This window comes from Bradyrhizobium sp. Leo78, assembly GCF_059512425.1.
The window spans coordinates 1-57,671 of sequence record NZ_JCAMOT010000015.1 but is presented as its reverse complement, the minus strand read 5'-3'; the positions used below and the strand labels follow the sequence as shown (position 1 = coordinate 57,671).

The following is a 57,671-nucleotide window of genomic DNA, read 5'->3' as shown; positions in this document are numbered from 1 at the left end:
CTGCACTTGCCGTCGTCCGGCCGCCGCCATTCTTCGGGCCATTCCCACCAGGGCTGGTTGAACTTTTTCCGCAACACCTCGAAACACGCGAAGCGCGACAAGAGCGGCCCGCGCTCGCTCCTGAAGCGTTCGAAGTCCTGACGGCGCTCGAGCGTCGGGCTCGCCTTGAAGCTCGCAAACGCGGAGCGCAGCGCCTGCCATTTTGACGCCGCAACCGCACGATAGTCGACGATGTCCCCGGCGCGCAGTTGCGCGAGCTTGTCCTTCGCGCTGGGATCGACGCGGAATTCCGGCAGCTTCTCGACGTCGATATAGAGCGCGTTGAGGAACAGTCGGCTGTTCGGCGAATAGGGGCTACAATCACCGGGGCGGTCATCGAACAGCGCATGCAGCGGGTTAAGTCCGACACCACCGGCACCCAATTGATGGGCGAGTTCGATCAAGCCCCGCAGATCGGTGAAATCGCCCATGCCCCAATTGCGCGCGGAACGCACGCTGTAGAGCTGAACCGCAAGCAGCCAGCAGCGGTCAAAATCGCCGCCAAAGGCACGTTCCGGTGCGACAATCAGCGGCAGCTCTTCGGTCGATCCGGCAGCATCGTTCAGGCGGAGCTGGTACACCCCGACCGGCAAATCCTGCGGCCAGGATATTGCCCGGTCGCCCGCTTCACCCTTCGCCATCATTTTGCCACCAGCCGAAATCGTCCATCCGACCGGCAACTTGGCGTCGATCGAAAGCTCCGAGGGCGCCGGGCGGCCGCGCCGCACGACAACCGGCTGATCGATCCACCGGCGTGGCTCGCGCGGCGGCAAGGCGTCGAGGATCGTTTTCAACGCAGCCGCGTCTGTCACACGGCGGTGGCCCTGACCGTCGATATATTCGGTCGTAATTCCAAGGTCTCTGGCTTTGGCGTAGGGGTCCATTCGGCACGCGCTTTGCACACGACCCGGGAGAGTGGGTCACGAAATTATGTAGATGCGGGAAGGGGATAGATGATGTTTAACTCGCTGTCCTTCCAGCCGTTCCATGGGAACCAATATCCCATGAGCGGCTTTCTATATCAGTCCGGAGCGTATCCTTCACGCAACGGGGGCGTCATTTCCTTGTCAATGGCGGCATCACCGTGAACAAAACCGCTCAAACTGTCGAGAGTGCCGCCGGCACTTTCCATATCGAAGACGTCTATCCGCTGATCGATGGCGGCCGCTACCCCGTGAAACGCATCGTGGGGGAGCCCGTTGAGGTCTGGGCCGACGTCTATCGCGACGGGCATGACATCGTCGCTGCAGAACTGATCTGGCGCGGCGAGCTCGACCACGAATGGCGGCGCGAGCCGATGACCATGCACGGCAACGATCGCTGGTTTGGCTCCTTCGTCCCCGACACGCCCGGCCGTTATTTCTATGCGATCGAGGCCTGGACCGACGAATTCGCCACCTGGCGGCACGGCTTTGAGCTGAAGCAGAAGGCCGGCACCGATGTGACGCTCGATGCCATCGAAGGCGCGGGCATGCTGACCAAGGCGCAGGCCGGCGGACGGGCGGCGGCGGCCATCATCCTCAAGCAGTGCGAGACCTATCTCCAGTCCGGCGATCCGGCTGCCCTGCTCACACCTGAATTGCAGGACGCGATGGCCGAAAGCCAGTCGCGACCCGACCTGACGCGCTCACAGCTCTTCCCGTTCGTCGCCGATCGGCCGCGGGCGCGCTTCGGCTCCTGGTATGAGATGATCCCGCGCAGCCAGGGCAAAGTCGAGGGACAGCACGGCACCTTCCGCGACTGCATCGACCGGTTGCCTGACGTCGCGGCGATGGGGTTCGACGTGGTCTACTTCACGCCGATCCACCCGATCGGCAAGATCAACCGCAAGGGACGCAACAATGCGGTCACCGCCAAGGAAGGCGATCCCGGCAGCCCCTACGCGATCGGCTCGGCCGAAGGCGGCCACGACGCCATCCATCCGGAATTGGGCACGTTGCAGGACTTCCGCGCGTTCGTCGCGGCATGCAGAGAGCACAACATGGAAGTCGCGCTCGACTTCGCGGTGCAATGTTCGCCGGACCATCCCTGGCTGAAGGAACATCCGCAATGGTTCAAGAAACGCCCCGACGGTTCGATGCGCTATGCGGAGAATCCGCCGAAGAAATATGAGGACATCGTCAACCCGGATTTCGGCTGCGAGGATTCAGGCTCGCTGTGGAATGCGCTGCGGGACGTGATCCTGTTCTGGGTCGACCAGGGCGTGAAGATCTTCCGCGTCGACAATCCCCACACCAAGCCGTTCCCGTTCTGGGAATGGCTGATCCACCAGGTGCAGTTGCACCATCCCGACGTGATCTTCCTCGCCGAAGCCTTCACCCGGCCGAAGCTGATGAAGGGATTGGCAAAACTCGGCTTCACCCAGTCCTATACCTATTTCACCTGGCGCACCCAGCGCTGGGAGCTGGAGCAATATCTGATCGAACTCACCCGCTATCCGGAGCGCGACTTCTACCGACCGAATTTCTTCGTCAACACGCCCGACATCCTGCCCTTCCATCTGCAGGGCGGCGAACCCTGGATGTTCAAGTCGCGCGTGGCGCTGGCGGCGACGCTGTCCGGCACCTACGGCATCTACAACGGTTTCGAGCTGCTGGAGCACGAGCCGATCCCCGGGCGGGAGGAATATCTCGATTCCGAGAAATACGAGATCAAGGTGCGTGACTGGGACAAGCCCGGCAACATCAAGCCCTATATCCGTGACCTCAACCTGGCGCGCCGCGCCAACGCAGCGTTGCAGCAGACCAGCAATCTGCGTTTCCTGCCCATCGAGGACGGCAACGTAATCGGGTTCGTCAAGGAATCCGTCGACGGGAGCAACACGGTTGCGGTCGCAATTGCATTGTCGCGCGACGCCCACGAAGTCTGGCTGCCGCTCGGCGATGTCCAGACGGGCACCGGCGATGAGCGCCGCCACGTCGCTGCGGTCGAGAACCTGATCACGGGCGAACGCCATGCACTCGACTGGGGCGGCATCCGGGTGCGGATCGATCCAATGCGCGATCCGGCGGTGCTGTTCCGCTGCCTGGCCTGAAGGGGGCGGTGCCATGAACGTGCTTTCAGCGGTCGAGACAAAGGAACTGGTGGCCACCGAGACGGCGGACGAGCTCTGGTACAAGGACGCCATCATCTACCAGCTCCACGTCAAGGCCTTCGCCGACAGCAACAATGACGGCATCGGCGATTTCGCGGGGCTGACCGAGAAGCTTGGCTATCTGCAGGATCTCGGCGTCACCACGCTGTGGTTGTTGCCATTCTATCCGTCCCCGGGGCGTGATGACGGCTACGACATCGCCGACTATGGCGACATCAATCCCGATTTCGGAACGATGAAGGACTTCAAGCGCTTCATCCATGAAGCCAAGAAGCGCGGCCTTCGTGTCATCACCGAGCTCGTCGTCAACCACACCTCCGACCAGCACGCCTGGTTCAAGCGCGCGCGCCGCAGCCATCCCGGCTCGAGCGCACGCAACTGGTATGTCTGGAGCGACACCGACCAGAAATACCAGGGCACGCGGATCATCTTCACCGATACCGAGAAGTCGAACTGGACCTGGGATCCCGAAGCGGGCCAGTTCTACTGGCACCGCTTCTTCTCGCACCAACCGGACCTGAACTTCGACAACCCGCGCGTGGTGCGCGCCATCGTGCAGGTGATGAAGCGCTGGCTCGACACCGGCGTCGACGGTTTCCGGCTGGACGCCATTCCCTATCTCTGCGAGCGCGAAGGCACCAACAACGAGAACCTGCCCGAGACGCACGCCATCATCAAACTGCTGCGGCGCGAGCTCGACACCTACGCCAGGGGCAAGATCCTGCTCGCCGAAGCCAATCAATGGCCGGAGGACGTGCAGGAATATTTCGGCCGGGAAGACGAATGCCACATGGCGTATCATTTCCCGCTCATGCCGCGCATCTATATGGCGATCGCGCAGGAGGACCGCTTTCCGATCACCGACATCCTGCGGCAGACGCCCGACATCCCGGCCAGTTGCCAATGGGCGCTGTTCCTCCGCAACCATGACGAGCTGACCCTGGAAATGGTCACCGATGTCGAGCGCGACTATCTGTGGTCGACCTATGCCAACGATCCCCGCGCCCGCATCAATGTCGGCATTCGCCGCCGCCTCGCGCCATTGATGGACAATGACCGGCGCAAGATCGAATTGATGAACTCGCTCCTGCTCTCGTTCCCGGGCACGCCGATCATCTATTACGGCGACGAGATCGGGATGGGCGACAACATCTATCTCGGCGACCGCAACGGCGTCCGCACGCCGATGCAATGGAGCCCGGACCGCAATGGCGGCTTCTCCCGCGCCGACCCGGCGCGGCTCTACGCACCCATGATCATGGACCCCGTCTACGGCTACGAGGCCGTGAACGTGGAAGCACAGTCGCGCAGCCTGTCATCGCTGCTCAGCGCCACCAAACGCCTGATCGCGGTGCGCAAGTCGACGCTGGCCTTCGGCCGCGGCTCCATGACCTTCATCCGCCCCGAGAACCGTTCGGTGCTCGCCTATGTCAGGCAGTATCAGGACGAGGTCATTCTCTGCGTCGCCAATTTGTCGCGCTCGGCGCAGGCGACCGAGCTCGACCTTTCCGCCTTCAAGGGACGCATTCCCCTGGAGATGCTCGGCCGCACGCGCTTCCCGACGATCGGCGAACTGCCCTACATGGTCACGCTCGCGCCGTATGGCTTTTACTGGTTCCAGCTCCAGGAGCCGGACAAGTCCATCGCCATCCCGCGGCGCGCGGTGCCGGAATTCGAGACGCTGGTCGTGCCGCTGAATTCAACCTGGGTGTCGCTGGCGCGCGCCCGCGGTGTGTTCGAGCGCGACGTGCTGCCGGGCCACCTGTCGCGGGCGCGCTGGTATCCCGAGAGTTTGTCGAAGGCGATCCAGCCGCAGCTCGTCTCCGCGATTCCCTTCTGCGATATCGGCGACAACCGCCCCTGGCTCGCTTTCTTCGAGACGACTCAGCGCGGCGCCACCTCACGCTACGTGCTGCCGATCCGGATCGAATGGGTGCGCTTCGACCGCGAGCGCTACAATCCGCGCGCCCTAGCCGCGGTACGGCAAGGCGCGCGCGAGGGCACGCTGCTCGATGTTGCGACCGACGAGATCTTCATCGCGCTGTTGCTCCGCAATCTGGCGCAGTCGCTGACGGTCGAGGACGAGGAGCTCGGCATCGCGCTCCGCCTCGAATTCCGCCCGACCAGCCGCTTCACGGACAAGCCGATCAAACAGCCCCAGCGCATCCGCGCGGTGGAGACCGAGCAGTCCAATAGCACGGCGCTGGTCGACGAGGATTACGTCGTCAAAATCTACCGCAAGCTCGAGCCCGGCATCAATCCGGAGATCGAGATGGGACGCTTCCTCACCGACGTCGCGGGCTTCGCCAACACGCCGGCGCTGCTCGGCACGGTCGAGCTCGTCGAGGGCGAGAAGCGCAGTGCGATCGGCATCGTTCACGCCTTTGTCACCAACCAGGGCGAGGCATGGACCGTCACATCAGCCTATCTCGACCGCTTCGTCGAGGAGCAGCGGCTGCTCGCGACCAATCATGAGACGAAGCAAAGCGAACAGCAGATCTCCTATCTGCGCTACATGGCGCAGACGGGAAAGCGGGTCGCCGAACTGCACATTGCGCTGGCGAGCAACCGCGACCTGCCCGAGTTCGTGCCGGAGCCGACCAGGCCGGAAGACGTGCAGCGCTGGATCGACGACATCCTGGCCCGTGCCGATCGCGTTTTCGAGACACTGACGCAGCGACGGGATACGCTGAAAGAGGCCGATCGCCCGCTGGTGGCTCAGTTTCTGGCGCAGCAGGATAGCTTGCCGGCCCGGCTGAAGGCGCTGCTGCCCGGAGACATCGACGGCCTCAACATCCGCCATCACGGCGACTTCCATCTCGGCCAGATGCTGATCGTCAAGGACGACATCTTCATCATCGATTTCGAGGGCGAGCCGCGGCGGAGCATCGCTGAGCGGCGGCGCAAGGCGCCGGCGGCGCGCGATGTCGCCGGGCTAGTCCGCTCGATCGACTACTCCGTCACCGCTGCGCTCGATCGGGCGCTCAAGGTCGCACCCGACGAACAAAGCAAGCTCGCGCTGGCGCTCGCCGACTGGCGGGATCGGGCTACCGCGACGTTCCTGGCCGTCTATCGCGAGACCATGGCGGGCCAGCCCTTGTGGCCGGCCGATCCGGATGCCGCGGAGCGGATGCTCAACTTCTTCCTGCTTGAGAAAGCATTCTACGAGATCGAATATGAGCTGGCGCACCGGCCCGACTGGCTGCGCGTCCCGCTGACCGGGATGCTCCGCATCCTGGCGCAACAACCGCATGAGCCGCAATGACCAGATTGCCTGCTGAAGCCTACGCGATCATCGAGGGCCGCCATTCCGACCCCTTCCGCTATCTCGGGCTCCACTCCGAGGGCGACCAGAGCGTGGTGCGCGCCTTCCTGCCGGAAGCCTCCAATGTCGAGGCGATCGGCGAGCATGGCGAAACCGCGCCGCTCGCGCGCATTCATGATGCTGGCCTGTTCGCCGGCGCGCTGCCGAACGGCTCGCGCCGTTACCAGCTCCGCGCCCGCTTCGGCGACCATGTCGTCGATCTCGACGACCCCTATCGCTTCCCGCCCGTGTTGAGCGACTTCGATCTCTATTTGCTCGGCGAAGGCACCCACCAGCGCATCTACGACAAGCTCGGTGCGCATCCGATGACGCTCGACGGCGTGGAGGGCGTCGCCTTCGTGGTGCTGGCGCCCAACGCGCGGCGGGTCAGCGTGGTCGGCGATTTCAACTTCTGGGATGCGCGGCGGCATCCGATGCGGGTCCGCGGCCCTGGCTATTGGGAATTGTTCATCCCGCATGCCCGCGCCGGCGACCACTACAAATTCGACATCATCGGCCCCAATGGCCAACATCTGCCGCTGAAGTCCGATCCGGTGGCATTCGGCGCCGAGCTGCGCCCGAAGACCGCCTCGATCGTGGTCGACCTCGACCACATTCCGCATCCGCAGGCAGCGCCACCAGGCATCAACGGCATTGGCGCGCCGATCTCGATCTACGAGGTCCATCTCGGCTCATGGCGCCGCAAAGGCAACAATGAGTGGCTGACCTATCGCGAGCTCGCCGAGCAGCTTCCGGCCTATGCGCGCGACATGGGCTTCACCCATCTCGAATTCCTTCCCGTCAGCGAGCATCCGTTCGACGGCTCCTGGGGCTATCAGCCGACCGGCCTGTTCGCGCCGACCAGCCGGTTCGGCTCGCCGGCCGACTTCGCTGCGCTCGTCGATGCCTGTCATCGCGAAGGGTTAGGGGTTCTGCTCGACTGGGTGCCCGGACACTTCCCGGACGATCCGCACGGCCTCGGCCATTTCGACGGCACCGCGCTCTATGAGCACGCCAACCCGCTGCAGGGTCGCCATCTCGACTGGGGCACGCTGATCTACAATTACGGGCGCACCGAGGTGACCAATTTCCTGGTCTCGAACGCGCTGTTCTGGCTCGACCGCTATGGCATCGACGGACTGCGCGTCGATGCGGTCGCCTCCATGCTCTATCTCGATTACAGCCGTCCGCCGGGCGGCTGGATCCCGAACAAATATGGTGGCCGCGAGAATTTGGAGGCGATCGACTTTCTGCGCCGCTTCAACACCGAACTGTTCGGGCGCTTTCCGCAGGCGACGACCGCGGCGGAAGAATCGACCGCCTGGCCGCAGGTGTCGCGCCCCGTCGAATTCGGCGGGCTCGGCTTCGGCTACAAGTGGAACATGGGCTGGATGCACGACACCTTGCGCTACATCGGCAAGGAGCCTATCCACCGCAAGTATCACCACGGCGACATCCTGTTCGGCCTGCACTACGCCTTCTCCGAGAACTTCATCCTGCCGCTCTCGCATGACGAGGTCGTGCACGGCAAACGCTCGATCCTGGGCCGCATGCCCGGCGACGACTGGCAGCGCTTCGCGAATTTGCGCGCCTATTACAGCTTCATGTTCGGCCATCCCGGCAAGAAGCTGTTGTTCATGGGCTGCGAGTTCGGCCAGGAGCGCGAGTGGGCTCACGAACATTCGCTCGACTGGCATCTGCTCGCGCAACCGAAATATGCCGGCGTGCAGGCGCTGATCCGCGATCTCAACCGACTCTATCGCGCGCTCCCCGCGCTGCATGAACTGGATTGCGATCCGGCCGGCTTCGAATGGGTCATCACCGATGACGCCGACCACAACGTGTTCGCCTGGATCCGCAAGGGCAACAGCGCGCGTTCGCGCTGCCTGGTGGTGGTCAACTTCTCGCCGAACGTCTATCACGACTATCGCATTCGTGTTCCCTTTGCCGGGAAATGGCGCGAGGTGCTGAATTCGGATTCCTCCCACTATGGCGGCAGCAATGTCGGCAATATCGGTGAGGTGGTCACGCATGAAGGCATTGTGCCCGAGCTCAGCCTGACCATTCCGCCGCTGGCTGCGATCTTCCTCGTACCTGAAAGCTGACGTATGCGACTGACTGGGGGAACGTCGTCCCGGCTGGGCGCCAGTTGGGACGGAAGGGGTACCAATTTTGCGTTGTTCTCTGCGAATGCGGAGAAGGTCGAGCTGTGCCTGTTCGACAGCCAGGGCCGGCGCGAGCTCGAACGCATCGAACTCCCGGAGCGCACCGAGGACGTCTGGCACGGCTATCTCAACGACGTCTCGCCGGGCCAGCTCTACGGCTATCGCGTCTACGGCCCCTACGCGCCGGAGCGCGGCCACCGGTTCAATGCCAACAAGCTCCTGCTCGATCCCTATGCCAAGCGGCTCGCGGGGCGGCTGGTGTGGAGCGATGCACATTTCGCCTACCGCACCGGCAGCGCGCGCGAGGACCTATCCTTTGACCGGCGCGACAATGCCCGCGGCATGCCGAAGGCGGTCGTGGTCGATGAGACCTTCAACTGGGGCCGCCGCGAAATCCGTCCCCACATCCCCTGGGAAGACACGATCATCTACGAGGCCCATGTCAAGGGACTGACGCAGAAGCGCGAGGACGTCGCGCCGAACCTGCGCGGCACCTATGGCGGACTGTCCTCGCCCGCGATGATCAATCATCTGAGGCGGCTCGGCGTCACCACGATCGAACTGTTGCCGATCCACGGCCTGATCGACGACCGCATCCTGGTCGAGAAGAAGCTCGCCAACTACTGGGGCTACAACACGCTCGCCTTCTTCGCGCCGGAGCCGCGCTACGCGCAGGACAATGCGCTCGATTCCTTCCGCACCACGGTGGCGCGACTGCACGATGCCGGCATCGAGGTGATGCTCGACGTCGTCTACAACCACACCGCCGAGGGCAACCATATGGGCCCGACGCTGTCGTTCCGCGGCATCGACAACGCCTCCTATTACTGGCTGAAGCCGGACAATCCGCGCTACTATGACGACTTCACCGGCTGCGGCAATTCGGTCAGGCTCACCCACCCGCGCGTGCTGCAGATGGTGATGGACTCGCTGCGCTACTGGGTCGAGGTCTGCCACGTCGACGGCTTCCGCTTCGATCTCGCGACCACGCTGGCGCGCGTACCGAACGGCTATGACCGCGCCGCGTCCTTCCTCACCGCGGTCAGGCAGGATCCGGTGCTCTCCACCGTCAAGCTCGTCGCCGAACCCTGGGACCTCGGCCTTGGCGGCTACCAGGTCGGCGCGTTCCCCTCGCAATGGTCGGAATGGAACGACCGCTATCGCAGCGCGATGCGGCGCTATTGGAGCGGCGAAGGCAGCCTGATCGGCGAAGTCTCGCGCCGCATGACGGCCTCATCGGACCTGTTCAATCACGACAATCGCGCGACGCGCGCCAGTGTCAATCACATCACCGTGCATGACGGCTTCACGCTGATGGACCTCTTCAGCTACAACCAGAAGCACAATGAAGCCAATGGCGAGGACAATCGCGACGGCTCCAACGACAATCACAGCAACAATTGCGGCGTCGAGGGTCCGACCGACGATCCCGACATCATCGCGCTGCGCCGCCAGTTGCGGAAGAACCAGCTCGCCTGCCTGCTATTGGCGCAGGGCACGCCGCTCTTGCTCGCCGGCGACGAGGTCGGCAATTCGCAGGATGGCAACAACAATGCGTACTGCCAGGACAACGAGGTCGGCTGGGTCAATTGGGACAATTTCGGCGACGAGGTCGAGGACTTCACCGATTTCGTCGGCCATTTGACCGAGCTGCGCCGCAAGTTCGCCCAGCTTCGCTCGCAGCGCTGGCTGGATGGCCGCCGCGCCGACGGCTCCTACGGCGTGCTGTGGCTGACGCCGGCGGCGGAAGAGATGAAGGAGTCCGACTGGAATTTCCCGGAAGGGCGTTTTCTCTCTTATGTGCTCGGACCGATGGAACCAGGGCAGGCGCCGATCTTTATTGTGCTGAATGCCGCACCGGAAGAGATCGCGTTCAAGATGCCTGTGATGCCCGAGTACAGGAACTGGCGGCAGGTGCTCAACACCACCGAGAACAAGCAGATGCCCGTCGATTTCGCGTCGGGCGCCGACACCAAGGCGCCTTCCCGCTCGGTGCTCGCCTTTGCAGGCTCGGCATGAATGAGCGGCATTTCGGTCCCCTGCTGACGAAGGACGGCGCGCTGTTCCGCCTGTGGGCGCCGGCGGCCAAGCGCGTCGACGTGCTGCTCGACAAGCCGCATGCGCTGAGCCGCGGCGACGATGGCTGGTTCAAGGTCGAAATCCCTGGCGTCGCCGCTGGCGCGCGCTACAAGTTTCGCATCGATGATGAGATCGACGTCCCCGACCCGGCTTCCGCGTTCCAGCCCGACGACGTCTTCGGCCCGAGCGAGGTGATCGATCACGACGCTTTCCAATGGCGCACCACCGACTGGCGCGGGCGGCCGTGGCATGAGGCGGTTGTCCTCGAAGCGCATGTCGGCACCTTCACACCCGAAGGCACCTATCGCGCGATCATCGACAGGCTCGACCATCTCGTGGAGAGCGGCATCACCGCGCTCGAATTGATGCCGCTCGCCGATTTCGCAGGAACACGCAACTGGGGCTATGACGGCGTCCTGTGGTACGCGCCCGACAGCGCCTATGGCCGGCCGGAGGATTTGAAGGCGCTGATCGACGCCGCCCATCAGCGCGGGCTGATGGTGATGCTTGATGTCGTCTACAACCATTTCGGCCCCGAAGGAAATTATCTCGGCCGCTACGCGCCCAGCTTCTTCACCGACGCGCACACGCCCTGGGGCAGCGCCATCGACTATCGCGTCAAGCAAGTGCGCGACTTCGCGATCGGGAACGCGGTGCATTGGCTGCGTGACTACCGCTTCGACGGCCTGCGGCTCGACGCCGTCAACACCATCGTGGAAACAGGCGAAATCCCGATCCTGCATGATCTCAGCATCGCTGTCGGCAGGCTTGCGGCGGAGGCCGGCCGGCACATCAACATGGTGCTCGAGAACAGCGACAATCGTGCGAGCCTGCTCGATGCTACCGAAGACCCGCCGCGCGGCAAATATCGCGGGCAGTGGAACGACGACTATCATCACGTCTGGCACGTGATGCTGACCGGCGAGGCGCAAGGCTATTACGGCGACTACCAGCGCTCGCCGCGTGGCGATCTCGCCCGCGCGCTCTCGTCCGGCTACGTCTACCAGGGAGAGGTCTCGACGTTCTGGGGCGGCATCCGCCGCGGCGAGCCGAGCGGCGCGCTGTCGCCGACCTCTTTCGTCAACTTCCTGCAGAACCACGACCAGATCGGCAATCGCCCCTTCGGCGACCGTCTCGAGAGCTTCGCCGATCCAAAAGCCATCGAGGCCGCGCTGGCGATCACGCTGCTCGCGCCGATGACGCCGATGCTGTTCATGGGCGAGGAATGGGGCTCGAAGGCGCCGTTTCCGTTCTTCTGCGATTTCCACGGCGATCTCGCCAACGCCGTCCGCAAGGGCCGGCGTGAGGAATATGCCTGGGCCTATGCCAAATATGGCGATGAGGTTCCCGATCCGCTGCAGCAATCGACCTTTCAGTCGGCCGTGCTGGATTGGACGGAGCGCGACCGCGAGCCGGGACGGACACGGCTGGCGCTGGTCAGGAGCCTGCTTGCGATGCGCCGCCGCGAAATCATGCCACGGCTCGCCGGCGCCAGCTTCGGCGACGCGCAGGCGGAGGCCGACCTGCTGACGGCGCATTGGCGCATGGGCGACGGCAGGCAACTGTCGCTGACCGCCAATCTCGGCAACCGAGAGATTGCAGCGCCGAAAGACCGGCCCGCGGGAACTTTGATCTGGGGCAGCGCGTTGGGCGATAACATCCCCGCTTGGTCGGTGTGCTGGCACATCGGATAGAAGAATGCCCCCCGCGATTCCGATCGCGACCTATCGGTTGCAGCTCACCGCCGATTTCGACTTCGATGCCGCCGCCGAAGTCGTGCCTTATCTGAAGGCGCTCGGCATCACACATCTTTATGCCTCGCCCTTCATGAAGGCGCGCAAGGGTTCGACCCACGGCTATGACATCGTCGATCACACCAAGTTCAATCCGGAACTCGGCGGCGAAGCCGGTTTCGAGCGCTTAAATGCGGCGCTCAAACAGCACGATATCGGGCTGATCCTGGACTTCGTGCCCAATCATGTGGGCGTGCATTTCGACGACAATCCCTGGTGGCTCGACGTGCTCGAGTGGGGCCCCACCTCGCCGCACGCCGCCTCCTTCGACATCGACTGGGAGCAATTGCCCTACCGCGCCCGCGGCGGCGTGCTGCTGCCGATCCTAGGTTCGTCCTATGGGCAAGCGCTGGAGCGCGGCGAGATCGAGCTGCGCTACGATGCCGGCGAGGGCAGCTTCTCCGCCTGGTATTTCGAGCACCGCCTGCCGATCGCACCCGAGCGCTATGGCGAGGTGCTGCGAACGATCGTGCGCGAGGCTGACGCCGCCGAGAGCGATGCCGGCAAGGGCATCCTCGCGCTGGCGTCGCGCTACACGGGACTGCGGCATCCCAATCGGAAGGAAGCCCCGGGGTTCAAGGCGGAACTGAAGGCAATCGCAGATGCCGCCGAGATCATCGCGCGCGGGCTATCGGCCTACCGCGCCGGCGAGGGCCGCCCGGCGCAAACGCTCGCGCTGCATCATCTACTCGAACGCCAGCACTACAAGCTCGGCCATTGGCGGCTCGCCTCCAGCGACATCAACTATCGCCGTTTCTTCGACATCAACAATCTCGCCGGCATCCGCGTCGAGGATGCCGCCACATTCGAGGCGATCCACCTGCTCGTGCAGCGATTGATCGCCGAAGGCAAGCTGCAGGGATTGCGGCTCGATCATATCGACGGCTTGTGCGATCCCGCGCAATATTGCCAGCGGCTGCGCCGCCTGATCCGCCATGCGCAAGGCGGCGGCAGGCCGTTCTATCTGGTGATCGAAAAGATCCTCGGCGAGCATGAGAAGCTGCCCGCGCTTGCCGGCGTTCACGGCACCACCGGCTATGAATGGATGAACGCGATCGCCCAAGTCCTGGTCGACGGCAGGGGCCTGGCGCCGCTCGACGAGATCTGGCGGCAGATCAGCAACCGCTCGCCGAGGCTCGCGCCGGTGCTGAAAGAAGCTAAGCGCCGCGTGCTCGAGACGCTGCTCACCAGCGAGTTCACGGTGCTGTGGCGGCTGCTCGCGCGGATCGCGAACGGCCACTACTCGACGCGCGATTTTTCCGCCGACAGCCTGCGGCAGGCGCTCGAGCTCTATGTGCTGCACTTCCCGGTCTATCGCACTTATCTCACTGCCTCCGGCCCGACGCCGCATGATCGAGCCTTGATCGCCCACACGATCGAGCGGGCGCGCGGCGACTGGTTCGCCGCCGACGAAGGCATTTTCGATTTCCTCCAGGACGCGCTGACCATGGACCTGATCGAGCCCGGCCGCGCCACTCACAGCGCGCCGCGCGTCCGGCGCTTTGCGCAGAAGGTGCAGCAATTCACCGGTCCGATGATGGCAAAGTCATTGGAGGACACCACCTTCTACCGCTATCATCGCCTGCTCGCGCTGAACGAAGTCGGCGGCGATCCGGCCGCCAAAGCGCTGTCGGTCGACGCATTTCACCAGATGATGCAGAGGCGCGCCAACGAATCGCCACACGGCATAACCGCGACCGCGACCCACGACACCAAGCGCGGCGAGGATGCTCGTGCCCGCATCCTGGCGCTGGCTGAAATTCCGGGTGAGTGGACCAGCGCGGTATCGCGCTGGAAAGTCCTCAACGCGCCGCACCTTGTGGTCGAAGGCGAATTTCGCGCACCATCGGCGACATCGGAATACATGCTCTACCAGGCGATGCTCGGCGCCTGGCAACCTGATGATCCCCGCTTCCTCGAGCGCATGCAGGCCTATGCGCTGAAAGCGTCGCGCGAAGGCAAGCAGGAGACGAGCTGGCTCAATCCGCATGAGGTCTATGAGGCTGGCGTCAAGACGTTCCTCGAGCGCATCCTGGACCGTTCCCGCTCGGCCGACTTCCTGAACGCGCTGGAAGCCCTGGCACGGCGGCTGTCGCTATTGGGCGCGCTGAATTCGCTGAGCCAGCTCACGCTGAAGGCGACGCTTCCCGGCGTGCCGGACTTCTACCAGGGCACCGAGTTCTGGGATTTTTCCCTCGTCGATCCTGACAATCGCCGTCCGGTCGACTTCGCCGCGCGCACATCCGCGCTTGCCGTGTTGGACGAGCCGGACTGGGCGCAGCTCGTCCAGCAATGGCCCGACGGTCGGTTGAAGCTCGCCTGGACCCGGCACCTGCTGCGGCTTCGCAGCGAATTCCCCGACGTGTTCACGCAAGGCAACTATCTGCCGCTGGAGACGAGTGGAGCACACCGCGATCACATCATCGCCTTTGCGCGACAATGGGAACGGGATGCAGTCATCGTCGCCGTTGCAAAGTCCTTCGCGCCTTTCACCGAAGTCGGCCGTGTCTGGCCGAAAGCAGAGGCTTTCGACGGCGCGGTCACGATTAAAGGTTATGTCACCGACGCCGGCGAGAACGAGCTGCAGCTCTCCACGCTCTTCAGGCATATGCCTGTTGCCGTCCTCAAGGCGAAAGTCGCCGCCGTCTTAAAGCCAACCCGAAAGCGCGTCCGCGCCTGAACGAGGGACGCCACCTCTCCCGCTTGCGGGAGAGGTCGGCGCGCAGCGCCGGCTGAGGGCTCTCTCCGCGCAAAGATAATCTCTGCTCTTTTCGCGGAGACACCCTCACCCCAACCCTCTCCCGCAAGCGGGAGCGGAGCGCAGCGTTCACTGCGGATGCGCCGCGCTTCAATTGCGTTTCGTCAGCAGCAGACGGCCCCGATTGCGGATCGCGGTTTGCGCGACTTCGGCAAAGCGTTGCAGCAGCCAGGGTAATGTCACTTCCACATTGACATTATCTTCGTTGACATCGACGTGACCGGTTGCGGCCTGTCCGAGCGCGCGCACGCGAAAGATCATGCGATTGTCCTCCCAGCGCTCCTCATCGACCTTGAGCACTGGCACGCTGTTCGCAGCGCGCGAGAGTCCCGTCTTCAGGCGACGCATGGCTTCCTCGCGGCCAAGGCTATGCGGAATCGAAACGACCAATGGAGCAGACATTGCAAAATTCCTCCTCTGATCACCTGCATGTAGTGCCACGTCAGCTAAACAGAAGGCCGATACGTGCGGCGCGAGAGCCGGAACCTTCATGAATTAGGTTCGTTTTCCTCACGAAGGGCAGAAGCGGCAACCAGGCCCTCCGGGCTGAGGAGAGACTTATATGTCAATTGGAACGATCATACTCATCATTCTGATCATCCTGCTGCTGGGCGGCTTCAGCGGCGTAGGCGGCGGGCCATTCTATGGCACCGGCTACTACGGCGGCGGCGGGCTCGGACTCGTGATCGTCATCCTGCTGATCCTGCTATTGCTCGGGAGGATCTGACGCTGTTTCTCCGCTGTCATCACCCGCGAAAGCGGGTGATCCAGTATTCCGGAGACGTCGATGCATAAGCCGAGAGGCCGCCGCATACTGGATGCCCCGCCTTCGCGGGGCATGACGACGGTGGCTGTAGGGTAGGCAAAGCGTAGCGTGCCCACCATCCACACTCCGCAAGCAATGGTGGGCACGCTTCGCTTTGCCCACCCTACTTCTTCGCTGCCAGCTTCTTCATCGCCGCCTTGATCGACGTGGCGGCATCGTCATAGCCATCCCAGGCCTTGCTCCGCGCGAGCAGCGACGGCACGGTGCGCACCGTGTACTTCTTCGGATCGAGATCGCCGCGCACCTGCGCCCAAGTCAGCGGCATCGAGACGGTGGCACCTTCGCGTGCGCGGGGCGACAGCGGGGCGACCGCAGTCGACATCCGGTCGTTGCGCAGATAGTCGAGGAAGATCTTTCCCTTGCGCAGCTTCTTCGACATGTTGAGCAGATATTGCTCGGGGTCGTCATCGGCCATCCACTGGCAGATCGCCTGCGCGAACGCTTTGGCCTCCTTCCAGGTCACGCGGTCCTTTGCGCCATACAGCAATGGCGCCACGACATGCAGGCCCTTGCCGCCGGTGGTTTTGCAGAAGCTCTCGAGGCCGACGGCTGAGAGCCGCTGGCGCATGTCCTTGGCGGCCTCGATGACGTCTGAGAATTCGACGTTCGGCGCGGGATCGAGATCGAACACCAGTCGCCCCGGCGTATCGTAGATATCGGGCGCGCAATTCCAGGGATGCAGTTCGAGCCCGCCGATCTGCGCAACCGCCGCCAATCCCTCGACGCGATCGATCTGCACATAGGGCTTGCGGTCGCCGGAGACCTTTGCGAGCTCCAAGAGGTTCGACATGCCCTGCATCGCATGGCGCTGGAAGAACTTTTCACCATTGATGCCATCAGGCGCGCGCACGATCGAGCACGGCCTGCCCTTGAGATGGACGATCATCCATTCGCCGACCGCCTCGAAATAGCGCGCGAGATCGAGCTTGGTCACGCCCTCGCCGTCGAAGGCGTCGGGCCACAGCTCCTTGTCGGGCTTGGAGATCACGACGCCCATGACGACAGAGGATTTATCCGCAGCCGATTTCGCAGCCTTCGCCGCGGCCCTGCCCGGCTTCGGCTCGGCGATCTCGGTCTTGGCCGGCTCTTCGGCCTCCACCTCCTTGGCCGGCTTGTCCTGCCGCAGTCCCTTGAACGCGGCCTGCCGGATATTGCCGCCCTCGGTCCAGCCGGCGAATTCGATCTCGGCGACGAGGTCGGGCTTCAGCCAATGGATATCGCGCGCCTTGCGCGGCGCATTCTCGCCGCCGAACGGGCTCTCGTCGGATTCATGCGCCTTCAGCACCGGCAACAGCCGGCGGACCTTGTCCTGGCCGAAGCCGGTACCGACAACTCCCACAAAGGCGAGATGATCGCCGCGATAGACGCCGGCCATCAGCGAGCGGAATTTTCCGCTGGTGGTCTTCCAGCCGCCCAGCACGACCTCGTGACCGGCACGGCATTTCGCCTTGGTCCACAGCTCGGAGCGGCCGGAGCGATAGGGCGCATCCAGCTTCTTGGAGACGATGCCCTCAAGCTCCAATTTGCAGGCCGACTCCAGCACCGCGTCGCCACCGCTCTCGAAATGCTCGACATAGTGGATCAACTTGCCCTTGCCTTTCCGTGCTTCCAGGAGCCGCTTCAGCCGCGCCTTGCGCTCGGCCAGCGGCAGCGCGCGCAGATCCTCATTCTCGGCGAACAGCAGGTCGAAGGCATAGAAGATCAGATCATCGGTCTTGCCGTCCGAGATCGCCGCCTGCAATGTCGAGAAATTCGGTATGGCGTGCTTGTCCAGCGCGACGATCTCGCCGTCAACAATCACATCAGGCAGCTTGCCGCCTTCTTTCGCGATCGCACCGAACTTGTCGGTCCAGTCCAGACCCTTGCGGGTCTTGAGCGTGGCCTCGCCGTCCTCGACCCGCAATTGCACGCGGTAGCCATCGAGCTTGATCTCGTGGCACCAGCCGGCACCGCCGGGTGGACGGTCGACGGATGTGCAGAGCTGCGGCGCGACGAAGTCCGGCATCGCCTCGACCTTCTTTGGCTCGATCTTCTTTGCTTTGGCTTTGGCGGAAGCGCGCGACTTCGACGCCAGCGTTTTGGGCGCCGGCGCCTTCGTCCTCGGACGCGCCGCGCCGGTCTCCTCCCGATTGGACTGCCAGACCGCATCGGCCTTCGCCTTCGCGCGGCCGTTCTTCGCCAGCATGAACGGCTTCGGCGCCCTGCCCTTGCCGGCCGCGATCTGCTCCATGGTGCGGCCGGAGGCGACGGATCGGTCCTCATCGAGGATGCTTTCCCCGTCCTCGCTGGCATATTCGTCACGATGCTTGATCAGCAGCCAATTGGTGCGCTTGCCGCCGAAACGATCGCCGCGCATCCGCACCAGCACCCAGCTTCCATGCAGCTTGTCGCCATCCAGGGTGAACTTCAGATCGCCTTTCTTGAACCCGGCTGCGGGATCGTCCGATTCCCAATAGCCGCGATCCCACAGCATCACCGTGCCGCCGCCATACTGGCCTTCCGGAATGGTGCCTTCGAAATCGCCATAGTCGAGCGGATGGTCCTCGACCTCCACCGCAAGCCGCTTGTCGTGCGGATCAAGCGAGGGCCCCTTGGTCACCGCCCACGACTTGAACACCCCGTCCATTTCGAGTCGGAGGTCGTAATGCAGCCGCGTGGCGTCATGCTTCTGGATCACAAAGCGGCGCTGTTTGGATGGCGCAACCTTGACCTCGCCGGAGGGCTCGTCGGTCTTGGAGAAGTCGCGTTTCTTGCGATAGGTGGACAGGTTTCTCTGCAGCACGGGTGCACCTCACGCAAATGGCCGCCGCCTTGCGGCGGTATATACCAGGAACCAAAACCCCTCGCATCGGTTGAAGTTCCCATACTCCAAGATATCCGGAGAATGAAATGGCCCCTCGCGCCTATTGGAAAGGCACCTTGAAGCTGTCGCTGGTGGCGTGCCCGGTGCTGCTGTATCCGGCCTCGACGTCGGTCGCGAAAACCCGCTTCCACATGATCAACAAGGAGACCGGCAACCGCTTGAAGCAGCAGATGGTGGACGCCGAAACCGGCGACATCGTCGAAGCCGACCAGAAGGCGCGCGGCTATGAGCTACGGAAAGGGAAATATGTCGAGATCGAACCGGAGGAACTCGAATCCGTCCAGATCGAGAGCAACCACACAATCGACATCGAAAGCTTCGTGCCCAGGGACGAGATCGACAAGCGCTATCTCAACCACCCCTATTACATCGCGCCCGACGGCAAGGCCGGCGCTGACGCTTTCGCTGTGATCCGTGACGCGATGAAGGACCAGGACCGCGTCGCGCTGGCGCGGATCGTGCTGACCAACCGCGAGCACGTCATGGCGATCGAGCCGCTCGGCAAGGGCCTGCTCGGCACCACCTTGCGTTATCCCTACGAGCTGCGCGACGAGGCCGATTATTTCGACGACATCAAGACGCCGAAGATCACCAAGGATATGGTCGAGCTCGCCGGCCACATCCTCGACAGCAAGGCGGCGCATTTCGACCCCTCGAAATTCAAGGACGACTATGAGGATGCACTGAAGGCACTCGTGCGACGCAAGGCGGCCGGCAAGCCGATCGAGGCCCCGGAGCCCGAGGAGCGGCCGAGCAACGTCGTCAGCCTGATGGATGCGCTGAAGCAGAGCCTGAAGGGCCGCTCGGCAGCCAAGAAACGCAGCCATTCCACCGCCCGCCGCCAGCCCTCCCGCCGCCGCGCAGCGCGAAAAGCGCATCGCTCGACCGCGCGTGCACGCAAGGCGGGGTAGACTACAGCGTCATGGCCGGGCTTGTCCCGGCCATCCAGGCCTTCCTTCTTGCCCAGAGAACGTGGATGCCCGGGACAAGCCCGGCCATGACGAAGAGAAGCGCGAAGCTGGACTACCGCTTGGTCTTCCGCTTCTTGCTGCTCTTCCGCTTCTTCGTCGTTTTCTTCTTGGACGTTTTCTTCTTCGACGACTTCTTCGGCACCTTCCTGCCTTTGGCGCGCGCTTCCGAAAGTCCGATCGCGATCGCCTGTTTGCGGCTCTTGACCTTGCGGCCTGAGCGGCCGCTCTTCAACGTGCCGGCCTTGCGCTTCTTCATCGCGCGCCTGACGTCGCCGGATGCTTTCCTGGAATATTTTCGTGCCATTGGCATTCCTCCCGGTTGAGGGAGATTAATTTCCTCACTCCGAAAAAGTTCCGCCTCTGCAACTCGCCTCAGTCCGCCGCGCGCAAGCGATAGCCTATCCCAGTCTCTGTCAGCACGAATTGCGGACGCTCGGGATCAGCCTCGATCTTCTGCCGAAGCTGACGCACATAGACGCGAAGATATTGCGCATCGGTGAGTTCGTCCCACAATTCCTTCAGCAGGAAACGATGCGTGAGCACCTTGCCCGCGTGCTGCACCAGCACACGAAGCAGCTCATATTCCTTTGGCGACAATTTCACCTCGCGATCGCCGACCTTGACGATGCGGCGCACGAGGTCGACCGAGAGATCGCCGGCGCGAAACACCGGCCGTTCACCCTGCACCTGCAATTGATGGCGCAGCGCCGCGCGCAGGCGCGCCAAGAGCTCATCCATGCCGAACGGCTTGGTCAGATAATCGTCGGCGCCGAGGTCGAGCGCCTGCACCTTGCCCGCCTCGTCGCCGCGGCTCGATAGCACCACGATCGGCACGCTTTCGTTGCGCGCGCGGATCATGCGTAGGAGGTCGTGGCCCTGTATATCCGGCAGGCCGAGATCGAGGATGATCAGCGCAGGCCCCTGCGCGAGCATCTCCAGTCCGGCCTTGCCGTTGGGGGCCTCGAGAATTTCGTACCCCTGCGTGTTCAGCCCCATCCGCAACAATTTGCGGATCGGCGGCTCGTCATCGATGACCAGGACCTTGATCGGTGTCGCGTTCATGCAGCGGTATCCAGCGCAGCGGTAGCCGCCGGGATCGGCAGCCGGATGGTGAGCACGGCGCCGCTCCGGTCGGTGCGGTTGGCGGCCGAGATCGTGCCATGCATGGCTTCGACGAATCCGCGGGAGATCGCAAGACCAAGGCCAGTGCCGGGGCGGACATGATCGCCCTTCTGCACACGGTAGAACTTGTCGAAGATGCTTTCGAGTTCGGTCGGCGGAATGCCGCTGCCCTCGTCCATGACCTGCAGCACGATCGAATGACGATCCCGCCGGCCGCGGATCGAGATCGTGGTGTCGGCAGGAGCGTATTTGGCCGCGTTGTCGAGCAGGTTGAACAGCACCTGTTCGAACAGCACCGCGTCGAGCTCCAGCATCGGCAGATCGGCGGCGAGATCGAGCGAAACCTTGTGCCGCACCAGGATCTTGCCGGCGCGGCGCAGGGCGCTGCCGACAATTTCACCGACGTCATGCCGCGCCGTGTTCGGCACGATGGCGCCGGATTCGAGCTTGGTCATGTCGAGCAGATTGGCGATGAAGCGGTTCAGCCGTTCGGACTCGTCGATCACGGTCGCGAGCAGATCGTGCTTCTGCGCATCCGTGAGGTTGCCGCCGAGATCGCGCATGGTCGAGGCGGCGCCGAGTACCGAGGCCAATGGGGTCTTCAGGTCGTGCGAGATCGAGGTCAGGAGCGCTGAGCGCAGGCGCTCGGATTCGACGGTGCGCTTGACCTTGTCCATGTCCTCGACCAGCAGCACGCGCTCGATCGCGAGCGCGCCCTGGTCGACCAGCGCATCCAGCAGCCGCCGCTGGTCCGGCGTCAGCAGCGGGCCGGTCTTGTCATTGTCGATGCCGATGGCGCCGATCAGGCCGCGGCCGGTCCGCATCGGCAAAAACAGGCGCTTGGCGCCGGGCAGCGTGTCCGAGCCGCGGCCGGCCGGCCGATCGTTCGACCAGGCCCAGTTCGCGGCCGCAAGATCGGCGTCGTCGAGCTGGTCTTCCGGCGGATAGCCGGCCTTGACGACGAGCAAGCCCTCTTCCGACAGCAGCAGCACCACGCGCACCTTCAGCATCAGCGCGATCTGGTAGGCGGTCGCCCATAATACGTCGTCCAGCGTCGCGGTGCCCGCGAGTTTGCGGCTGAAGGCGTAAAGCCACTCGGTCATGCGCACGCGGCTGATCGCGGTATCGGCCTGCACCCGCACCCGCGCCGCGACGTTGGAAACGAGCAGCGCGATCAGCATGAAGAAGAAGAACGCCGCGATATTGGTCGGGTCGGTGATCGTGAAGGTGTAGACCGGCGGCAGGAAGAAGAAATTGTAGCACAGCGAGGCCACGACGCTCGCGAGCAGCGACGGCCACAGGCCATAGCGCACAGCCACCACGACGACGGCGGTGAGGAAGACCAGGTCGACGTTCTCGACGCCGAAGCGAGGATGGACCAGCGCGGCGGCGCCGAGCCCGAGGCCGACGATCAGGAGCGAGTGCAGGTAAGGCCTGAGGTTGAATGGCTCGGTCCGCGCCGCCGTCTGTACGGCGGGCCCTTTGTCGAGGCCGGTAGGTAGATCCTCGCCGGCGATGACATGCACGCTGATGTTGCCGGAGCGCCGCACCAGTTCGTGTACCACCGAGCCGCGCAGGATCTCGAACCAGCGCGAACGCGACGATTTTCCGATCACGACATGCGTGACGTTGGTGGACTGCGCAAAATTGATCAGATCATCGGCGATATGCCGATGCACGGCGGGAATCGTCAGCGCCTCGCCGCCAAGCGATTCGGCAAGCCGCATCGTATCGGCGAGCCGGTCACGCTGCTCGTCCGAGAGCTGCAGGCTGCGCCGGGTTTCGATGCTGATCGCGGTCCAGGGCGCGTGCAGGCGATCGGCAAGCCGCTTGGCGTAGCGCACGAGGCCGGCGGCGCGCGGATCCTCGCTGACGCAGACCAATATACGCTCGCCCGCGGCCCAGGGACCGGCGATGGCGTTGGCCTGCATATGATTGAGCAGCTGTTCGTCGACCCGCTCGGCCGTCCGCCGCAGCGCCAGCTCGCGCAGCGCGGTCAGGTTGCCGGGCGAGAAATAATGCTGAAGCGCCCGCTCCGCCTGCTTGGGCACATAGACCTTGCCCTCCTTCAATCGCTGGATCAAATCGTCGGGCGGCAGGTCGATCAATTCGATCGCATCCGCGCGGTCGAAGATCGAATCCGGCACCGTCTCGCGCACCCGCACATGCGTGATCTGGGCCACGACGTCGTTGAGGCTTTCGATGTGCTGGACGTTGACGGCGGTGTAGACGTCGATGCCGTGGGAGAGCAGTTCCTCGACGTCGAGATAGCGCTTCGGATGCCGGCTGCCGGGCGCGTTGGTGTGGGCGAGCTCGTCGACGATGGCAAGCTGCGGCCGGCGCATGATCAGCGCATCCAGGTCCATCTCCTCGAGCACCTGGTCCTTGTAATTGATCTGCTTGCGCGGGATCACTTCGAGCCCGTGCAGCAGCGCCTCGGTCTCGGCCCGGCCGTGGGTCTCGACAACACCCACCACCACATCGGTGCCGCCCTTGAGCTTGGCATGCGCGCTTTGCAGCATCTCGTAGGTCTTGCCGACGCCGGGAGCGGCGCCGACGAAGATCTTCAGCCGCCCGGACGCATCGTTCTCTCGCCGGGCGGCTTCCAGGAGCGCGTCCGGCGAGGGTCGCTTCTCAGGGTCGCGATGCTCATTTGCCATAGAGCAAATATAGTCGCGTCACGTCATTCGGCCTAGCCGCCTTTATTTCGAAGCGCCGTCCAAAGCGAGGTTAAGCGCCAGGACATTCACCCGCGGCTCGCCGAGCACGCCGATGAAACGGCCCTTGGTGTTGGCTTCGACGAGCTGGCGGACCTGCGCTTCCTGCAGGTTGCGTGCTTTTGCCACCCGCGGCACCTGGAAGAGCGCCGCCTCCGGCGAAATGTCGGGATCGAGGCCGCTTCCCGAGGTGGTGACGAGGTCGATCGGCACCGGCTGGGACGGGTTTTCCGCCTTCAGCTTCTCGACATCCTCCTTGACGCGGTCGTTCAGCGCCTTGCTGGTCGGACCGAGATTGGAGCCGCCGGAGTTCGCCGCGTTGTAGGGCGCGGGCACCGTCTTGGAGGAATCGTTTGGATCCGGCGCCAGCGTCGCCGACGGCCGGCCGTGGAAATATTTGTCCTCCTTGAACTCTTGCCCGATCAGGGCGGAGCCGATGATCTTGCCGTCCTTCTCGATCAGGCTGCCCTGCGCCTCTGACGGAAAGATCACGCCGGCTATGGCGGTGATCGCGAGCGGATAGGCGAGGCCCGTGACTGCCGTCAACAACAGCAGAAGGACGATGGCGGGGCGAATTTCTCTAAGCATGTTGTCTCTCCTAATTCTCGTCATTGCGAGCGAAGCGAAGCCATCCATCGGGCCGCGGGGCAAGATCGTGGATTGCTGCGTCGCTTCGCTCCTCGCAATGACGGTGCCATTAAGCCAAGTGCAAGGCTGCGACCGCGAGGTCGATCGCCTTGATGCCGATGAAGGGGATGATGATGCCCCCTAAGCCGTAGATCATCAGGTTGCGGCGGAGCAGCGCGCCGGCGCCTATCGCGCGATAGGCCACGCCCTTCAGCGCCAGCGGGATCAACGCGATGATGATCAGCGCGTTGAAGATGATCGCCGACAGGATCGCGCTCTGCGGGCTCGAAAGGCCCATGATGTTGAGCACGCCGAGCTGCGGATAGAACGCCAGGAACATCGCCGGGATGATTGCGAAATATTTCGCGACATCGTTGGCGATCGAGAACGTCGTCAGCGCACCGCGGGTCATCAGGAGCTGCTTGCCGATCTCGACCACCTCGATCAGCTTGGTCGGGTTGGAGTCGAGGTCGACCATGTTGCCGGCTTCGCGCGCGGCCTGGGTGCCGGTGTTCATGGCGACGCCGACGTCGGCTTGCGCCAGCGCGGGCGCGTCGTTGGTGCCGTCGCCGCACATTGCCACCAGCTTGCCCTTGGCCTGCTCGTCGCGGATCAGCTTGAGCTTGTCCTCGGGCGTGGCCTGCGCCAGGAAGTCGTCGACGCCGGCTTCGGCCGCGATCGCCGCCGCGGTCATCGGATTGTCGCCGGTGATCATCACGGTCCGGATGCCCATGCGGCGCAGCTCGGCGAAACGCTCGCGGATGCCGCCCTTGACGATATCCTTGAGGTGGATGACGCCGAGCAGCCGGCCGTCCTTGGCCACGGCGAGCGGCGTGCCGCCTTCCTTGGCGATCTCGTCGGCAATGCTCTGCAGTTCGCGCGCGGCGTCGGTGTTGACATTGGCCTGGAGGGCGCGGACGGCATTGCCGCTCGCCAGCGACTGCGCGGTGCCGCCGCCGATATAGTTGAGGATCGCATCCACCGCGCCCTTGCGGACCGCGGACGAGCCGGCATCGATGCCGCTCATGCGGGTCTGCGCGGTGAACGGCACGAAGATCGCGGCGAGCTCATGCATGTCGCGGCTGCGGATGCCGTATTTCTCCTTGGCCAGCACGACGATGGAACGGCCTTCCGGCGTCTCGTCGGCGAGCGAGGCGAGCTGCGCGGCATCGGCAAGCTCCTGCTCGGTGACGCCACGCACGGGGCGGAACGCGGTCGCCTGGCGGTTGCCGAGCGTGATGGTGCCGGTTTTGTCGAGCAACAGCGTGTCGACGTCGCCGGCGGCTTCCACCGCGCGGCCGGACATTGCCAGCACGTTGAAGCGCACCAGGCGGTCCATGCCGGCGATGCCGATCGCCGAGAGCAGCGCGCCGATCGTGGTCGGGATCAGCGTCACGAACAGCGCCACCAGCACCACGACCGAGATCGAGCCGCCGGCATAGGCCGCGTAGCTCGGGATCGTCACGGTCGCGAACACGAAGATGATGGTGAGGCCGGCCAGCAGGATGTTCAGCGCAATCTCGTTCGGCGTCTTCTGCCGCTCGGCGCCCTCGACCAGCCGGATCATGCGGTCGATGAAGGTCGAGCCCTGCGCCGCGGTGATGCGGACGCGGATCCAGTCCGACAGCACCTGCGTGCCGCCGGTCACCGCCGAACGGTCGCCGCCGGATTCACGGATCACGGGCGCGGACTCGCCGGTGATCGCGGCTTCGTTGACCGAGGCCACGCCTTCGATCACCTCGCCGTCGGACGGGATGATGTCGCCGGCCTCGACCAGAACGATGTCGCCGACCTTGAGCGCGGTGCCGGGGACGAGGCGGTAGTTCCGCCCCGAACCTTCCAGCAGCTTGGCCTGGCTCTCGGTGCGGGTCTTCTTCAGCGAATCCGCCTGCGCCTTGCCGCGTCCCTCGGCGACGGCTTCGGCGAAATTGGCGAACAGCACCGTGAACCAGAGCCACAGGATGATCTGGAAAGTGAAGCCGATGTTCTCCGCGCCGGTGACGAGGTCACGCAGGAAGATCACCGTGGTGAGCGCGGCGACGATCTCGACCACGAACATCACGGGGTTCTTCGCCATCAGCCGCGGATCGAGCTTAATGAAGGACGATTTGATCGCAGGTACCAGGATTTTGGGGTCGAGCATGGTCGACGCCCTCACCTGCTTTTGCAGTTTCATGGTTTCCATGGATGTGACTCCAATTAATTCGATCAGAACAGGGTGTTGGCGTTCATGGCGAGATGCTCGACGATCGGTCCGAGCGCCAGCGCCGGGAAGAAGGTGAGGCCGCCGATGATCAGGATCACGCCGACGACGAGACCGACGAACAGGCCGCCGGTGGTCGGGAACGTGCCGGCGGACGGCGGGACCGACTTCTTCTGCGCCAGCGAACCCGCAATCGCCATTGCCGGCACGATCATGAAGAAGCGGCCGACGAACATCGCGCTGGCAAGCGTGAGGTTGTAGAAGAAGGTGTTGCCGGTGAGACCTGCAAAGGCCGAGCCGTTATTGCCGGTCGCCGAGGTGAAGGCATAGAGCACCTCGGTGAAGCCGTGCGGGCCGGCATTGGCCATCGAAGCAACCGCGGACGGCAGCACCACGGCGACCGCGGTCCAGCCGAGATACATCAGCGGCAGCACCAGGATCGCGAGCATCGCCATCTTGACCTCGCGCGCCTCGATCTTCTTGCCGACATATTCCGGCGTACGGCCGACCATCAGGCCGGCGACGAAGATCGCCAGCACGACAAACAGCAGCATGCCATAAAGACCGGCGCCGACGCCGCCGACGATGATTTCGCCGAGCTGCATGTTGATAAGCGGGATCATGCCGCCGAGCGCGGTGAAGCTGTCATGCATGGCATTGACGGCGCCGCAGGAAGCCGCGGTGGTGACGACTGCGAACAGCGAGGACGCGACGATGCCGAAGCGGACTTCCTTGCCTTCCATATTGCCGCCGGACAGACCCAGCGCCTGCAGCGCGGTAGTGCCGTTGGCCTCGGACCAGTAGCAGACAAAAACGCCGGCGATGAACAGCACGCCCATCACGGCGAGGATCGCCCAGCCCTGGCGCTGGTTGCCGACCATACGGCCGAACACGTTGGTGAACGCGGCGCCGATCACGAAGATCGAGAGCATCTGCACGAAGTTCGACAGCGCGGTCGGATTCTCGAAGGGGTGTGCGGCGTTGGCGTTGAAGAAGCCGCCGCCATTGGTGCCGAGCATCTTGATCGCGACCTGCGAGGCCACCGGGCCGACGGCGATGGTCTGCTTGGCGCCTTCGAGCGTGGTCGCATCGACATAGGGCCCGAGCGTCTGCGGCATGCCCTGCGACACCAGGAACAGCGAATAGACGGTGCAGATCGGCAGCAGGATGTAGAGCGTGCAGCGGGTGATATCGACCCAGAAATTGCCGATCGTGCGTACAGAGGCGCGGGCGAAGCCGCGGATCAACGCCACCGCGAGCACCATGCCGGTCGCAGCCGAGAGGAAGTTCTGGTGCGTCAGGCCGAGCATCTGGACCAGGTACGACACCGTGCTTTCACCGCCGTAGTTCTGCCAGTTGGTGTTAGTGAGAAAGGAGACCGCGGTGTTGAACGACAGATCCGGGGCAACGGCGGCCTGGTCCGCCGGATTGAACGGCAACACGGCCTGCAGCCGCATCACGCCGTAGATGATCAGGAAGCCGCCGATATGAAACAGAAGCATCGCGACCGTATAGGTCAGCCAGTGCTGTTCGCGCCTTTCGTCGACGCCGCTGATCCAGTAGAACCCGCGCTCCACCGGGCGCAGCACCGGCGACAGGAAAGTCGCCTCGCCGTTGAAGACGCGCGTCATGTACCAGCCGAGCGGCTTGACCAGCGCGACGACGGCGGCGCAAAAGAGGATTATTTGGAACCAGCCGATGGCGGTCATGGCATTAAACCTTTCGAATGGGCTTTGATCGCAGCAGCACGGCAAGCACGCCGACGAGCAGGATGGTCAGCGCCGCATCTGCCAGGAGAAGCTGCCCGATCATGAACATGGCGCTGATCAAAACCGCTCAGGGCGCAGCAGCGCATAGGTGAGGTAGAAGAGAAGGCCGAGCGAGACGAGGCCGGCGAGCGAATAGTCGAAAATCATGGCGCACTCCCTCACAGCCGTTCGCAGGCGTAGGCGTAGCCTATGCCGGCTGCGAAAAATGCCGCGATGAGCGCCAGCATGACGAGATCAAGCATTGGAGGCTCCTATGCATAACGGGCCGACAAAGGCCCGTTCTGGTTCCGAGGTGAGGTGCCACCCGCCGCATAGGTTTTCGAGATGTAGGCTGCGGCGTCGTTATAGGAATCTTATAAAGATGCCCGTCGTCCCGGGCTTGACCCGGGACCCATAACCACAGGGAGGTGCTGTGCGCGAGCAAGCGGTTGTGGCGGAGCACATCACAACAGCCAGTGGCTATGGGTCCCCGCCTTCGCGGGGACGACGGAGAGGACGCCCCGTCCATCTTTATGAAATCCCTATATTTCCGGCCGCCGCCCCATCTCGTTTTCAAATGGCGTTTTGACCACGTTTGACCTGCGGCATTTCGTCAAGCCGCATGATTGATAGGTCTCGCCATGTCACTGCTTTCAGAACCCTTGACCGCCGACTTCGGCCTTCGGCCGCGGGACGCCGGTAGAGTGACAGTCGAACTGATGTCCGACCTCATCCGCGACTATTGCCGACGCTTTCCCTCGCAAGGACGGCGCGACAAGACGGCGCGCGTCGAGGCACTGATCAAACTGGGCGCGTGGACCGATGCAGCGCTGGCGCTGCTCGACCTCGAACTGCCGCAATGGCAGGTTCGTCGCCTCGCCTATGACGACGGCGAATGGTACTGCGCGCTATCGCGCGAGCGCGAACTGCCCGACTGGCTCGATCAATCGATCGAGACCCATCATGCCGATCTGGCGCTCGCCATCTTGAGCGCGTTCGTCGAGGCACAGCAGATCGCCGCACCATCGAGCCGCCCCAGCGTGCCGAGCGTCGAACGTCATGCCGACGGCTTCTACCAGCCGATGCTGAGCGACAATTTCGCCTGAGCGAGCAGCACCGTGCAGCCACTGCCAAACCTGCCGCAAAAGCTGAAATCGGCCCAGGTCCTGGTTCGATTTGTGTTTCGGTTGCTGATCCTGAGCGGTTTCGCGCTGTTCGGGAGCATCGGCTTTGGCCGCAGCTTCATCGCGCTGCTCTGGATGTCCACACTGCTCTGTGCCGTCATCGCCCTGATACGGCGGGAGCAATTCATGGATGCCGATCTCAACCATTGGGACGAGATGGCAGCCTATGCCGCGCTTTGCGCGCTCGCCTCGGCCACCGGGCGATAACCACGCGACGGGCCTGGCGACCTTATACGTCCCTTATGAGATCGCTCACCCGCCCTCCTCGATTTCATATCCGCCCGCAAAGATATTGAACGCGTTACCAAGTCTCGTGAGGGAATCACAAAAATGAAACTCGTGAACATCAAACTCGACGAACCTCCATCGTGTAGCTCTGCTTCGCCTATCGTCTTTATCGGACGGAACCGGCGCGGCCAGTGGGTCGCCCAGGAACAGAACGGTCTCTACGGCGGGCTGTTCGTCAATCGCTCCCAGGCAGTCAAATACGCGCTGTTCGAGAACGGGCATCATCCAGAAACCATCGTCGAACTGTCGCGCGAATTCGAACTTGACATGAACCGCAGTTCCTCCGCCGCGCCGTCACAAGCAACAGCCGCGCGACGCGTCGCCTGATCCGATTCGCGGCCTACATTCAGGAGGAGTCAGATGATGCAGCCTTGTTTAGTTGCCGACCGCGACCAGGTCGTCGATACGATGATCACACTGACACACCTGTCCAACCTGCACCGCACGATCATCGCGGGAAGTGGAGCCATGGAGCTCTATCTTTCGCTGCGCAGGCGCGGCTTCGTTCAGGTCGCGACAACCGCAACCTGCCGGGTGCCCAGGAGACAGCACAGCATCGGCCTGCTCACGGGAGACAAATCCCTGGCGGCAATCGAGGCGGCGCTCCTGGAAGTCTCGCAGTTCCTCAGCGCCAACGCCACCATTGCGATCCTGATCGACTCCCGTGAAGGCGAATTCTGCCTCAACATCCGAAGGAAACTGGAGCAGATGGGCTTTCGGATCGAGGCAGGCGTGAGGTGCCAACGCGGCCTCGTGCTTGCCGCTCACCGGCAGGGTTTCGCACAAATGGAAAGAGCGGCGTGAACTGCGAAGCATTTGCGCGGCCGGGAAGGCGTTACCAATGGAATCGCAGGATCCGGTTGAATGGCACAGCAGACTGCTGCGCGCCTGGCAACTGGCGCTTCTGCGCTTTGCTGTAACACTCGATAATGCCGATCGGTTGAACGTGATGGCGATAGCCGCCGAGATCGACCGCGGCGGCCACAGCTCCGAGGAGCAGCCGAATTTCCGCTTCTTCCGCAAGTTCAGTGCCGACCTCTGCAGCGCCATTCTGCGGCAGAACGACGCCGCCGATGCCACCATGCGTCAGTATCTTGAGCGGATCGAGGATCCCCGCCTGAGGCGGGCATTCGCAAGCGCGGTCGAAATCGAAATCGATGCGGCGCCGCCACGCATCAGAAAGCCCAAGGTCAACGACTGGCTGTGGCGCGGACTGGCGCCGCGTAGCAATGCTCCACTCCCCGGCACGCGCTCACGCGTCGCCAGATATTGAACGCGGTGCCTATTCCGAAGGACGACACATGAAACAGGATTGGCTCGCGGGCTACATCCCCGACCTTCCAACGCCGTTCAGCAAGGATGGCGAAGTCGATTTCGATGCCTTTGCGCGGCTCTGCGAGCGTCAGATCGCAGCCGGCGCCAGTGCGATCGTGGTCGGCGAGACCACGGGCGAGGCGCCGACCCTGACGACGGGAGAGAAGGCCGGCCTCGTTCGCCGCGCCGTCGAGGTCGCGCATGGCCGTATCAGCGTCATCGCCGGCGCCGGATCCAACGCAACAGACCGCGCGGTCGAACTGACGCGGCAGGCGGAGGCCGCCGGCGCAGATGCCGTGCTCTCGGTGGTCCCCTATTACAACAAGCCGATGCAGTCAGGTATCCACGCGCATTTCCGCGCTGTTGCCGAGGCGACGGGACTTCCGGTCATCCTGCACAACGTTCCCTCGCGCACCGTTCGCGAACTCGCCGACGCAACGCTCAAGCGCCTTGCTGAATCCGAGCAGTTCATCGGATTGCGCGACAGCAGCGGCGATGTCGGACGCCTCCTCCGCATACGCACGTCGTTGCCGCCGCATTTCCGCTTGCTGTCGGGCGATGACTTGACCGCGCTGCCGTTCATGGCCGCCGGCGGTCACGGCTGCATCTCCGCGGTGGCGAACCTCGTGCCGGAACTGTGCCAGGCGGTTCTTGCAAGCCTTAGGAAAGGACGACCGCAATCGGCCAGGTATCTATTCAGCCGCCTGGTCCCGATTGCCGGGCTGCTTGCCGCCGAGCATCCAGCGGCGCTGAAGTACGCGCTGTCGCTGCTTGGGCTGATCCAGCCCGACACGCGCCTACCGATCGTTCAGTTGAACGATGCGGCCAAGGCCGAGGTCACGAAGGCGATCGCCGAACTCGGCGACGAAGAATGGTCTGGCGTGCAGGATACTTTGCCCGCCGCACCGGTGCGCCACCAGCGAGCGAAGCGGTCGTAGCAAGTTGTGTAGGGAAAGTTTGAAGCACAGGCATCCAGCCAAACGCTAGTTCTTGGCTGAGTCCCGGCACTGGTTGCTTTGGGGACAAACGGACATTACATCGCAGGTAAAGCCGATAGAGTCGGTCGAAAATGACCCGGAGCGGAAGTCGCGCCGGCTCATCCCTGACCGTCAACCTCATCCTGGGGTAGCGATCTGGCTTCTCTTGGCGTAAAGCATCTGAATCAGATCGCCGCGCGTGCGGCTGTGCCGTCTGCCGGGCACGCAGCTTCAAGTCACTCGGCTCGACGTTCTGCGCCTGAGCCAACAAAGGTTTCCATCTCGTGTCATTCCCGACCACAAGTCCGCCGCTCGCCCGAGCTTTAGCCGAGCGCAGCTACGATCGGCCGACCCCTGTTCAGATCGCCGTGCTTGCGGCAGAAGCTGTCGACCGCGACCTTCTCGTTTCGGCCCAAACCGGCTCGGGCAAGACCGTCGCTTACGGGCTGGCAATTGCAAAGGATCTTTTGGGCAGCGTCGAGCGGTTTCAGCGGGCGGCCGCGCCGCTTGCCTTGATCGTCGCGCCAACGCGCGAACTCGCCTTGCAGGTCCATCGCGAACTCGCATGGCTTTATCAATACGCGGATGCGCGCGTCGTCTCCTGCGTCGGCGGCATGGATCCGCGCCGCGAACAGCGCGAGCTTGCCGCGGGCGCTCACATCGTGGTCGGGACGCCCGGCCGATTGTGCGATCACTTGCGGCGCGGCCATCTCGACATCTCGGAATTGAGGGCTGTCGTCCTCGACGAGGCCGATGAAATGCTCAATCTCGGTTTTCGCGAGGATATGGAATTCATCCTCAAGACCACGCCGGACACGCGCCGCACGTTGTTGTTCTCGGCGACTTTTCCGCGCGGCATCGTTGCGCTGGCAAAACAGTACCAGCAACAGGCCTCTCGGATCGAGGTCGCGGGCGACGAAGGCGGTCATGCCGATATCGAGTACCGCGCCATCCGGATTGCTCCTGATGATGTCGAGCACGCGGTCGTCAACGTATTGCGCTTTTTCGAATCGCCGAGCGCACTTGTGTTTTGCAACACGAGAGATGCGGTCAAGCATTTGCAGGCGGCGCTGCTCGAGCGTGGGTTTTCCGTGGTCGCTCTCTCCGGTGAAATGACGCAGAACGAGCGAACCCTGGCGCTGCAGGCGTTGCGCGACGGACGTTCGCGCGTCTGCGTGGCGACCGACGTGGCGGCGCGCGGTATCGACCTGCCGAGCCTCGACCTCGTCATTCATGCGGATCTGCCAAAGGACGCGGAGGTCATGCAGCACCGCTCGGGCCGCACCGGTCGTGCGGGCCGCAAGGGCGTGAGCATCCTGCTGGTGCCGCCCGCCCGAAAACGACGAGCGGAACTGCTGCTGAATCTGGCCGGCATTGACGTCGTCTGGGGCACGGCTCCCCAGGCCGATGAAATCCGCAGGCTTGATCATGAACGTATGCTCACGGATGCCGTTTTCACCGAGGAGACGACCGCCGACGATCTGGTGCTGGCGCGGGCATTGCTTGCCGAGCGGTCGGCTGAGGATATCGCCGCGGCGCTCGCGCGGCTTTATCGCGCGCGGCTTCCTTCGCCCGAAGACATTCTCGATCCCGGCCAGGATCGCAGCCGACCTCGTGACGACCGCGGTCGAGAACACATCCGGACATCGCGCGGCGATGAACGCCCCACCGGGCCCCGATCGAAAACGGGAAGATCATCGTCGCGTCACGGCATGGCGGAGGCCAGCGTATGGTTCCGGGCCGCCATCGGACGAAAAAAGAATGCAGAAGCGCGCTGGCTCTTGCCGATGATTTGCCGTCGTGGCGGCATCGACAAGCGTGACATTGGCGCCATCCGGATTCTGGACACCACCACCGAGTTCGAAATTTCCGAGCGGGTCGCAGGATCCTTCGCCGCCAAGATCCGACGTCCGGATAAGGAAGACAACATCCGCATCGAGCCGCTGGCAGACACTCCCCCAGATCAGGCACCTTTGGAAAAGCAGTCACACTCGCCTTGGCGCGAAGCCGGCGACTTCGATCACAATGCTCTTCGAAGCGACAATTCTCGTGACGCGACAGGACCGAAGCAACGCGGCAAGCCTCACCGCGAAAGCGGGTCGAAATTTGCCAGCGAGCCGGGTTTCGGGAAGAAAAAGAAACACCGGAACAAGTCCGGCCATGCTGGACAACGGCAGCCGGCAAACGCGTCGCCTGCGAAAGCCGGATTCGGAAAGAAGGCAAGGAAGAATCGTCGCGGCTGATCTGCCGCCATCGGGTGCTGCGGGACGCTCAGTCCTTCAAGTCTGAACCTGTTCCTAATCGCCGCAGCGAGTCTTCTGTGATCAACGCTGGACGGTCGCCCGCAATTCACGAATCGTCCGATGCGCCATCGCCCTTTGTTGATATCGAACTTCACCAGGCCTTCGTCTCGCATTTTCAACAGGAGGGATTGGCAAGCTTCTTCATTCACGACATTGGCGCGTTTCATGACCTCGTACACTTTGAGCGGCTTCTCGCGGAGCGCACGCAGGATATTTTCTCGATCATTCAGCACGACTAGGCTCCTACCGTCATCAAGCGCGCTAAATCACTGAGAATACGAAAGCTGATCTTCCGTAACGACTCGCTCGATATTCTCCGACTTGCTCTTGATGCGGTATCTAAGACGTCCATCTGCCTCGATGGGCATAAGTTGAACGATGGTATAAATCATTGGCGCCTCAGTTGAGGCACGTCCTCGCGGACCTTGGGGCTGGTGGTGAACGTCTTCATTCAGCTTATAGGCATATGACATGTGTTTACCTCTAGAAGTTACGGCTGCTCTAGCGTGGAGCTTGCCGTAATGCAATGCATCCTGTTGCTCCCGGCCCAGGCTGGTGAAAGCAAAAACGAGCGCTGTGGCAGAGCGACTCGCGGTCTAAGAGCGCGTCAGTAACGTTGACCTAATACGTCCCGAACATGCCTTTAGTATCCGTGGTCGCATTGAACGGAGGCGGGACGAGTCAAGCAAGCACTCCGCGAGCCAATCGCCCACGGCCACCAAAAGCTATGCAGCGCAAAGTGTATTTCCCAGCACGCGTTGTTGCGATTTGGTCTCGGCGGGTGGATGCTGTTGGCGCGGACACAATGGAGGGCAGCATGAGCAAGGCAACTCTCGACAATCGCCACCGCAACAAGGACGGAGAAATCAGCGCCAAACACGGAAACACCCTCATTCGCACGTTGCGCAAGGTGTACGGTCAGAGTTTCGCGGCTGGCTATCCTGACACAGAGAAGCTCCGTGAGGTTCTACTTAAGCTGAACGAGACATCATTGAGCCAGCTCCGTCGTGATCATGAGACCGGCCACTTGGAGCACAAGATCACCAAAGCCTCGAAGTAAGGCCGCGGGGTCCCGCGGCGGTGCGTTCGTGGCCAGAGGCGGCCGCCAAGGCGCCTGCTGCTAGGGGGAGACCGGACGCGGTTGCGGCATCGCCCAATCGACGCGAATGACCCGGAACGGATATTCAGGCAGGCCTCTTCAGCGTTCGGGAAGCGTCCTGAGCAGCCGATCCGTTCCTATAGGAGGAAGGGGTGCTGCCTGTATTTGAACCCAAGTGTTCCAACAAGTGTCTCAAGGCGAATTTGCGGGTGCCGTAAATTGTTCGACCCTACTGGCCTGGTGCGCCCCGGCGACTTGTCGCTACTGACAAACCAGTACGGGGGTTTTCGCGTGCGCCAGCACCTTGTTGGTCACACTTCCGATGAGAAGCATGGAAAGCCCGCTGCGTCCATGCGATGACATGACGATGAGATCGCAGCCTTTGTCCTCGGCTGCTGCGATGATTGCTTGATGGGGTTGCCCGTTCTCCGCTTGAATCGTCTCGCAGGAGACACCGGCCTCCTTGGCCGCATTTGCCGCGCGATCCAACGCGCTCGTGGCCTGCTCCTTGCGCAGCTCGGCATATGTTGCGACTGCTTCAAGGAACCGCCCTGACATCTCTGAAAACGGTTCCACAACGAAGATGACAGATACCTTGGCTCCAAGGGATTTCGCCAGCGCCAACCCATGCGCCACCCCATGCTCCGCCAGCTCCGACCCATCTGTCGGAATGAGAATATGCCGGTACATGCTTCACCTCCCGATTGTCGCTGCCTTGCGAAGGTAAGCTGGGCCCGCGTTTCGGAAAGAGCCTTGAGATAGATCAATCCATCGGCCAATCGTGCTGCGGCCAGATGTCCGCACTTGGCCCATCGTATCATTTCGCTGCCGCGCAGCCGCCATCCCGCACAGAAGCGGCACAAAGGCAGCAGCGCCTACTCCGCCGCCGAGCGGAGTTCGGCCTTTTCCGCGCGCACGGCGCAGAACTTGAATTCCGGAATCTTGCCGAACGGATCGAGCGCCGGATTGGTCAAGAGGTTGGCCGCAGCTTCCGCGTAGCAGAACGGCATGAACACCATGTTGACAGGCACGTCGCGGTCGGAGCGCACCTTCACCTCGACGGCGCCGCGGCGGGTCTGGAGCCGGATGAAATCGCCGGGCCAGAGCTGCATGCGCCGCATGTCCTTCGGCGACATGAAGGCGACCGCCTCCGGCTCGATCTGGTCGAGCACGGATGCGCGGCGGGTCATCGATCCCGTGTGCCAGTGCTCCAGCACGCGGCCGGTCGAGAGCACCATCGGATATTCGGCGTCGGGCAGTTCATCCGGCGGGATGACATGCGCCGGCACGATCTTGCCGCGGCCGCTTTCGGTCGGGAAACCGGTGGTGAAGATGATCTCGTTGCCGGGCTTATCTGGGTCGTCGACCGGATAGGTCACCGCGCCCTCGCGCACCAGGCGTTCCCAGGTGATGTTCTTCAGCGAAGGCATCAGCTCGGCCATCTCGGCGAAGACGTCGGCCGGACCGCTGTAATTCCACGGCAGGCCCATGCGCTTGCCGATCTCCTGGATGATCCAGAGATCCTGCCGCGCGTCGCCCGGCGGCTTGATCACCTCGCGCGCGAGCTGCACGCGGCGGTCGGTGTTGGTGAAGGTGCCGGACTTCTCCGCAAACGCCGAAGCCGGCAGGATGACGTCGGCATGGAACGCGGTCTCCGTAACGAAGAGATCCTGCACCACGAGGTGATCGAGCATGGCAAGCGCCTCGCGCGCGTGCTGCAGATCGGGATCGGACATCGCGGGATTTTCGCCCTCGATATACATGCCATTGATTTCGCCGGCATGGATCGCGTTCATGATCTCGACCACGGTGAGCCCGCGCACCGGATCGAGGCTCTTCTGCCAGAGCTCCTCGAATTTGCCACGCAGGTCGACGCGGCCGACGGGCTGGTAGTCCGGCAGGAACATCGGGATCAGGCCGGCGTCGGACGCGCCCTGCACATTGTTCTGGCCGCGGAGCGGATGCAGGCCGGTGCCGGGACGGCCGACCTGGCCGGTGATCAGCGCCAGCGCAATCAGGCAGCGCGCATTGTCGGTGCCATGGACATGCTGGCTGATGCCCATGCCCCAGAAGATGATCGAGGATTTCGCACGGGCGTAGAGCCGCGCCACTTCGCGCAAGGTCTCGGCCGGGATGCCGCAGATCGGCGCCATCTTCTCCGGAGTGAAGTCCACGATCTTGGCCTTCAGCTCATCGAAGCCTTCGGTGTAGCCGGCGATATACTGCTCGTCGGTGAGGCCTTCGGTGATGATCGTGTTGATCATCGCGTTCAGCATCGCGACGTCGCTTCCCGGCTTGAAGGCGAGATGCTTATCGGCGTGGCGCGACAGCGTCTGCAGCCGCGGGTCCATCACGATCAATTTCGCGCCGCGCTTGGCCGCATTCTTGATGTAGGTCGCGGCCACCGGATGGTTCACGGTCGGATTGGCGCCGATCACGATGATCACCTCGGCATCCATTGCCGCCGAGAACGGCGCCGACACCGCGCCGGAATTCAGGCCCTCCGTCAGCGCCGCCACTGATGACGCGTGGCACAGCCGCGTGCAGTGGTCGACATTGTTGGAGCCGAAGCCGGTGCGCACCAGCTTCTGGAACAGATAGGCCTCCTCATTGGATCCTTTCGCCGAGCCGAAGCCGGCGAGCGCCTTCACGCCCTTCTCGTCGCGAATCTTGACGAGGCCGCGCGCGGCGATATCGAGCGCCTCCTCCCAGCTCGCCTCGCGGAAATGCGTGAACGGATTGGCCGGATCGACCTGGTCGTTGGGGTCCTTCCTGGCGTTCGGCAACCGCACCAGCGGTTTTGTCAGGCGATGCGGATGATGGATATAGTCGAAGCCGAAGCGGCCCTTGACGCAGAGCCGGTTGTGATTGGCCGGGCCGTCGCGGCCTTCGGCATAGATCACCTTCTCGTCCTTGACTTGATAGGTCACCTGGCAGCCGACGCCGCAGAACGGACAGAGCGAATCCACCTTGCGGTCGGGATAAGTAACGCGGGTCTGCTTCTCGTCGAGCATCACGGCGGGCATCAGCGCACCGGTCGGGCAGGCCTGCACGCATTCGCCGCAGGCGACGCAGGTGGACTCGCCCATCGGATCGTCGAAGTCGAACACGATCTTGGCATCGGCATTGCGATAGGCCATGCCGATGACGTCGTTGACCTGCACCTCGCGGCAGGCGCGTACGCACAGACCGCACTGGATGCAGGCATCGAGATTGACGCGCATCGCCGGATGGCTGGCGTCGCTCTCCCAGCGTTCCGCCGCCGGAAAACGGCTCTCGGTGACGCCGGTCTTCTCCGCCCAGTGCCAGAATTTCGAATCGGGATCGTGCGAGGTCTCGCGCGCCGGCTGGTCGGCGACCAGAAGCTCCATCACCATCTTCTGCGCGGCAACGGCGCGGCTAGAGGCCGTCTTCACCTTCATGCCGACAGACGGCGTGCGCTTGCAGGAGGCGGCGAGCACGCGCTCGCCTTCGATCTCGACCATGCAGGCGCGGCAATTGCCGTCGGGGCGATAGTCCGGCGCCGGCGAATAGCAGAGATGCGGGATCTCCTGGCCCTGGCGTTTTGCCACCTGCCAGATGGTCTCGCCTGCTTTCGCTTCGACCTGCTTGCCGTCGAGTTCGAACTGGATCGTCGTCATTCCGCAGCTTCCTTGAACTCGTCGGGGAAGTATTTAATCACAGAGGTCAGGGGATTCGAGGCGGCCTGGCCGAGACCGCAGATCGACGCATCGCGCATCGCCTGGCCCAGTTCCTCGAGCAGCGCCCGGTCCCACACCGGCCGTTCCATTAACATCGCCGCCTTCTGCGTGCCGACGCGGCAAGGCGTGCATTGCCCGCAGCTCTCATCTTCGAAGAAGCGCATCAGATTGAGCGCCGCCGCCTTCACGCTGTCCGCTTGCGACAGGATCACGATCGCGGCCGAGCCGATGAAGCAGCCGTATTTTTCCAATGTGCCGAAGTCGAGCGGGATATCGTCCATCGTCGCCGGCAGGATGCCGCCGGAGGCGCCGCCCGGCAGATAGGCATGGAAGGTGTGGCCATCGGCCATGCCGCCGCAATATTCGTCGATCAGCTCGCGCACGGTGATGCCGGCCGGCGCCAGCTTCACGCCGGGATTTTTCACGCGGCCCGAGACCGAGAAGCTGCGCAGACCCTGACGGTCGTTGCGACCGTGGCTCTTCCACCAGTCGGCGCCCTTATCGACGATGTCGCGCACCCACCACAATGTCTCGACATTGTTGATCAGCGTCGGCAGGCCGAACAGCCCGACCTGGAACGGATAAGGCGGCTTGTGCCGCGGCAATCCGCGCTTGCCCTCGATGCTCTCGAGCAGCGAGGATTCCTCGCCGCAGATGTAAGCGCCGGCGCCGCGACGCAGATGCAGGCGCGGACCGCCGGCCGGAAGCTTTGCGATCTCGCGCGCGAGGATTTCGCGCACCGCCGGATATTCGTCGCGGATGTAGACGTAGACGTCGGCGGCTTCGACCACGTGGGCGCCGATCAGCATGCCCTCGAGGAAGCGATGCGGATCGGTCTCGAGATAATAGCGATCCTTGATCGTGCCGGGCTCGCCCTCGTCGCCATTGACCGCCATCAGCCGCGGCCCGGGTTCGCCGAGCACCGCGCGCCATTTGCGCCCGGTGGGGAATCCCGCGCCGCCGAGTCCGCGGAGCGAGGCGTTGTCGAGCGTCTTCAGGATCTCGTCGTTCGACACTTCGCCCGCGCGCAGCCGGTTCAGCAATCGGTAGCCACCGCCGGCAACGTAGGCGTTGTAGCCGACATAATCAGGCAGATGCGCGTGCGTCTCGCCAGCCTTCGCCGTCGCCAGCACGCTCTCGACCGTCGCGTGATCGACGAAGTTGTGGCCGACTTCCGCGACCGGCGCGGTGTCGCAGCGGCCGACGCAGGGCGCGCGCACCACGCGGATGCCGGGACCCGCCGAGTCCTGCAATTGCTCCAGCAGCTTTTCGCCGCCGAGCATCGCGCAGGTGAGCGAGTCGCAGACGCGGATGGTAAGCGGCGCGACATCCGGCTGACCTTCCTTCACCACGTCGAAATGCGCGTAGAAGGTCGCGGTCTCGAACACTTCCGCGAACGACAATTTCATCTCGTCCGCGAGCGCAGCGAGATGCGCGGCGGAGATCTGGTGATACTTGTCCTGGATCAGGTGCAGGAATTCGATCAACAGATCGCGCCGGCGCGGCCGGTCGCCGAGCAACTGCTCGACGTCATGCGCGGCCGTTGGATCGATCTGGCGTCCCTTCGGCGTTGCCTTGGCCTTGCGCCGCCCGGCGCCAGGGTGCTCGAACGCGCGAACCTCATGCACGTCATGGACAGTCATTGAAGCATCTCGTTTTTACCGCTCTTTAGATCAACTCTAATCTCTGGCATGCCAGATGCCAAGAGAAAATTATCGCGCCCGAAGAGGCATTTAGGGGGCATCCCGCCGCAGCATGCCCCCTGCCCTTTCCCGCGGACAAGCCTGTCCTCACGTCTTACCCATGCAGTCCTCGATGTAGAACCAGCGGTCGTCCCCCGCCAATCCCTTGGCTTTGACCTCCTGGCGACAGGTCTTCAACTTGCCCCTGTTGGCGCTCCATTTGGCCTTCATGTCCTTCAGCTTTTGCGCCGTCAGCTTCGCCCTGGAAGGCTTCGCCTCGCTCGCGGCGGCAGGCGCGGAAGGCGCGGGCGTTTGGGCCGAAGCCGCAGTCAGCAGGCTCGTAATCAACAGCGCGGCGGCGGCACCAGTTCCGATACGAAACATCGCGAAAATTCCCTTGTTCTATTCGTTCAATTGAATGGATGAAAAAAAGCGCCGCGGGCGAACGCATCGCCCGCGGCGCCAAGCTCGATCAGAAGATCTTGACCGCGCTCTCCAGCGTCTTCCAGACGCCCCAGGCCAGGGGAATGCCGACAAAGGCCCAGAACAGCGCGGCCTTGGCATCCAGTCCGCCGAACCCGATGCCGTAGGAACCATGCGGACCGGCCGCATCCGCACTCGCGCTCGCCGCCTGCAGTTTTGCCACTTCCGCCTCGCTCATGTGCCACTTCGCATCGACGGGCTTGACCAGGTAGTTGCAGATCAGGCCCGCGATCAGCATGGCGCAGAGGATGTACATCGTGGTGTTGTAGAGCTGGTCGCGCGGAACGCCGGCAGCGAGTTGGAACTCGCGGATATAGTTCACGACGACCGGGCCGATGATGCCGGCGGTCGACCACGCCGTCAGCAGCCGGCCGTGAATGGCGCCCACGAACTGCGTTCCGAACATGTCGGCGAGATACGCCGGCACGGTCGCAAAGCCGCCGCCATACATCGACAGGATGATGCCGAAGCCCAGCACGAACAGAAGTTTCGAGCCCATCGCCGCGAAGGTCGGCGCCAGCGCATAGAGCGCGATGCCGAGCAGGAAGAACGTGTAGTAGGTGTTCTTGCGCCCGATCTTGTCCGACAGCGACGCCCAGAAGAAGCGGCCGCCGATGTTGAACAGCGACAAGAGCCCGGCGAAGCCCGCCGCGATGCCGGCAATCTGCGCCTTCTGCGACGCATCAAGCTGATTGAAGCCGACATCGGGCAATCCGATCAATTTGCCGGCGAAGATCTCCTGCAGCATCGGCGAGGCCATGCCGATCACGCCGATGCCTGCGGAGACGTTGAGGCAGAGCACCCACCAGATCAGCCAGAACTGCGGTGTCTTGTGTGCATTGTCGAGATGGACGTTGTTGGTCGAGATCATCGCATTCGCCTTGGCCTTTGGCTTCCAGCCCTCGGGCTGCCAGCCTGTCGGCGGAATGCGATAGCGGAAGGCGCCGATCATCATGAACACGAAATAGATCACGCCCATCGCCAGGAACGTTTCCCAGACGCCGACCGAGGTCGGGGTCTTGAAATAGTTCATCAAGAGGTTCGCAAGCGGCGCGCCGATCATGGCGCCGCCGCCGAACCCCATGATGGCCATGCCGGTCGCCATGCCGCGGCGATCCGGAAACCATTTCACCAATGTCGACACCGGCGAGATGTAGCCAAGCCCGAGGCCGACGCCGCCGATGACGCCGGCGCCGAGCCACATCAGCCAGAGCTGATGGACGTAGACACCGAGCGCGCCGATCACGAGACCGCCGGCCCAGCACAGCGCCGCGACGAACCCGGCCTTGCGCGGACCGACACGTTCGAGCCAGCCGCCCCAGATCGCGGCGGAGACGCCGAGCAGCACGAAGAACAGCGTGTACATCCACCCGAGGCTCGCCACCTTCCAGTCGCAGGTGGTGGTGAACAATTCCTGCCACAGCGAGATATCGGGGCAGGCCTTCGGCGCGTTCAATCCGATCGCGCGCGACAGCGGCAGCCAGAACACCGAGAAGCCGTAGGCCATGCCGATGCACAAATGGATGCAGAGTGCGGCCGGCGGCACCAGCCAACGGTTGAAGCCGGCGGTCGCAATCGTGTGCTCCTTGTCGAGGAAACCAAGCCCCGCGCCGGCCACAGCGCCGGTGCTGCTAATCGTCGTCATCCGATCCTCCCTGCGGCCGCTCTTCAATCGAGCGTGCTCGCTTTCGTTGATCCAACCAAAGTGTCGTCGCGGAACCGGCGCTGCCGCTCCACGACTTCTTTCTGTGCGCCAGAGATCATCAAGCGCTTTTCGGAATTCCCAACCCCCGACGCGACACAATATGCTCAGTGACGGCGCCAACCTGATAAATGAAGACGTGCCCGCCCGGAGTCGCTCGTGTGTAGCCCGAGCGTCATTGATCTCCGCGACACCGCGGAGAGGTTCAATTGGGACAGAAGGGCTAAAATGTGTCGATAGGAAAAAGGTAGGTATCAACCAGAGCGATTATTGCAGCGCACGGCTATTGTTGCGATGCGGACGAGGCATCATTGATTTTCTCTATCGTCCCATTTGTCTTCTCGATCAATAACACGATGCGGCTCTCGCTCCGCTCGGTGATCTCGACCTTGTCGCCGGTCTCGCGGATCAGGTTCGGGATATCGATCACCGACAATGGATCGGTGCAGAGCACTTCGAGAAAATCACCCGGCTTGACCGCCTTCAGTGCCTTGCGCGTCTTGAGCGCGGGCAGCGGACATCTGAGACCGGTGAGATCGAGTTTTGTCGTCGTCATGTTTCCGACCATGGCGAAGCATTCGCACAGCGTCAATCGCTACGCGACGGCTTCAGATCAGGCTTGCATAGGACAGGAATCCGACGGTCTGGCCGGGCTCGACGTGTGTGATGTGTTCGCCAAGCTCGACCAGGCCATCGGTGTCGACCAGCGACGACAACAGCCCCGCGCCCTCGCGCGGAAACTTGATCGCTTCGAGCATACCATCCGGCGCTTTACGCAGATTGACGCGGACATATTCGCGGCGCCCGACCTTCTTCTTGTAGGTGAAGCCGGCCCGCACCGGCATCGGCACCAGCGGCTCCGGCGCGCCGCCGGACAGCGCCAGGATGGTCGGCCGCACCACGTGAACGAAGGTGACGAAGCTCGCGACGGGATTGCCCGGCAGGCCGATGAACGGCGTGCCGCCGATGATGCCCATCGCGACCGGACGCCCCGGCTTGATCGCCATCCGCCACAGCACCAGGCGGCCGACGCTCTCGACGCCGGCCTTGACGTGATCCTCCTCGCCAGTCGAGACGCCGCCGGTGGTGAGGATCAGATCGTGGTGGCCTGCGACGTCCTTCAGCGCGCGTGCGAGGCTCGCAGGCTCGTCGCGCAGAATGCCGAGGTCACTGACCTCGCAGCCAAGTCGCCGCAGCATCGCCATCAGCATGAAGCGGTTCGAGTCGAAGAGCTGCGGCGCCGCACGGCGCTCTCCGGGCGAAACCAGCTCATCGCCGGTCGAGAACACCGCGACGCGGATCCGCCTGATCACGTCGAGCCTGACAAGGCCGAACGCTGCGGCCAGCGCGACATCCTGCGGGCGCAAGCGCTTTCCAATCTGCAACGCGGCGTGGCCGAGCGGAATGTCTTCACCCGCCGGCCGCACATTGGCGCCCGGCTGCAGGCCTGCGGGCAGAACGACGTTATCGCCCTCGACGCGGACGTCCTCCTGCATGAACACGGTGTCGGCACCGTCAGGCATCGGCGCGCCCGTGAAGATGCGCACAGCATGACCGCGCTCGATTGGCGCATTCGCCGCGGCGCCCGCCTGCACCCGTCCGCTGATGGGAAACGCCTGTTCCGAGCCTGTGGGAAGATCGCGGCTTGCGACCGCATAGCCATCGACGGCGGAATTGGTAAAAGGCGGCAGCGGCAACGGCGCTAAAATCTCATTGGCGAGGATGCGCCCGTCGGCCTCCGCGAGCGCGACGCTCTCGATATCGGCTATCGCCGTCACCCGAGTCGCGATCAGGCGCACGGCCTCACCGACCGACATCATCGGCCCGCTGGAGGCAAAGCAATCGTCGGACAGTTGCGCCATTTCAGGTCTCGCTCTTCGCCAGGATTTCGTCGACCGCAACGGCGGCGCGCTGCATCATGGCGGCAACGGCGGTGACATCATCGAGGTGGGCGGTCGGCAGCCGGGTTTCAATCGTCGCATCCGTCGCGATCCCGACAATGCCGGGATCATCGGGGAACAGCAGCGGCTTGCTGTTGGCGGCACGATGCACCTCGATCTTGCGCAGCGGCTCGCGCTTGAAGCCTTCGACCACGACGAGATCGACCTGCGACATCTTGGCGAGCAGCTCGGCCAGCCGCGGCTCGCCGGCGCCGCGCAGCTCATGCATCAAGGCCCAGCGCCGGCTTGAGGAGACCAGCACCTCGGTCGCGCCCGCCTGGCGGTGCACCCAGGAATCCTTGCCGGGCACGTCGACATCGAATTCGTGATGGGCATGCTTGATCACGGACACGCGCAGACCCTGTGCCAGCAGATGCGGAATCACGCGCGACAGCAAGGTGGTCTTGCCGGCGCCGCTCCAGCCCGCGAGTCCGATCACTTTCATCCGACCTCATCCCAAAAGGAACCCACTCGTTCCACCGTCATTGCACCCGCTCCGCCGTCATTGCGAGGAGCGAAGCGACCAAGCAATCCATACTTTCCGCGGGGATGGATGGATTGCTTCGCTCCGCTCGCAACGACGGGAGGGCCATATTTCCCTAAGCTTCCGACATGCTTATATCGGATGGCAGGGAAAGTCATGCTAACCTGGCCGCCATGATGAGGATCGACAAACCGCCCGTTCCCCTGATCGTCCCCAACCCGGACGACCCGCGCCTGACCGAGCGCGTGACCGGGACAGACCAGACCGGCGCCAGCGTCGAGATCAAGGTGCCGATGGAGCGCCCGCTGACGCTGTACCTGAACGCGCAGGAGATCGTCACCATGATGACGATCGGCGACTACCCCGAATATCTCGCGCTCGGCTATCTCCTCAACCAGAACATGATCAAATACGACGACGTCGTCACCGAGGTCGAATATGACGACGATCTGCAGGTGGTGGTCGTGCGCACCGAGCACCACACCAATTTCGAGCAGAAGCTGAAGAAGCGCACCCAGACCTCGGGCTGCGCCCAGGGCACAGCCTTCGGCGATCTGCTGGAGGCGGTCGAAAGCGTGGCGCTGCCGAAGGCGGAATTGCGCACCTCCTGGCTCTACCAGATGACGCATGCGATCAACACCATGCCCTCGCTCTATCTCGAAGCTGGTGCGATCCATGGCTGCGTCTTATGCAAGGAGGGAACGCCGATCTGCTACACCGAGGATGTCGGCCGCCACAACGCCGTCGACAAGATCGCCGGTTGGATCTACCGCCACGGCGTCGATCCCGGCGACAAGATCCTCTACACCACGGGACGGCTGACCTCGGAGATGGTGATCAAGACGGTGCGGATGGGCATTCCGATTCTGGTGTCGCGCTCCGGGTTCACCGCCTGGGGCGTCGAACTGGCGCGGCAGGTCGGCCTGACGCTGATCGGACGCACGCGCGGCAAGCGTTTCATCGCGCTGTCAGGCCAGGAGCGCATCGTGTTCGATCAGAACCTCGATTATGTCGAGGAAGAATCCGCCAAGCACAAGCGCAAGGGCGAAGCGCGTGACGACTAGCATGATGAGCTCGAACTGCATCCGAGAAGCGGCTGCACTCCCTCTCCCGCTTGCGGGAGAGGGTCGGGGTGAGGGTGTCTCCGCGATGGGACTCCCCGTATGGAGAGAGCCCTCACCCGCTGCGCTCTTCGAGCGCAGCGACCTCCCCCGCAAGCGGGGGAGGTGAAGCAGATGGCCTCACGCGACATAATTCCCGGCGTTCTTTTGGCAGGCGGCCTCGCGCGGCGCATGGGCGGCGGCGACAAGCCGATGCGCACGATCGGCGGCCGCAGCATTTTGGAGCGCGTGATCGCGCGTCTCGCGCCGCAATGCGACGGCCTCATCCTCAACGCCAATGGCGATCCCGCCCGCTTCGCCGCGTTCGGATTGCCCGTCGTCGCCGACAGCGTCGCCGATTTCCCAGGGCCCCTCGCCGGCATTCTGGCGGCACTGGACTGGATGGCGGCGAACCGGCCCGACGTGTCGCTGGTGCTGAGCGCAGCCGGCGACTGCCCGTTCCTGCCGCGCGATCTCGTCTCACGGCTCCACGACGCAATGGTAAAGGAAGACGCGCAACTGGCCGTGGCGGCCTCGGGCGATCAGTCGCATCCGGTGATCGGATTGTGGAGCGTGTCGCTGCGCGACGAACTCCGCCACGCCCTCGTCGTCGAAGATGTCAGGAAGATCGACCGCTGGACCGCCCGCTACAGGCTCGCCACTGTGACCTGGCCGACCGAGCCGCTCGACCCCTTCTTCAACGCGAACACGGTCGAGGATATCGCCGAGGCCGAACGGCTCGCGGCAGTGGATGCGGCACACGACTGACACTGCTGTCATTCCGGGGCGCGCCTCGTGGCGCGAGCTATGATGTGCAATTGCACATCAGAGAATCCATCGGGCCGCATGAGCTGGTGGTGAAATGGATTCCGGGCTCGATGCTATCGCATCGCCCCGGAATGACGGAGCCATTTCCGCGACCGCCCTCCACCCGCTCATTCCCGTCTGATCTTCTGCTCGAGGCGCAGTGTCCGTTCGCGCAAGGAATCGTAGATCGGTGGATTGTGCAGCAGCGGGGGCAGCAGCATCGCTACGAAGCAGGCGCCAAGCATCGGCAGCAGCATCGTCACGTTGCCCGTCATCTCGGCGACGAGAACGATGCCGGTCACCGGCGCCCGTACCACGCCCGCGAAGAAGGCGGCCATGCCCACTAGCGCAAATGCATGCGGCTCGATCGCGAGTTCCGGAAATACAAGGCGGCAGGCTGCTCCGAACAGCAGCCCCGACTGGGCTCCCAGCACCAGCAGAGGGGCGAAGAGTCCGCCGGGAGTGCCGGCAGCGTATGATAAAGCACCGAGAGCGAACCGGATCAGGAATGCGGAGGCGACGATCGCAAGACTATCCTGGCCGATCAGCGTGCGCTGCGTGATCTGATCTCCGCCCCCGACCAGCTCGGGCGCAAACCAGGCCAATATGCCGACGCTTGCGCCGATCAATCCGGCTCGGAGCTCGATCGGCAGCCGCGCGAACCGGTCGCTAGCTGCGATGAACGCGAGCAGCGTGCGATTGTACGCAACGGCGAGCAGGCCCGCGACGGCCCCCAGCGCAAGGAACAGCGGCGCGGATACCGCGCTCGGAGTGTTCAGCGGAACGATCTGGAAATCGGGCGCGTCGCCGATAAACAGCCTTGCAACCGGGATCGCCGTTGCCAGCGTGGCGAGGGCCGCGACAGCGACGCGGCGGTCGAATTTGTGCATCAGCTCCTCAAGTATGAAGGCGAGCCCAGCGATCGGCGCATTGAAGGCCGTCGCCAGGCCAGCGCCGGCACCCGCGGCCAGCAGTACGCGTGCGTCCGCCCAGCAGAGCCGGCAGATGCGCGCGGTGAAGACCGCGATGCCTGCGCCCATCTGCACGGTCGGCCCCTCGCGGCCCAGCGCGAGGCCGGAGCCGATTGCCAGGATACCGCCGATGAATTTCACCGGCACCAAGCCAAACGGAGCCGGCGGGACCTGCCCGTGCAGGACGGCTTCCACATGCGGAATGCCGCTGCCCGACGCGTGCGGCGAGAACCGCCGCACCGTCCACGCCGCGAGCAAGGTGGCACCAGCGCATGCGCCCACGACAATCAGGAATCCCAAGACGCCGTGGCCATGCGCCCAGGCGATTACCGCATCGCGCAAGCGATCGGCCTGCTCGAGCAAGAGGCGGAAGTTCGCCCCGACACATCCGGTGACGGCCCCAACGACGAGCGCCGCCGCTACGAGGCCCAGCAGGCTGCGACCTTCGTCTGCGACTAATCGCTCATCGTCGGGCTTATGGTCCACGGTTGCGCCGAACTTTCGATGTGTTTCAGGGAACGAGTTTGGCCGAAATCGCCGGCGAATGGGAATCGGCAAGAGCGAATTTCCGGTCAGAGAAATTTGTTCAATGATTTCAATCTGATTTGCCCTGTCCACTCACGCCGCGAAAAACATTCCGCTTTCGCCGTCGGGCAAATCAGTGATTTAACTCCGCGCGTCTCAGCGCGAATGAGGGGCGGGTCGCGATCGTCACGAACGTTGCGGTGAGATGCGGTGGACGTGAAGTGTGTGACTGACGAGCACGCGCATCACGGACGGCGAAGTCGTGTGGTCCTGGCGCCCCGACGCTGGCGCTAAGCTCGCGAGCAGCAAAGAGCTGCCGCGGACGACGGTGGCAAGAAAGCCCGGTCACCGGGGAGAGCGCGAAGGAAACCGTAACACCATCGCGCAGGGAAAGCCGGAATGCTTCGGTTGAACCTGTGGTCCTACCCCCGTGCTTTTTGTTGCACGGGACCCACGGGTGCAACCAGCACCTGGCTTTCCCTGCGCCCTCTGTGTGATGAGAAGGGCGGAAAGTAAACGCAAAGCTCGGGCACTTCATGCCGCGAGAATGCGGACTCACATCTCCACGCTGTTTGACATTTGAATCCGAACTCTCCCCTCGTCGTCCCGGGCTTGCGTGCCACGGCGAAGCCCCTTGGCGTAGCCGGGACCCAGGACCCATAACCACAGGTCTTTGTAATGTGCTCCGCTGCAACCGCTTGCTCCCGCCACAACACCTCCCTGTGGTTATGGGTCTCCGCTTTCGCGGGGACGACGGAGAGAGCGTCGTACCTCGCTACGCCGGCCGGAAACCCGCCTGTGTCAGCGCCGCGCGGCTTTCGTCCAACGCGAGCGCCTCCAGAAACGCTTGCACTGCCGGGCGATGCTTGCGCGCTGTCACCAGCGCGAAGTCGTAATGCTCCTCCGCCAGCGGAATGAACCCGAGTCCGGACGCGTGCGCGACCGGTGCGATGGTCATGCCCCAGTCGGCGCGATGCTGGGCGACAGCGGCGGCGACCGCATTGTGCGAGCGCGGCTGATTCCAGTAGCCGTCGGGCCTGATACCGCCAAGCAGGCGATCGATCAGGATGCGCGTGCCGGCGCCCTGGTTGCGGTTGACCATGATGCAGGCGGAATCGGAGAGCGCGGCGCGCACCGCATCCTGCGCCGACAGGCCTTCGAAACGCTCATCGCCCTTGCGGAACACGATGCCCTGCATCCGCCGCCAGCCCGGCACGAGCTCGAGCCCTTCGGCGAGATAGGGCGTGTTGTAGGTCTCGCTCTTCTCATCGAACAGATGGATCGGCGCGAAATCGCATTCGCCGCGCTTGGCCGCCGCCAGCCCGCCGAGGCTGCCGACCGCGATCGAGCGCACCGACAGCCCGGCGCGCGCCAGCGGCGCGGTGACGAGATCGAGCCCCGTGCAATGGCTGCCGACAATGACCAGGTCGGGCACGCGCACATGCGGCGTGAACAGCGTCACCTCAGCCTCGGTGCCGACAGGCATCTGGTCGGCCAGCGCATCGATCTTCAGGAAGCCGTCGGCCTGCGCAAACGAGGTGATCGCGCCGGAGCCCTTGCCGGAGGGATAGGCGATCAGCCCTTCCGTACCTTCGACCAGCGACACCATGACGAACTCGGTGCGGCCGAGCTCGGAGGCGATCCGCACCGGCACCTTTGCCATCACCTTCGCATCCGAGCGCGGCGGCAGGCCCGCCATCCGCCGCAGCACCGGCACGATCATGTCGTGGAAGGTGAACATCGCCGAGGTCGGAAAGCCCGGCAGGATCACCACCGGCTTGCCGTCGCACACCGCAAGGCACAGCGGCTTGCCCGGCTTCAGCGCCACGCCATGCGCAATGATGCCGGGCTTGCCGAGCCGCGCGATGATGCGATGGGAGACATCGCCCGCGCCTTTCGAGGTGCCGCCGGAGAGCACCAGCATGTCGCTCTCGGCAAGCGCCTTGCGCATCGCGGCTTCAAGCTGCGCCTCGTCGTCGGCGATGGCACCGACGAAAACGGCATCGCCGCCATTCTCGGAGATCGCCGCGGTGACGATGGCGCCATTGGTGTCGTAGATCGCGGCCGGGCGCAGCGGCTGGCCCGGCTGCACCAACTCGTCACCAGTCGACAGGATGGCGACGCGCGGCCGCCGCGCCACATCGACCTTAGCGATGCCGCAGGCAGCGAGCATGCCGATCTCGCGCGAGCCGATGATGGTGCCGGCGCGCAGCAGCGTTTCACCGCGCGCGATGTCGGAGCCCGCGTAGGAGACGAATTGTCCGGGAGACGCGGCGCGGCGGATCTCGATCGCGCGCTGACCCGCGGGCTGCGTGTGCTCGACCATCACGATCGCGTCCGCCCCGCGCGGAACGGGTCCGCCCGTCGCGATCGAGGTCGCGGTATCAGACAGCACCGGCCGCGCCGGCGCTGTGCCGCAGGCGATGATCTCGTCGTTCAGCACCAGCCGCACCGGTGTAGACTCGCTGGCCCGCGCAAGGTCGGCGGAGCGCACCGCAAAGCCGTCGACATTGGAGCGGTCGAACGGCGGCACGTCGATCGGCGCGACGACGTCGTCCGCCAGCGCGCAGCCGAGCGCCTGCGCGAGCGGTCGTGTTTCGCTGGCGACCGGCCGCGGAAACAGCGCCGCTTCGAACCGCGCCAGCGCCTCCTCGCGCGACAGGATGGTCAGGAACTGGTCCTGCTCGACACTGTCGCGGCCCTTCGCAGAGCTATTGGTCATGTCGGAACTCATTCCCTCAACATATAGGCATCGATCGGCGTGCCCGCAGCAAATCCTTCGGAACCGCCGGGCACGACCAGAAACGCCTCCGCGCGCGCGATCGCATCGAGCGAAAGTTCGCCGACGGCGAGCGGTGTCCAGGCATCGCGCTGCCGCTCCAGCAGCACGAACTCGGCGATGCCGACGAGCGATGCGATCTTGCGCGACAGCGGCAGCGACAATGCCTTCCGCGGCTGCCGTCCGGTCAGCCGATCGAGCACCGGCAGCGCCAGCGCCCACCACACCGCAAACGCCTGGTCCGGCGCGCCGGGCAGCGCGACGACCGGTGTTGTTCCGAGCCGGCCGACCGCCGCCGTGCGGCCCGGCTGCAGGGCGATGCCATGAGCGATAACCTCGCCACGCGCAGCGAGCGCGCTCACCGCCGCATCGGTACGGCCGACGCCGCTCCCGCCGATGGTGATCAGGAGATCGCAGCCCGCATCCTCAAACGCGTCGACGATCGACTCGGCATCACGCGCCCCGGCCTCACGGCTGATAACCTCGGCGCCCGCGGAACGCGCGCTGTCCGCGACCAGGCTCGCGGTCGCCACCGCGCCCGGAATATTGACGATGTGCAATCGCGGCCGCCGCACCTTGAGATGTTCGATCCCGGCTGTGCGTGCGATCAGCAGATCACGCGGGAGCACGCGCCGGCCCGCCTCGGCAACACGACTCCCCTCGGCGATGTCCTGGCCCTTGCGCCTGACACCCTGCCCCGGGATCGCCTCGCTAAGCACCTGCGCAATCGGCCCGGCCACCTCGACCAGATCGGCATCGAGCACGCAGTCGCAGGCCGCGGGCATGGCGTCACCAGCTTCGACCCAGGCAGGCAGCATGGCTAATGGCAACGGCGAGTAGGAGGAGGCGCCGACCAGATCGTTGGCGCGCAGCGCCCAACCATCGGTGGCGGCAACATCATGCGGCGGATGCGCCGGCAACGGGGGCATCTCGGCCGCAATGCAGCGCAGCGCGTCCGCAAGCGGCAATTCGATCGGCTGCAGCGGCTCGAGCGCGCGGAATAGGGCGCTGAGCGCGGTTTGCAGCGGCGTAAGCGAAGCCGGCAGTCGCTGGGTCGTAACCATGGCCGGCCTGTCTACTGTATCAGGCGCGAAATAAACAGGTGCCGCCGAATGTTCCTGCTCCGAAAGGACGCGTTGACGCCGACCCCGAACCGGTTGCAAAAGAAACCAATTCAGCCGGGCCTACGTCCCGGAACAAGCAATAACGGCCTACGTGCCGGTCCAGGGAGAGAGACAAGAATGTTCGGTAAACCATTTTCCGTGCTCGCCACGCTGGCCGGCGCCATGTTGGCTTCAACGGCGGCACTGGCGCAAATCTCCGACGACGTCGTCAAGATCGGCGTGCTCACCGACATGAACGGGCCGGCGTCGACGCCGACGGGACAGGGCTCGGTCACGGCGGCGCAGATGGCGATCGACGATTTCGGCGGCAACGTGCTGGGCAAGCCTGTTACGGTGATCGTCGGCGACCACCAGCTCAAGGCCGATATCGGCTCCAGTATCGCGCGGCGCTGGTACGACGTCGATCAGGTGGATTTGATCGTCGACGTGCCGGTCTCCGCAGTCGGGCTCGCCGTGCAGAACGTCGCCAATGAGCGGAAGCGGCTGTTCATCACGCATTCGACCGGAGCGACCGATTTCCACGGCAAGTTCTGCTCGCCCTACGCCATGCAGTGGGTGTTCGACACCAGGGCGCTCGCAGTCGGCACCGCGCAGGAGGTGGTGAAGCGCGGCGGCGACAGCTGGTTCTTCATCACCGACGACTATGCGTTCGGACACTCGCTCGAAAAGGACGCAGCGAGCGTCGTCACCAAGACCGGCGGCAAGGTGCTGGGGTCGGTGCGGCCGCCGTTTGCGACGCCCGATCTGTCGTCCTTCGTGCTGCAGGCGCAGGCCTCGAAAGCCAAGATCATCGGGATTGCCGGCGGTCCGCCCAACAACATGAACGAGATCAAGACCGCTGGCGAGTTCGGCGTGTTCAAGGGCGGCCAGCAGATGGCGGCGCTGCTGGCGCTGATCACCGACATCCATTCGTTGGGGCTGCCGACCGCGCAGGGCCTGTTGCTGACGACGTCGTTCTACTGGGACATGGATGACAAGACCCGCGAATGGTCAAAGCGCTATTTCGCCAAGCTGGGCCGGATGCCGACGATGTGGCAGGCCGGCGTCTATTCCTCCGTGATCCATTACCTGAACGCGATCAAGGAGACCGGCACCGACGATCCCCTGAAGGTCGCGGCCAAGATGCGCGAAAAGCCGATCGAGGATTTCTTCGCCCGCAATGGCAAGCTGCGCGAGGACAACCTGATGGTCCACGACCTCTGGCTCGTGCAGGTGAAGTCGCCGGAGGAATCGAAATATCCGTGGGACTACTACAAGATCCTCACCAAGATTTCCGGCGAAGACGCGTTCGGCCCCCCGGATCCAGCGTGTGGATTGGTGAAGAAGTGAGCTGGGCGAATGGGGAGTAGCGAGTGGCGAATGGGGGAGAGCAGCGCGTGGCTATTCATTCGCTACTCGCTATTCGCGATTCGCCTCTTACTGCGCTACCCCGATTTCGCGAAAATACTTCAGCATACCCGGATGGATCAGCTCCGCATTCGGCGCCGCCGCCACGGTATTCACCGCCGTCGTCTCGCAGGCCTGCGCCAGTTTCCTGCAGAAGTCGCCCTCGATCCCGTGCAGCGTCTTCGCCAGCCGATAGGCGACCTCGTCGGGCAAGGTTTCGCGCACGAGGATGAAGCTCCACGAGCCGACGGAGGCGATCGCTTCCGTCTGCTTCGGGTAGCTGTTCGGTGGGATCGTCAGCGGCTTCAGGAAAGTGTGCTTGGCGCGGATGCGCGCGATCTCTTCCGCGCTCGGCGCGATGAAGCGCGCGCCGGTGGGACTTTCCGCCATCGCGGCAAAGCCCGGCCAGCCGACACCAGCGCCCCAGAGCGCCGCGGCGCGGCCATCCTGCACCATGGCTGGCCCGTCGCCGGCGCGATCGAGATAGATCGACTTGAAGTCCTCGTCCTGCTTCAGCCCAATGCCGTCGAGGATGTAGCGCGACAGGATCGGCAGACCCGAGCCCTTGGCGCCGAAGGCGACCGGCTGACCAACGAGGTCACGGATCGTCCGGTATGGGCTGTCGGCCCGCACCACGAACATGCCGGGGCTCGAATACATCGCAGTCAGGATCTTGAGCTTGGTCGCGGGACGGCCGATGCCCATGAAGGCTTCATAGGCGGGCTCTCCGGCCACGGTCGCGATATCGAGCTGGCCGGCTTCGAGCAGCGGGATGTTCTCGTTCGAGCCCTTGGTATTGCGCGGCTCGATCGAGAGGCTCGGATCTGCCGCATTCATGGCGTCGGCAAAGGCATTGCCATAGAGCGGGAAACCGCCGCCCGGCGTCGCCGTCCCCAGGGTGATCGTGGTTTTGGAAATGGCCTTGCCTCCCTCCTGTGCGGCCGCGCCGCCGGTGAGCAGAATAGCGGCGCAAACCATCAACGCGATTTTCATTTGGCGGCCTCCCAACATCTTCGGCGCGAGATTGATCGATCTTTATGCTGCAGAGGTTGTAGGCAAGCTTGGAATTTTATGAAAGCATGGCCGCAACGGTAACAAGAAAATGACGAGGAAACATAATGCTTCGCTTTTTGCGTGCGACGTCCCTTGGTTTGATTTGCCTCTTGAGCCTTGCCGTCCCCTCCTCCGCCGCCGACTATCCAAACCGCCCGGTGCGCTGGCTGATCGGATTTGCCGCCGGCGGGCCTGTCGACATCGTCGCCCGCATCATGAGCCAGTGGCTGTCCGATCATCTCGGCCAGCAATTCGTGGTCGAGAACCGCACCGGCTCGGGCGGCAACATCGCGGCCGCCGCCGCGATCAATTCGCCCGCGGACGGCTATACGCTGCTGTTCGTCGCGCCCAATAACGCGATCAGCACCTCGCTCTACAAGAAGCTGCCCTATGATTTCCTGCGCGACACCACCCCGGTCGCCAGCATCATGCAGCTCACCAACATGCTGGTGATCTCCAACGCGATGCCGGTGAAAACCGTCCAGGAGTTCATCGATTACTGCAAGGCCAATCCGGGCAAGGTCTCCTATGCTTCGTCGGGCAACGGCACCTCGGTGCACATGTCGGCGGAATTGTTCAAGGCGATGACCAAATGCGAGATGCAGCACGTGCCCTATCGCGGCTCGGCGATCGCCTTTCCGGATATCATCTCCAACAAGGTGCAGCTGATCTTCGACAACCTTCCGTCGGCGCTGGAGCAGGCGCGCGGCGGCAATGTCCGCGCGCTCGGCGTCACCTCGCCAAAGCGCTGGCCGAGCGTGCCCGATGTTCCCGCCATCGCTGAAACCGTACCGGGCTTCGAATCGGTCGGGTTTTACGGCATCTCGGCGCCGAAAGGCACGCCGCCGGAGGTCATCGAGATCCTCAACAAGGCGGTCGGCGAAGCGCTGAAGGACCCCAAGCTCGTCGCCCGCCTGGCCGAAGTCGGCGGCATCCCCAAACCGATGGTGCCGGCCGAATTCGGCAAGCTGGTCGCCGACGAAACCGAGAAATGGCGGAAAGTCGTGGAATTCGCCGGGGTTTCCGTGGACTAGAGCCGGCGGGATTGCCCGATCGCCCCTCACCCTGTAAACGGACCCGGCACCGTTGCCGGCCCACGGATTGTGGCGGCTCGCGGCGGGGCCTGTAGCTCAATGGTTAGAGCCGGCCGCTCATAACGGTCTGGTTGCAGGTTCGAGTCCTGCCGGGCCCACCAGTGATTACAGGCGCTTACGACGTGGCGGTTGCCTGAGGATTCGGCACCGCCACAGCTACCGCCACAGAAACAATTGCCGTTTCGTTCGCGTATTGGTCTTAAGACGGCAAGTTTGAACCAAGCAGAGCTGCGTTCCCTGGGATGAGCACACTAGGCGCGCGTCTCCGTTCCACGTCGAAGATATGCATGAGGTTGGCGCCTTTCGCGTCGTTCCGAGGCAGCTGTGTTGGAGGGAGTCCTTGGGCACGGTCCAGTTGTCCCAACTCCCCGCGAACGTCTCATCGAATTTGGTCGGAATCGAGCGAAGCAAGGCGGGAGCCGGGCGCAGTTGATAGCAAAGCCGGCATCCTCAGGGTTCGCCAATAGGGACGCGTAATCGTCCAGGCACTTACGGTAGAAATCGGCTGACGTTTCGGCTGTCAAACAAATATCGACTCGGGCTTACTGGTTGAACACTCACGGTCCATAGCATAGGCGTCGGCCTTGGCGAAATTCGCTTCATCTTCGCTCAGGTCTTTCCCCACCCACCTCCGCCGCCGCTTGCAACTCTGGCTTCTTGGCGTCGACCGTCTACCATGGGAGCCTTGCCAGCTCGCAGGCGCGTGCAACCGAGCTGACGCCGTTTTCACGGCATGAACTGTTTGCATCCGCGAATCGCGCGCCAAGTTCGGCCGGGCGTCAACAACTCACAGCTCGTGAAGAGTGTCTAGGTATTTCCGCTCATTGAAGGTGCGTTCCGACCGATAGTAGTTGTGATAGGCCTTATCATCGTCGGCAGCGAAGAACGTGTAGCGGCGCCGGGCAATCTACTTTCTGACGGTGTTCGTCACCGGCTACCTTCTGCTCTATCCGTTGCTCAGGGACAGCTACCCGTTCCAGGAGCTCCGCACCTCCTTCCGCTTCCTGTCGGATACGATCCGGATCGTTGGCAATTGCCGATCCGTCCAAGCTTCACTTCGAATTCGTCGTCGATCTCACGCATGGCCCGCATCCGACGTTTGAATGAGCCGGCGATATGTGGAGCCGACGAGCGTCCGCCAAGACGCAGACGCAATTGCGCAGGTTCGCCATTGCGTTGGGCCGAACATGGTGACAACGCGGACCCAAGCGGCGCCAAATCTTGGATGTGCAGACAACGGCTTAGGCGCTCCGTAGCGCCAGTGCTTTTATCTTGCCCTCCCGCTTAGCTGCCGTAAGCGTCGGAATCTTGCACGACTTTCCGAGAGTGCGTTGTCGTTCCATATCGGGTTCCTTGCTGCATTGGA

General features: G+C 63.7%; 43 protein-coding genes and 1 tRNA gene (1 of these 44 running past the window's edge). 22 read left to right on the top strand and 22 right to left on the bottom strand.

What is annotated here, in order from left to right; all coding sequences use genetic code 11:
• On the bottom strand, positions 1 to 923 hold the 5' end (the start) of the coding sequence (gene malQ / locus AC5ZG1_RS20065) for a 4-alpha-glucanotransferase (RefSeq protein ID WP_496133847.1). 1,030 nt of this gene lie to the left of the window's left edge; the window shows 923 of its 1,953 coding nt (coding positions 1–923); it begins with the start codon at positions 921 to 923; the stop codon falls past the left edge of the window.
• A 200-nt stretch (positions 924 to 1,123) separates the two neighbouring features.
• Here malQ and AC5ZG1_RS20060 point away from each other — a divergent pair, with 200 nt between their 5' ends.
• The 6 genes from AC5ZG1_RS20060 to treY are packed head-to-tail and all read left to right on the top strand — an operon-like array spanning position 1,124 to position 15,154.
• Positions 1,124 to 3,073: an alpha-1,4-glucan--maltose-1-phosphate maltosyltransferase gene (locus AC5ZG1_RS20060; RefSeq protein WP_496133846.1), complete on the top strand. Its 1,950-nt coding sequence runs from the start codon at positions 1,124 to 1,126 to the stop codon at positions 3,071 to 3,073.
• 13 nt (positions 3,074 to 3,086) lie between these two features.
• Positions 3,087 to 6,398, top strand: a complete 3,312-nt coding sequence (gene treS / locus AC5ZG1_RS20055) for a maltose alpha-D-glucosyltransferase (RefSeq protein ID WP_496133845.1) — start codon at positions 3,087 to 3,089, stop codon at positions 6,396 to 6,398.
• Positions 6,395 to 8,542 (top strand): 1,4-alpha-glucan branching protein GlgB, encoded by a 2,148-nt coding sequence (gene glgB / locus AC5ZG1_RS20050; RefSeq protein ID WP_130224475.1) that lies wholly within the window; start codon positions 6,395 to 6,397, stop codon positions 8,540 to 8,542. Before treS ends, glgB begins: the two co-directional genes overlap by 4 nt.
• A gap of 3 nt (positions 8,543 to 8,545) precedes the next feature.
• Complete coding sequence (gene glgX, locus AC5ZG1_RS20045; protein WP_130224477.1) at positions 8,546 to 10,621, top strand: glycogen debranching protein GlgX; 2,076 nt, start codon at positions 8,546 to 8,548, stop codon at positions 10,619 to 10,621.
• Entirely contained in the window at positions 10,618 to 12,375 is a 1,758-nt protein-coding gene (gene treZ, locus AC5ZG1_RS20040) for a malto-oligosyltrehalose trehalohydrolase (RefSeq protein ID WP_496133844.1), read from the top strand. The genes glgX and treZ overlap by 4 nt, the downstream gene beginning before the upstream one ends.
• 4 nt (positions 12,376 to 12,379) lie before the next feature.
• Positions 12,380 to 15,154: a malto-oligosyltrehalose synthase gene (gene treY / locus AC5ZG1_RS20035; protein WP_496133843.1), complete on the top strand. Its 2,775-nt coding sequence runs from the start codon at positions 12,380 to 12,382 to the stop codon at positions 15,152 to 15,154.
• A gap of 168 nt (positions 15,155 to 15,322) precedes the next feature.
• On the opposite strand, the gene AC5ZG1_RS20030 is transcribed toward treY, so the two are convergent.
• A complete protein-coding gene (locus AC5ZG1_RS20030; RefSeq protein WP_130224529.1) occupies positions 15,323 to 15,634 on the bottom strand; it encodes a polyhydroxyalkanoic acid system family protein in 312 nt (103 codons plus the stop codon).
• 160 nt (positions 15,635 to 15,794) lie between these two features.
• Here AC5ZG1_RS20030 and AC5ZG1_RS20025 point away from each other — a divergent pair, with 160 nt between their 5' ends.
• Complete coding sequence (locus tag AC5ZG1_RS20025) at positions 15,795 to 15,959, top strand: DUF3309 family protein (RefSeq protein ID WP_080663914.1); 165 nt, start codon at positions 15,795 to 15,797, stop codon at positions 15,957 to 15,959.
• A 202-nt stretch (positions 15,960 to 16,161) separates the two neighbouring features.
• Here AC5ZG1_RS20025 and ligD read toward each other — a convergent pair whose 3' ends face one another.
• Entirely contained in the window at positions 16,162 to 18,837 is a 2,676-nt protein-coding gene (gene ligD / locus AC5ZG1_RS20020) for a DNA ligase D (protein WP_496133906.1), read from the bottom strand.
• Positions 18,838 to 18,947: 110 nt separating this feature from the next.
• Between ligD and ku the strand changes: the two genes are divergently transcribed.
• A complete protein-coding gene (ku, locus tag AC5ZG1_RS20015; RefSeq protein ID WP_474419390.1) occupies positions 18,948 to 19,832 on the top strand; it encodes a non-homologous end joining protein Ku in 885 nt (294 codons plus the stop codon).
• A 112-nt stretch (positions 19,833 to 19,944) separates the two neighbouring features.
• Here ku and AC5ZG1_RS20010 read toward each other — a convergent pair whose 3' ends face one another.
• From AC5ZG1_RS20010 to AC5ZG1_RS19980, 7 genes are all read right to left on the bottom strand, one after another.
• Positions 19,945 to 20,148, bottom strand: coding sequence for a DUF6496 domain-containing protein (locus AC5ZG1_RS20010; RefSeq protein ID WP_496133905.1), 204 nt, complete (start codon positions 20,146 to 20,148; stop codon positions 19,945 to 19,947).
• 116 nt (positions 20,149 to 20,264) lie between these two features.
• Entirely contained in the window at positions 20,265 to 20,954 is a 690-nt protein-coding gene (locus tag AC5ZG1_RS20005; protein WP_474419389.1) for a response regulator, read from the bottom strand.
• Positions 20,951 to 23,674 (bottom strand): DUF4118 domain-containing protein, encoded by a 2,724-nt coding sequence (locus AC5ZG1_RS20000; RefSeq protein ID WP_496133842.1) that lies wholly within the window; start codon positions 23,672 to 23,674, stop codon positions 20,951 to 20,953. Before AC5ZG1_RS20000 ends, AC5ZG1_RS20005 begins: the two co-directional genes overlap by 4 nt.
• A gap of 42 nt (positions 23,675 to 23,716) precedes the next feature.
• Entirely contained in the window at positions 23,717 to 24,319 is a 603-nt protein-coding gene (locus tag AC5ZG1_RS19995; RefSeq protein WP_496133841.1) for a K(+)-transporting ATPase subunit C, read from the bottom strand.
• A gap of 109 nt (positions 24,320 to 24,428) precedes the next feature.
• Positions 24,429 to 26,543, bottom strand: coding sequence for a potassium-transporting ATPase subunit KdpB (gene kdpB, locus AC5ZG1_RS19990; protein WP_456642065.1), 2,115 nt, complete (start codon positions 26,541 to 26,543; stop codon positions 24,429 to 24,431).
• 23 nt (positions 26,544 to 26,566) lie between these two features.
• Positions 26,567 to 28,270, bottom strand: coding sequence for a potassium-transporting ATPase subunit KdpA (kdpA, locus tag AC5ZG1_RS19985; protein WP_496133840.1), 1,704 nt, complete (start codon positions 28,268 to 28,270; stop codon positions 26,567 to 26,569).
• A gap of 117 nt (positions 28,271 to 28,387) precedes the next feature.
• Entirely contained in the window at positions 28,388 to 28,477 is a 90-nt protein-coding gene (locus AC5ZG1_RS19980) for a K(+)-transporting ATPase subunit F (RefSeq protein ID WP_016846764.1), read from the bottom strand.
• A gap of 536 nt (positions 28,478 to 29,013) precedes the next feature.
• On the opposite strand from AC5ZG1_RS19980, the gene AC5ZG1_RS19975 reads away from it, so the two are divergent.
• The 9 genes from AC5ZG1_RS19975 to AC5ZG1_RS19935 all read left to right on the top strand — a co-directional run bounded on the left by AC5ZG1_RS19975 (position 29,014) and on the right by AC5ZG1_RS19935 (position 35,435).
• Positions 29,014 to 29,415 carry a hypothetical protein gene (locus tag AC5ZG1_RS19975; protein ID WP_245474581.1) on the top strand — a complete coding sequence of 134 codons (402 nt, stop codon included), beginning with the start codon at positions 29,014 to 29,016 and terminating at the stop codon, positions 29,413 to 29,415.
• Positions 29,416 to 29,427: 12 nt separating this feature from the next.
• Complete coding sequence (locus tag AC5ZG1_RS19970) at positions 29,428 to 29,700, top strand: hypothetical protein (RefSeq protein ID WP_496133839.1); 273 nt, start codon at positions 29,428 to 29,430, stop codon at positions 29,698 to 29,700.
• 138 nt (positions 29,701 to 29,838) lie between these two features.
• The gene (locus AC5ZG1_RS19965; protein WP_035691316.1) at positions 29,839 to 30,108 is read left to right on the top strand and encodes a hypothetical protein; all 270 of its coding nucleotides are present in this window, start codon (positions 29,839 to 29,841) and stop codon (positions 30,106 to 30,108) included.
• A gap of 33 nt (positions 30,109 to 30,141) precedes the next feature.
• Positions 30,142 to 30,585 carry a hypothetical protein gene (locus tag AC5ZG1_RS19960; RefSeq protein ID WP_496133838.1) on the top strand — a complete coding sequence of 148 codons (444 nt, stop codon included), beginning with the start codon at positions 30,142 to 30,144 and terminating at the stop codon, positions 30,583 to 30,585.
• Positions 30,586 to 30,622: 37 nt separating this feature from the next.
• Positions 30,623 to 31,054 carry a hypothetical protein gene (locus tag AC5ZG1_RS19955; RefSeq protein ID WP_496133837.1) on the top strand — a complete coding sequence of 144 codons (432 nt, stop codon included), beginning with the start codon at positions 30,623 to 30,625 and terminating at the stop codon, positions 31,052 to 31,054.
• Between the two features lie 28 nt (positions 31,055 to 31,082).
• A complete protein-coding gene (gene dapA, locus AC5ZG1_RS19950; RefSeq protein WP_496133836.1) occupies positions 31,083 to 32,033 on the top strand; it encodes a 4-hydroxy-tetrahydrodipicolinate synthase in 951 nt (316 codons plus the stop codon).
• Between the two features lie 323 nt (positions 32,034 to 32,356).
• Complete coding sequence (locus AC5ZG1_RS19945) at positions 32,357 to 34,315, top strand: DEAD/DEAH box helicase (protein ID WP_496133835.1); 1,959 nt, start codon at positions 32,357 to 32,359, stop codon at positions 34,313 to 34,315.
• A 77-nt stretch (positions 34,316 to 34,392) separates the two neighbouring features.
• Positions 34,393 to 34,614, top strand: a complete 222-nt coding sequence (locus AC5ZG1_RS19940; protein ID WP_496133834.1) for a hypothetical protein — start codon at positions 34,393 to 34,395, stop codon at positions 34,612 to 34,614.
• A gap of 578 nt (positions 34,615 to 35,192) precedes the next feature.
• Complete coding sequence (locus tag AC5ZG1_RS19935) at positions 35,193 to 35,435, top strand: hypothetical protein (RefSeq protein WP_028166547.1); 243 nt, start codon at positions 35,193 to 35,195, stop codon at positions 35,433 to 35,435.
• 300 nt (positions 35,436 to 35,735) lie between these two features.
• Here AC5ZG1_RS19935 and AC5ZG1_RS19930 read toward each other — a convergent pair whose 3' ends face one another.
• From AC5ZG1_RS19930 to mobB, 8 genes are all read right to left on the bottom strand, one after another.
• Complete coding sequence (locus AC5ZG1_RS19930; protein WP_474419384.1) at positions 35,736 to 36,164, bottom strand: universal stress protein; 429 nt, start codon at positions 36,162 to 36,164, stop codon at positions 35,736 to 35,738.
• Positions 36,165 to 36,349: 185 nt separating this feature from the next.
• Complete coding sequence (gene fdhF, locus AC5ZG1_RS19925; protein ID WP_496133833.1) at positions 36,350 to 39,115, bottom strand: formate dehydrogenase subunit alpha; 2,766 nt, start codon at positions 39,113 to 39,115, stop codon at positions 36,350 to 36,352.
• The gene (locus AC5ZG1_RS19920; RefSeq protein ID WP_496133832.1) at positions 39,112 to 40,818 is read right to left on the bottom strand and encodes an NADH-ubiquinone oxidoreductase-F iron-sulfur binding region domain-containing protein; all 1,707 of its coding nucleotides are present in this window, start codon (positions 40,816 to 40,818) and stop codon (positions 39,112 to 39,114) included. Before AC5ZG1_RS19920 ends, fdhF begins: the two co-directional genes overlap by 4 nt.
• A 147-nt stretch (positions 40,819 to 40,965) precedes the next feature.
• Complete coding sequence (locus AC5ZG1_RS19915; protein WP_130224513.1) at positions 40,966 to 41,241, bottom strand: hypothetical protein; 276 nt, start codon at positions 41,239 to 41,241, stop codon at positions 40,966 to 40,968.
• A gap of 88 nt (positions 41,242 to 41,329) precedes the next feature.
• Positions 41,330 to 42,985: an OFA family MFS transporter gene (locus tag AC5ZG1_RS19910; protein WP_496133831.1), complete on the bottom strand. Its 1,656-nt coding sequence runs from the start codon at positions 42,983 to 42,985 to the stop codon at positions 41,330 to 41,332.
• A 340-nt stretch (positions 42,986 to 43,325) separates the two neighbouring features.
• The gene (locus AC5ZG1_RS19905; protein WP_496133830.1) at positions 43,326 to 43,598 is read right to left on the bottom strand and encodes a sulfurtransferase TusA family protein; all 273 of its coding nucleotides are present in this window, start codon (positions 43,596 to 43,598) and stop codon (positions 43,326 to 43,328) included.
• Between the two features lie 52 nt (positions 43,599 to 43,650).
• On the bottom strand, positions 43,651 to 44,904 hold the full coding sequence (locus tag AC5ZG1_RS19900) for a molybdopterin molybdotransferase MoeA (RefSeq protein ID WP_496133829.1): 1,254 nt from the start codon (positions 44,902 to 44,904) through the stop codon (positions 43,651 to 43,653).
• A 1-nt stretch (position 44,905) separates the two neighbouring features.
• Positions 44,906 to 45,427, bottom strand: a complete 522-nt coding sequence (gene mobB / locus AC5ZG1_RS19895) for a molybdopterin-guanine dinucleotide biosynthesis protein B (protein WP_130224521.1) — start codon at positions 45,425 to 45,427, stop codon at positions 44,906 to 44,908.
• Between the two features lie 212 nt (positions 45,428 to 45,639).
• Between mobB and fdhD the strand changes: the two genes are divergently transcribed.
• On the top strand, positions 45,640 to 46,530 hold the full coding sequence (gene fdhD, locus AC5ZG1_RS19890; RefSeq protein WP_496133828.1) for a formate dehydrogenase accessory sulfurtransferase FdhD: 891 nt from the start codon (positions 45,640 to 45,642) through the stop codon (positions 46,528 to 46,530).
• Positions 46,531 to 46,701: 171 nt separating this feature from the next.
• Positions 46,702 to 47,334, top strand: a complete 633-nt coding sequence (gene mobA, locus AC5ZG1_RS19885; protein ID WP_456642195.1) for a molybdenum cofactor guanylyltransferase MobA — start codon at positions 46,702 to 46,704, stop codon at positions 47,332 to 47,334.
• A gap of 167 nt (positions 47,335 to 47,501) precedes the next feature.
• On the opposite strand, the gene clcA is transcribed toward mobA, so the two are convergent.
• The 3 genes from clcA to AC5ZG1_RS19870 form a co-directional block, all read right to left on the bottom strand.
• Entirely contained in the window at positions 47,502 to 48,830 is a 1,329-nt protein-coding gene (gene clcA / locus AC5ZG1_RS19880) for a H(+)/Cl(-) exchange transporter ClcA (RefSeq protein ID WP_456642079.1), read from the bottom strand.
• An 814-nt stretch (positions 48,831 to 49,644) separates the two neighbouring features.
• Positions 49,645 to 51,591: a molybdopterin biosynthesis protein gene (locus AC5ZG1_RS19875; RefSeq protein WP_496133827.1), complete on the bottom strand. Its 1,947-nt coding sequence runs from the start codon at positions 51,589 to 51,591 to the stop codon at positions 49,645 to 49,647.
• An 8-nt stretch (positions 51,592 to 51,599) separates the two neighbouring features.
• Positions 51,600 to 52,712, bottom strand: coding sequence for a molybdopterin-binding protein (locus tag AC5ZG1_RS19870; RefSeq protein WP_474419767.1), 1,113 nt, complete (start codon positions 52,710 to 52,712; stop codon positions 51,600 to 51,602).
• A 177-nt stretch (positions 52,713 to 52,889) separates the two neighbouring features.
• Here AC5ZG1_RS19870 and AC5ZG1_RS19865 point away from each other — a divergent pair, with 177 nt between their 5' ends.
• Entirely contained in the window at positions 52,890 to 54,101 is a 1,212-nt protein-coding gene (locus AC5ZG1_RS19865) for an ABC transporter substrate-binding protein (RefSeq protein WP_496133826.1), read from the top strand.
• An 87-nt stretch (positions 54,102 to 54,188) separates the two neighbouring features.
• Here the strand turns inward: AC5ZG1_RS19865 and AC5ZG1_RS19860 are convergent, their stop codons facing one another.
• Positions 54,189 to 55,151, bottom strand: coding sequence for a TAXI family TRAP transporter solute-binding subunit (locus tag AC5ZG1_RS19860; protein WP_496133825.1), 963 nt, complete (start codon positions 55,149 to 55,151; stop codon positions 54,189 to 54,191).
• Positions 55,152 to 55,276: 125 nt separating this feature from the next.
• Here AC5ZG1_RS19860 and AC5ZG1_RS19855 point away from each other — a divergent pair, with 125 nt between their 5' ends.
• Positions 55,277 to 56,245: a Bug family tripartite tricarboxylate transporter substrate binding protein gene (locus tag AC5ZG1_RS19855; RefSeq protein ID WP_456642084.1), complete on the top strand. Its 969-nt coding sequence runs from the start codon at positions 55,277 to 55,279 to the stop codon at positions 56,243 to 56,245.
• An 85-nt stretch (positions 56,246 to 56,330) separates the two neighbouring features.
• Positions 56,331 to 56,406 (top strand) — tRNA-Ile (locus AC5ZG1_RS19850).
• Positions 56,407 to 57,671: the final 1,265 nt, after the last annotated feature.

What these genes read in the sequence shown, in the direction of transcription:
- treS (WP_496133845.1), top strand. Translation starts at nt 3,087, where the DNA reads ATGAACGTGCTTTCAGCGGTCGAGACAAAGGAACTGGTGGCCACCGAG.
- glgB (WP_130224475.1), top strand. Translation starts at nt 6,395, where the DNA reads ATGACCAGATTGCCTGCTGAAGCCTACGCGATCATCGAGGGCCGCCAT.
- glgX (WP_130224477.1), top strand. Translation starts at nt 8,546, where the DNA reads ATGCGACTGACTGGGGGAACGTCGTCCCGGCTGGGCGCCAGTTGGGAC.
- treZ (WP_496133844.1), top strand. Translation starts at nt 10,618, where the DNA reads ATGAATGAGCGGCATTTCGGTCCCCTGCTGACGAAGGACGGCGCGCTG.
- treY (WP_496133843.1), top strand. Translation starts at nt 12,380, where the DNA reads ATGCCCCCCGCGATTCCGATCGCGACCTATCGGTTGCAGCTCACCGCC.
- AC5ZG1_RS20030 (WP_130224529.1), bottom strand. Translation starts at nt 15,634, where the DNA reads ATGTCTGCTCCATTGGTCGTTTCGATTCCGCATAGCCTTGGCCGCGAG.
- AC5ZG1_RS20025 (WP_080663914.1), top strand. Translation starts at nt 15,795, where the DNA reads ATGTCAATTGGAACGATCATACTCATCATTCTGATCATCCTGCTGCTG.
- ku (WP_474419390.1), top strand. Translation starts at nt 18,948, where the DNA reads ATGGCCCCTCGCGCCTATTGGAAAGGCACCTTGAAGCTGTCGCTGGTG.
- AC5ZG1_RS20010 (WP_496133905.1), bottom strand. Translation starts at nt 20,148, where the DNA reads ATGAAGAAGCGCAAGGCCGGCACGTTGAAGAGCGGCCGCTCAGGCCGC.
- AC5ZG1_RS20005 (WP_474419389.1), bottom strand. Translation starts at nt 20,954, where the DNA reads ATGAACGCGACACCGATCAAGGTCCTGGTCATCGATGACGAGCCGCCG.
- AC5ZG1_RS20000 (WP_496133842.1), bottom strand. Translation starts at nt 23,674, where the DNA reads ATGGCAAATGAGCATCGCGACCCTGAGAAGCGACCCTCGCCGGACGCG.
- AC5ZG1_RS19995 (WP_496133841.1), bottom strand. Translation starts at nt 24,319, where the DNA reads ATGCTTAGAGAAATTCGCCCCGCCATCGTCCTTCTGCTGTTGTTGACG.
- kdpB (WP_456642065.1), bottom strand. Translation starts at nt 26,543, where the DNA reads ATGGAAACCATGAAACTGCAAAAGCAGGTGAGGGCGTCGACCATGCTC.
- kdpA (WP_496133840.1), bottom strand. Translation starts at nt 28,270, where the DNA reads ATGACCGCCATCGGCTGGTTCCAAATAATCCTCTTTTGCGCCGCCGTC.
- AC5ZG1_RS19980 (WP_016846764.1), bottom strand. Translation starts at nt 28,477, where the DNA reads ATGATTTTCGACTATTCGCTCGCCGGCCTCGTCTCGCTCGGCCTTCTC.
- AC5ZG1_RS19960 (WP_496133838.1), top strand. Translation starts at nt 30,142, where the DNA reads ATGATGCAGCCTTGTTTAGTTGCCGACCGCGACCAGGTCGTCGATACG.
- AC5ZG1_RS19955 (WP_496133837.1), top strand. Translation starts at nt 30,623, where the DNA reads ATGGAATCGCAGGATCCGGTTGAATGGCACAGCAGACTGCTGCGCGCC.
- dapA (WP_496133836.1), top strand. Translation starts at nt 31,083, where the DNA reads ATGAAACAGGATTGGCTCGCGGGCTACATCCCCGACCTTCCAACGCCG.
- AC5ZG1_RS19935 (WP_028166547.1), top strand. Translation starts at nt 35,193, where the DNA reads ATGAGCAAGGCAACTCTCGACAATCGCCACCGCAACAAGGACGGAGAA.
- AC5ZG1_RS19930 (WP_474419384.1), bottom strand. Translation starts at nt 36,164, where the DNA reads ATGTACCGGCATATTCTCATTCCGACAGATGGGTCGGAGCTGGCGGAG.
- fdhF (WP_496133833.1), bottom strand. Translation starts at nt 39,115, where the DNA reads ATGACGACGATCCAGTTCGAACTCGACGGCAAGCAGGTCGAAGCGAAA.
- AC5ZG1_RS19920 (WP_496133832.1), bottom strand. Translation starts at nt 40,818, where the DNA reads ATGACTGTCCATGACGTGCATGAGGTTCGCGCGTTCGAGCACCCTGGC.
- AC5ZG1_RS19915 (WP_130224513.1), bottom strand. Translation starts at nt 41,241, where the DNA reads ATGTTTCGTATCGGAACTGGTGCCGCCGCCGCGCTGTTGATTACGAGC.
- AC5ZG1_RS19910 (WP_496133831.1), bottom strand. Translation starts at nt 42,985, where the DNA reads ATGACGACGATTAGCAGCACCGGCGCTGTGGCCGGCGCGGGGCTTGGT.
- AC5ZG1_RS19905 (WP_496133830.1), bottom strand. Translation starts at nt 43,598, where the DNA reads ATGACGACGACAAAACTCGATCTCACCGGTCTCAGATGTCCGCTGCCC.
- AC5ZG1_RS19900 (WP_496133829.1), bottom strand. Translation starts at nt 44,904, where the DNA reads ATGGCGCAACTGTCCGACGATTGCTTTGCCTCCAGCGGGCCGATGATG.
- mobB (WP_130224521.1), bottom strand. Translation starts at nt 45,427, where the DNA reads ATGAAAGTGATCGGACTCGCGGGCTGGAGCGGCGCCGGCAAGACCACC.
- fdhD (WP_496133828.1), top strand. Translation starts at nt 45,640, where the DNA reads ATGATGAGGATCGACAAACCGCCCGTTCCCCTGATCGTCCCCAACCCG.
- mobA (WP_456642195.1), top strand. Translation starts at nt 46,702, where the DNA reads ATGGCCTCACGCGACATAATTCCCGGCGTTCTTTTGGCAGGCGGCCTC.
- AC5ZG1_RS19875 (WP_496133827.1), bottom strand. Translation starts at nt 51,591, where the DNA reads ATGACCAATAGCTCTGCGAAGGGCCGCGACAGTGTCGAGCAGGACCAG.
- AC5ZG1_RS19870 (WP_474419767.1), bottom strand. Translation starts at nt 52,712, where the DNA reads ATGGTTACGACCCAGCGACTGCCGGCTTCGCTTACGCCGCTGCAAACC.
- AC5ZG1_RS19865 (WP_496133826.1), top strand. Translation starts at nt 52,890, where the DNA reads ATGTTCGGTAAACCATTTTCCGTGCTCGCCACGCTGGCCGGCGCCATG.
- AC5ZG1_RS19860 (WP_496133825.1), bottom strand. Translation starts at nt 55,151, where the DNA reads ATGAAAATCGCGTTGATGGTTTGCGCCGCTATTCTGCTCACCGGCGGC.
- AC5ZG1_RS19855 (WP_456642084.1), top strand. Translation starts at nt 55,277, where the DNA reads ATGCTTCGCTTTTTGCGTGCGACGTCCCTTGGTTTGATTTGCCTCTTG.